Source organism: Nostoc sp. NZL, assembly GCF_015714705.1.
Lineage (GTDB): Bacteria > Cyanobacteriota > Cyanobacteriia > Cyanobacteriales > Nostocaceae > Nostoc > Nostoc foliaceum_A.
The window spans coordinates 1-51709 of sequence record NZ_WBKL01000118.1 but is presented as its reverse complement, the minus strand read 5'-3'; the positions used below and the strand labels follow the sequence as shown (position 1 = coordinate 51709).

Sequence of the window (51709 nt, the reverse complement as noted above, 5' to 3'; positions counted from 1 at the left end):
TGGTTTCCATCTGAATGTAGGTGGAGTCTGTAGTTACATCCTCAAACAACAGTTGGGGATTTTCATTGAAACCAAATAAATCATCTGGCTGTACTTGGGGTGATGCTGAATCGGAAGTTTCACCAAAACTAATATCTAGAGAATTTTCTGTAGCCGATAGTTCATCCACAGTATTATCTGTGGTTTCCATCTGAATGTAGGTGGAGTCTGTAGTTACATCCTCAAACAACAGTTGGGGATTTTCATTGAAACCAAATAAATCATCTGGCTGTACTTGGGGTGATGCTGAATCGGAAGTTTCACCAAAACTAATATCTAGAGAATTTTCTGTAGCCGATAGTTCATCCACAGTATTATCTGTGGTTTCCATCTGAATGTAGGTGGAGTCTGTAGTTACATCCTCAAACAACAGTTGGGGATTTTCATTTGTGTTTTCGTCGAAAGGGCTGAATGAATTAAGTTCCAGATCAACAGCAGATATATCTGGGGGGTGATTAGTAAATTCTGGAACAAAATCTAAAGCTTCTGGTTGTTGCGGCCTGAGAATTCCCTCTTCTGGATGCTGCGAGAACAACAGCGTTTCAGACATGGAGGGCTGTACGCTATCGTTGATTGCAGGGAAAATAGTTGAGTTACTCGGTGCTAACTCATCAAATAAATCATCTCCAGAATCCGATGAGAATATCAAATCTAGCTGCTCTTGGTGCTGGAAATTGATATCAAAATCTTCTTCTATGTCAAAACTGGATATAGGAGAAGGTATTGGCTGCTGACTATCGGCAAAAATGTCATCAGCCGCAGCAAACAAACTCTCCTCTAATGCCCTTTCCACATTCTGCTCAATTAAGGAATTGAATTCGTCCTCTTCCTCTGTGGTTTCCTGGTTCCAGAAGTTGCTCAAATCATTTTCTGATTGAGAAAACTCAGGTGCTGTTGCTGGAGATGTATCAAATAAATCACCGAGTTCTGGCTCGGTTGTAGGCAGTAGTATCTGTTCTTCCATTTCAGCGAATAGGTTATCTAAAGACAAGCCTGTTTGCTGGGGTAATTCTATATAGTCACTAGAGGTAATTTCTTCTACCCAATTTGCATTTCTAGTTTCTAAGAATAATTTATCAAGACTGTTTTGTTGGTTGGTAGATAGTTCCACACTGGCCAACGCCTCAGTTTCTGGTTGAGTAACTTCACCTGTAGGCAATAGTTCAATATCATTATCTAGTGCCAGTGTCAATAAATCTTCAACCACATCGTTTTTGTTGACATTAGGAGGCAAGTTTATATCACTAGAAATATCAATAAATTCTTGTAAATCCTGGGAAGAAGAGTCTAAATTTATATCAAGTACGTTAATATCACTTAGCTCTAGAGCCGTAGCAGATGTTTCTTGATTTTGCGATTCTGAATTCTCTTTTTCTAGGAAATTGTCGCCAAATAATAGGGATAAATCTTCTGTCGTAGCTGTGGTTGTTAGATGCTGCTCGTTGCTTGTGTCTTCATCAAAAGAGAGTAAATCAGATAAATCGCTATGAGCATCCTCAGCATCAGTGCTGCTGAAATCAATTCCAAAGTCATCGGTGGCAACATCTAAGGTTTCTTCTTGATGCCAGCTTTCATCTAGTTCGGGAGTATCACCTTCAAATAAATCGGCAAGGGTATTTAACTCAGCTATTCCTACTTCTGGGCCATTGGGGTCAAGATTGCTACTAATTGGATGTGCTTCGTCATGTGTGGTGAAAGTAAAACTAGTATGAGTTGCAGCGTTTAGTGGTGTCCTTTGTTGAAGATAGGAGCCATCGCTAGTATCCTCGTCTAGATTCAGTTCTTCAGTTGTCTGGGCTAATGACTCGGTGTTACCAGATAGAACTCGCTCTGACGCAGTTGATGATTCTGTCAAAACCACAGACTGTTCATCAAATAAATCAGGGGTTATTTCTAACAACTCAATTTCTGCAAAGCTCAAAAGTGCTTCTAGTTGCTGACTAATTGCAATTTCGGCTTCCCTACCTTGCAGGACTAATTCTTGAGCTTGCTTGATTTCGGTAATGACAATTTTAGCTAACGTCAGATAAGTATTTTCAGGATTACCGATCGCACTGGCAGCTGCTTGACACAAAACACACCACTTGGATAACTTCCAAGTCTCACCAAGTCTGACTAACTGGTAACAGCATTGCTGAAGGTTTTGTCGAGTTGAGGATGTTGTTGTTTGCTTAAACAGTTGCAACATTTCCCGCAATCTTTGCAGCACTTGGGCTTGAAATTCGCCCCAATTATTATTTTCTTTGGCGGTGACTGGCGACTGTACCTGCTGGGGTGTTACTGAGAAGGATGTTTCTGGAGATTCCTGATGAGCATCTTCTGTCACACTGGGAATATCTCGCCGCAGGAAAAGTTCTGTAAGTGTGGAGACGTTCTCTACAGAGGTTGTGTGTAGTTCTGTTGCGTCAGTACTACTAGCTACTCCACTGTTCCCTTGTTCTACAAGTAATTCCAAATGCTGATTCAGCCATTGAAAGACCGGCTCAGTTTCTGACATCAAAGTATTAGCTGCATCTTCAGAAAGACCAAATGGCCCGCTCAAATGCTCTAACAGCACTTTCAGGGTATCAGATACACCAAGAAATAAAGACTCTAACTTTTGGTCAACCTGAACCGGATGCTCTTTGAGAACTTTGAAACAATCTTCTAGACGGTGAGATGTATGCTGGATGCTAGTCAATCCAAGCATCGCCGCTCCTCCTTTGATAGAGTGAGCCGCCCGGAAGACTTCACTGATCATTTCCGGGTCGTTCAGAGTACCCTCTAAATTCAGCAAGCCCTGCTCAATGGTATTCAGGTGATCCCTGGCTTCTTCAATAAAGTAACCCAAAATCCGCTGTTGTTGTTCCGGCAGCATAGCAAAAGTTGTGAGTTATGAGTTGTGAGTTATGAGTTATGAGTTATGAGTTATGAGTTGTGAGTTATGAATTATGAGTTATGAGTTGTAATTTTTATTTCTAACTTTTCACTCCTAACTCCTAACTTTATTTCAAGTTGTGAGTTGTGATTTTTATTTCTAACTCCTCGCTCCTAACTCCTAACTTTTTTACCTGGTTTCCATAGTTTCCACTCGGAAACGTTCAACGGAGGCAATCAAGTCACGGGATACACCTACTAAGTGTTGTAGGGCACCTGAAACTCGCTGTGCTTCCTGGGAAGTTTCTTGCGCGGTGAGTTCTACTGATTGCATTACATGAGCGACGGCGCGGGAAGTTTCAGTTTGTTCTACAGTGTCGCTGGTAATCGAGCGCACAAGAATATCGATGCGATTCGCCACTTGAATAATGTTTTCGAGCGATCGCTTGGCTTCTTCTGCCAATTTTGTCCCTTTAATTACTTGTTGTGTGCCTTCTTCCATCGCGGTCATTACAGAGCCTGTTTCGCTTTGGATTTGCATCACAATTTGTTCAATTTCCTTCAAGGACTTAGCAGATTTATCTGCTAACTGGCGCACTTCATCCGCGACGATCGCAAACCCGCGTCCAGCTTCTCCCGCCCTTGCCGCCTCAATACTAGCATTGAGTGCTAACAAGTTTGTTCTCGAAGCAATTTGAGAAATCAACGCCACAATTTTAGAAATTTCTTGGGAAGATTCCGCCAACCGCTTCACTTTGCGAGTGGTTTCGGCAACGGTTTCTCGAATTTCCAAAATCCCTGCTACGGTATTTTCTACGGCTTCGCCACCTTTGAGAGCGATCGTACTAGCATCACGAGCAACGGTTTCAGCTTCCCGCGCCGCCTCTGCTACCCGCTGAATCGAGTCGGTCATTACCTGTACAGAATTCAGCGTTACTGCTAACTCTTCTGCTTGGCGCAAAGCGTCACTAGATAAGGCTCTAGCAAAGGTTTCAGAGTTTGTTGCACCTTTTGTCACATCCTTCGCTGCCACTTTTACCTGTTGGACGATATCCCGCAGGTTTTGAATTGTCAGGTTAAAGGCATCAGCTACGGCTCCCAGTACGTCGGCTGTCACTTCCGCTTGGACTGTTAAATCGCCTCTAGCAGCTCCTTCCACATCATCCAAAAGACGAATTACCTGGCGTTGCAGATTTTCTTTAGCTTCCTCTTGTTCATCAGCCTTCCGTTGGGCTTCACTTGTGGTCGTAAAAATTACCCGTGCCATTTCATTAAAGCCACTGGCTAAATGCCCAAATTCATCTTCGGAAAACACTGTGGCTTGAGCATTCAAATTTCCTTGGCGTACAGCCTCAAACTGAGCTTGCAGATCATTGGTTGTGCGCCGAATTTGTTTAAGCGCAAGATTCCCCATAAAGCCTGCGGTAGCAAAACCTGCAATCCCAGCTGCTAGGGACATTGCCCAACCTGTGTTTCGAACTGATTCTCGTTGTTGAACTGGCGAAAATGTGGTGGCGACAAAGCTAACTGTGGCTACAACCAGCGCGGAGACAATGCCCACACTTCCAGCAATTAACCATTGTTTCCTTTCTATCGAGGCATTCTCTAATGGTGCTAACCATCCTTGCTCGATGCTGACGTTGGGTTCTAGTTTCGAGACATCTGTTTGGCTAAAAACTGGAACTCCTTCATGGGAACCAGTCATGGTGAATAGTTCCTCTTCGCGATCGCTTGCATTACTTGCAGAACCATCCACGACTTGAGAGCGTCCACTACCACTAGTTTCTGATGGAGCAGAATGCATTGCTAGATCGCCGAAGTTAGAATCTCCTTCGATCAGGTCAAACCCTGGAATGTTACCTAAATCATCAAATTCCTCAAAGTCATCTAAAAACTCTATATTGCTCTTAGAATTTTCTCCATTCAGTATATTGTTTGAGTCTTCATAAGAGCTTATCCCCTCTGAGCCGAAGGCAGACTCAAATGCTTCCATATCAAAATTTTCATCGTCATCAAAGTTATTTTTACCGATGAATTCACCTGATTTAAACTGCTTTTCTTTCAGAGGGATATTGCTACTAAAAGATGAAGCATCATCAGATAAATCTGGCTGGTAACCTTCCTCTAATCCCAGTTTTTTTGACTTTAACCAATCATGTGCTTCGGTTTCCGGCAAATCATATTTACTGTTGTTATTTGTTGATGAACTATTTCTAAGTTCTTCTTCAATAATCAGTAAAGTTTCGTCTCCCAAAGGAGATTTTGTATATTCTAAGTTTCCAATACTAAACTCTGGAGATTTTGGCTCACTCAACAAATCAGATAAATTATTCTCGTGATTACCAGTTTGTGAATTAGAAAAGGAAGAATTACTATTGTCACTAACTGAACTTCCGTGAGAAGAAGTTTTCCCATTTTCTGAAAAATGACTATTTCCTAATGATTCTTCAAGACTATCCTCTGATACATCTTCCTGCCAGAAAGCAGGCAACTCTAATTCTGTTTTCTCCTCCCAACTGCTGCTATTTGATTCTTGTTCCTGTGATTCTTCATTGAAGGCAAAAGGATCATCACCAAAAGCTGTAGAAGAATCTGATATTTTTCCGGTTCCGATACTATCTTCTGTGGGTAGATCAAATGGACTTTTTGAAGATAATTCTTCAACGCCATTCAGCGTTTCTTCATGCTCTCCAAAAAAGTTCAAATCAAGGTTATTGCTATCAAACTCCTGACTAGTGCCCAAATCTTCTAATTCTTGTTCACTATATGCCAGTGCATCAGACATTTCTGAGGAATTTATTTGCTCTTGGCTTCCTGATGTATCAATCTTCCCCATGAATGACTGTAAATATTGATTGATATTCTCAATTCCATTATTGGCAAAACCAATAATTTCTTGATCGTCAGTCAAGCTTAATACCTGTTGATATTCTTCTTTTGCTACATCGTACTGCTGTAAAACATAGTAGATGTGACCCCGTAACAAATGGGAGTTGGGGTCATTTGGTAAATTTTGCACCACTTGGTCAACTAAAGTGGCGGCAACCTCATAATTCCTTTGAACATAGGCGCTCATCGCCTGTTGATATGTTGGCTCGTAATTATCAATACTTGCTGCCATTTCCTCCTCCAATTTCATCCTGCCCACCTAGCACTCCGTAAAATTGCCATTTGATCGAGCAGCCGTAGACACTGATTGTTTTTAGCACCTAATAACCACTCTCCACGTAAAAAGGGAGCCATAGTATCTGGAACACTAGTTGGTGGCATGAGATTCTGGACATCCAACCAGTGCATACCACCAATTTCCTCTACTGCTAAACCCACTATTGTGTCTTGCTCTTCAATGGCAATCACCGGAATTTCAGCTCTATCTGTGTTTAATGCACTTGCTTCCCCAAGAAATTGACCCAAATCAGCTACCCAAATAACTCGACCTCGTAAATTTAGAGTACCCAAAAGTAAAGGAGAAGCATTAGGAATCGGGGTGATTCTATCAGGACTTAGTTCAATTACCTCTCGGATGCCAGTTGCTTGTAGTGCAAACTCCTGATGCGAGGGAATGTAAAACCTCAAATGTAACTCACCTTCAGGACTTTCTACTTGTAATTCTGGTCGGAAATGGTCTTGACCACTGCCACTTAAAAAGTCCGGTTTGCTGACCATATTGCTTTTGTCCTTATCCTCGCAGCAGTTGTTTGACTGTTCCCACCAACTCGGTTGGTTGAAATGGTTTGGCTATGTAGGCATCTGCACCCTGTTTCATGCCCCAATAGCGATCAAATTCTTCGCCTTTGGAAGAACACATCACCACAGGAACATTTTGGGTTTTTGGATCGGATTTTAACCGCCGACAAACTTCGTAGCCGTTCATCCGGGGCATGACAATATCCAATACCACTAAATCGGGAGGTGCGCTTTGAATTGCCTCCAATGCTTCTAATCCATCACTGGCATGGGTTACTGTTAAACCAGTTGCTTTTAGGAGGTCTGTAATCATCTCCCTTTGCGCGATACTGTCTTCCACAATCAGAACTGTACTCATAAATGTCTATTTACCTCCTGATGTAGACGTTCCTATTTGGAACATTCCCTGATTCCTCCGCAAGTATTAACTGTATAAATTAATTCTAGTTTTTGACTATTTTCCTAGATATTGAGGTTTCACTGAGTTGGCTGACTCTGTGATAACATCTTTTACCTGATCTTTTAGTAGATCAACAAATCTTGGATCTATTTATGTGCCCCATGCCCTATTGAGACTCTATGTTGATATATTTCTCTACGAGCATAAGTAACTCAGTGTCTGTAAATGGTTTTGTTAAATAATCTGTAGCCCCGACCATCCTAGCTTTGACTCGATCAATAAATCCATCTTTACCAGTGAGCATGATAATTGGTGTGAGCCGAAATGCTGTTGAATGTCGCAGCATGGCGCAAACCTCGTGCCCCTCCAATTCCGACATGGCAATATCGCATAAAATTAAATCCGGTTTGAGTTGAAAAACCAGACTCAGTGCCTCTAAAGGATTGGTGAGAGCGATCGCTTCATAACCTTGGGGTTGTAAGATCGAATTTATAGTCTCACCGATGGCGATCGCATCGTCAATACATACTATCCGCCCCTTGTTTTTTCCTTTCAATTCCCAGCTATCAGTGTGGGTCTCTGGTTTGTTTGTGACTGAGTATACTAGTTGTAACCAACTCTGTTGCACATATGGATATATTGCCTTAGCGACTGTCAAAACGTCTCGGTTGAGATAGCGAGCCAGTTGACGCAAGGATGTTTTACCATCAGCCCAATGTTGTAGCTTACTCACGGTTGCTTCTGGTAGTGAAGATTGTAGCTGAACTTTGTCAGATAGCACTGGCAATTGTTCGGGTGACTGAATGTGTGGATACAGTTGCTTCCACTCTTGCACCTGCTTCGTAATTTTTGTAACAAATGGAGCAATCTCGAAAGTGTTTAATTGCGGGGCAAGTGCCGCACCTTGATGGAAAATGAAGTTACCTTGGTGTAAACTCAGCAGGTCAAAAAGGGTTTCATGCACCAAGCCGTGAATGATACTACCAGCTATCTTGGGGTTGATAATATTCCGTTCCAAGAGTGCCCAAAGATAGGCATACTCTGGTGAGTCGGTTGATGGTAGAGAGGCAATTTGTTTGTCGGTGAGTTGCATCTCAATTCGGTAATGACGTAAATAATCGCTAATTCTGGATAAATTACTATTGCCTTCTTGACAATAGATAATTTGACCATTGAGGAAAAAGACGAACCAAGACTGTTGTTTGGCGCGATATTTGCTTGCTCCGTCTCCACCTAGTTTGTTGTTATGGTGAGAGCTAGTAGCTCTCACCCATAGTTGCCCAGTTCGCTGTCCCAATTCAATCAATTGCAGGATACTGCAAATATCAATTTCATTTAAATTTCCCTGCATTTATCTAAAAAGTACTCCTTAAGTATTGCTGAATTCTGAATTATGACTTCTTCTTTAACTTAAGTATTGATTATGGGGTACTAGAAATATTTTTACTCTGTTTTTTATTGTCATTAGGGAATACATTAAGCTATAAACCTTAATCTTTCGTAATACACTTCGACAAAGCTAGTGTTAACACGGAAGTCATCATCACTGTCATCAGTACAAAATATAAAGGCGCGACTAACTCGCTTTTATAAGTATCAAGACGTAACATCTCGCGTCTATAGTTTTGTCTGTCTTGTTCTCCTAAACTTCGGTTCAGTGAGGCAAGTTAACAGAATTATTTAAGGTATATCCCAAAACATAAACTTTAAGTGCATCAATAAAGGACTAACGGTGTGCTGTATTTAGCAGAAGTACAAAAACAGAAAGGTGGTTTACTCAGTGGCGGTGCCAAAACCGAACTGAAACTGCTAGCTTGTCAGCGAACTGACCAGAATTGGAGTACTGTGTCGGAAGAAGTAATTGCCGCTGAGGACGCAAGCAAATTAAATGATGGTGCTTTGGTACTGGTTGAACTGAATCCGAATCGTCAAGTGCAGCGGATTCAAGAAGCAGGGCGGCCCCTAGTCAACATTTTGCAGAATTTTTCCCGCCAATTGGAGAAATTTAAGCTCAAGGAAGATGAAATTGATCAGTGGAAACAGTCGTTAACATTTCAGGCGCAAGAGTTGAATCGCCGTGAAATGGACATGGAAGTACGCTCAGAACAGTTGCAACAATTGGAGGACGAGTTGCAACAACTAGAGGAGCAAAAACAGGAAGTTGACACATCCCGTCAGGAAATTGAACGCTTACAAACAGAAGTTGAGCGCAACCGCCTAGAATTGGAAGGCGCTTGGGAGCATTTGCGGGGTGAGCAGCGTCGCCTGGAGGAGCGTCAAGCGGATGTTCAACAAGGGACGGTTTTGGATGAGGAGCAAAGTCGGGTAATGAGTGAGTTACTCGATCGCTTGTCTAGTCGTGTTGCTCCCACCGAGACAGTAAGAGAACAGCTGCATCTGGCCTTTGAATTGGTCGAAAAGCAGCAAGCTACTCTTACCCCGCACTGGCAAAAACTGGAGGAGGAAAAAACTGCGATCGCACAACAGCAAGAAGAAGTTGAGCGCTTGTCACAAACCTTTAGCGATCGCCAAAATGCATTGCAAGAATCACAAAATTCTCTAATTCAGCACACAGCCCAATTGCAGATAAATACAGCAGACCTTAGCAGCAAGCAAGAGTATGCTCGGATAATTAAAGAGCAGTTACGAAATGCCGAAGAGTTATATCAACAGATTCACTCTTTGGCTGCAACGTCTGGTGGTGTAGTTCTAGGCCAGCAAGCTGATGTAGAAGCTTTGGAGAAAATGCCTTTAGAAGAACTACAAAAGATAGTCCAAGACTTGCAGCATAAGTTAGAAATAGACGCTACCTTTGTTCACGATCAAGAACAAGAACTGAAATATAAACAAGAAGCTATAGAAGAACTCCAAACTAAAATAAATAACGCATCTGACCATGACCACATGAATTTGGAACTGGAACTAACAGATGAAAAAGACCTCTATCAGATGCTAAACTCCAGTTTGGTGGGACAACGCCGCAATATGCTACAGCATCAGAAGTTTCTTAAGCAACACCAAGCTGTATTGCTACGTCGACAAGGACATACTGTTGTTGATGAAGAAGAAGGTAATAAAGTTAATTTAGAACCGATTCTGTTACAGATTGAAACCCAGCGACAACAATATTCACAAGAAATCCAAACGCTGGAACGTGAGATTGAGCAGATTCGTTCTGGTGTTGAGCTAAATCAGGGAATGATTGACAATCAAACCCACGATCTCGATGAAAAGCGCCAAGAACTGAAAGCGATCGAGGAAAACCTTCTGTCCCTGCGAAGAACAACTGCTGAATGCTGTGGTCGAGTGAATCTCTATCAAGAAGCACTACAACCAATTCAGGATTCTCTGGATGGATTACGGCAAAAGCTGCAAGGAATTGGAGAATCTTTGGATCAATTCCAGGAAACTGGTGATCATCAAGTCCAAGCGATCGCTCAGATGCGTCATACTCTCCAGAGTCTAATGCCCCAGGCAGAATTACTAGCATCTTAACAAGTTAGGAGTGATGAGTTAGGAGTTAGGAGTTAGGAGTTAGGAGTGATGAGTTATGAATTAATGAAAATTCCTAACTTATAACTTTTAACTCCTAACTATTTCAAACAGATCCAGTCACCTTCTACTTGAGCGATCGCACCACCAGGAAATGGATCGGTTTGCGATCGGTTTGGCGCTATAATTAGAGCCGTTAATTTTTCGATATGTTCAAAACTAGGGGCATCAGTCAGTATTTGCTGTAATACCTGTCGCATTACCCGACGTTGCAGTGCCAACGGTGCTTTTTGCAATACCCGACGATTTAACCTTAAGGGAAAAGGAGCAATAAGGGAATCTTCTTCATGCCCAATGCCCCATGACATCGCCTTTTCTCGAAACTGCTGGGCAGCTTTTTCTAAATATTCCACTTCTGCTTGGAGAAGTTCTGCTGTTTGGGCTAAGGCTGATTCTACTTGGGGGTTGAAATTATGTCGCAAATATGGTATCAATTCTTGGCGAATGCGGTTGCGGGCATACTGCAAATCTTGATTGGTGGAATCTTCCCAAATTGGTAATTTAAACTCTTGACAAAATTGCTCTGTTTGTGAACGAGTGATTTCTAAAAGTGGGCGCACTAACACAATGCCTGTAGTTAGAGGGCGCTGCCAAGTTAGGGCTTGTAAGCCATCAGCACCAGTACCACGAATTAAATTGTAGAGAAGAGTTTCGGCGCGATCGCTAGCTGTGTGTCCTGTAACTATATATTGATAATTATTTGTTTGCGCGATCGCACTTAAAGCTTGATAGCGCCAATCGCGTGCAGCAGCTTCACTATTTATAGGTTCGTTCGCTGTTTCTAAATAAAAGGATATACCCCAAGTTTTAGCTAAGTTTTCGACGTGAAGAGCATTAGCTTCAGAGTCAGAACGCCAACGATGATCGCAGTGAGCAATACCTAAATCCCATCCCCATTTGGATTGTAAATCTAAAAGTAATTTTATTAAACACAGAGAATCTTGTCCGCCGGAGACAGCGATTAATAGACGCTGGTTGCGCTCAAATAAGTGGCGCGATCGCATTGTGCGATGGATTTTTGCGTGTAGAGGAGTCCATACCATTTTTAGAACTTCTCATAGTTTTTGGATTTGACTTGCAGCAACAACTTCTTTAACAGTTAACGCTAGTTCGGGGAAAGTAGTAGAGATAATACGGTCATTACCCGTAAACTTTTGAGCTTGGTATTGACCCTCAACCAATTGGTAAACAAAAACCGTGGGGAGTTTGGGATTACCGAGATAAGCACGAGAAGCGATCGCCAGATAATCTACAATCCAATATTCAGAGATACCGAGTCGCTGATACTCATCTAATTTGTCAACATAATCATCATCCCAGTTTGTTGAGGTAACTTCTACAGCAAGTTGAATCGGCTCAATCAGTGCCCCATATGCCAGAACATTGCTGTTCCATTGTGATGCACTAACTACGCTCACATCTGGATTTCTGCCTTGTTCTTCCCCAGCATCAGTAAACGTCCTAACGATGATATCTTTATCAGCAATATAATCTAGTCCCAAGCGCCTAATTTCATCATTGAAGCCAAGCATTAAAAACCTTGCCACATTCTTATGCGCTCTAGTTGGCTCCACTGGTATAATCTCTCCGTTGATCAGTTCGTAAATGCCACCATCAGGGTATTGCTCTAGAAACTCTTCAAAAGTTAGTTTTTTAACTGGAGTCTGAACCATATTGTTCACTTGCTAAAAAAGGACTTAAAGTAATTTGTAATTGATAATGACGCTCCTACGTTGCTAACGTAATTCGGAATTTTTGAAAGTCAGATTCAATCTGGATTTGCAGGTTTGCGTCTGTTGCCTTATTTTAGGCAATTCTTGCAACACAAAGTAAATAATTTAGAAATGCTTTCTTCTTTGCGCCTACCCTGCGGGAACGCCTAAAGGCGAATGCGTGAGATAAAAATACTGTATAAATTCACAGGTAACTTTATGGCAGAAATTCAAGTGGGTATTGAGGGCGAAGGCGCACCAGCAGCAGCCGAGGCTTTGCTAGAAATTCCTGGAATATCGGGAAGCTATGAAGTTCCGACGCAAAGAGAGGGAACTCTAGCGGCGATCGCTACTATTATTGGCATTGTGGGTGGTGCTGTGGCTTTAGCTGAACAAATCCGAAAATGGTATCAAGAATGGCATAAATCTCATCCTGGAAAGCAATTTGATGTGGTAATTCTTGACCCTGATACTAGAAACAGGATTTTACTCGAAGAAGCTACCATAGAGGAAATCACGGAAATCCTCAAATCTATCAGCAAATAAGTGCAAACTATCCGCATTCAACTTCGGGAAAGTACGCAGGAAACAGTTGAACTCAGGTATTGGCTACCTCAAATAAAGCACTATGAATCACGTCGCCTGAAATTAGCAGAAATCGCTGATTTCCTCAAGCAAGGTGAACGAGATTACTATAGACTGCTGCCCAATCTACCAGGAATCGGGCAGCAGTTATTTTTTTGGTTGGATGGGGATGGACGGTGGTTGAGTCGGGGAATTGCTAACTGTCGCGCTGAGGGGTTGGTAATTGCTATTGATACCGATCAAAAATTGGCACATCTACCTTGGGAAGTGCTACATGATGGTGAGGATTTTTTGGTCAAGCGGGTTAATCCAGTGGTGTTACCTCTGCGCTGGATTGAGAAAGAAACCGAAGGGTTTTCTGTGGAAGCACGACAATTGCGAGTATTGTTTATGGCAACCGACCCGGAAGATGTCGAACCAAAGTTAGAGTTTGAACAGGAAGAGGCGAGAATTCTGGCAGATACGCGAGATTTTGCTGTTGATTTGCGGGTTGAAGAAAGCGGTTGTGTTAGCGAGTTGGGTAAGGTGTGGAGTCGCTATTTTAATGACTTTGATGTGTTTCACCTCACAGGACACGCCTCAATTAAAGATGAAGCACCTTACACGCCTTACTTTATCACTGAGACGGAAATCGGCGATCGCCACGAAACCACAGCCGCAGAACTGGGCGAAGTCTTCCGGTTTCGCTTTCCTAAGTTGGTGTTTTTATCTGGGTGTCGGACTGGACAAGCACCAGATAAAGGCGCTGTCCCTTCAATGGCTGAGGCACTTATTGCCCAAGGGGCGAGGGCGGTTTTAAGTTGGGGGCAGCCTGTGGAAGATCGGACAGCCACAGCCGCCGCCGCGCACCTCTACGGCAAATTGGCAGCCGGATATCAATTAGCTGAAGCACTCGCTAGCACTTACCAGCAGTTGTTTAAACAGAAAGTGCGTGACTGGCATTTGTTGCGGTTATATGTTCAGGGAGAATGTCCCGGTGCGTTGGTGGATGTGTTGGGAGATTTGCCACTCTCATCGCCGGAACCTTCTTACGAACAGTTTTTAGATCCCGATACCCAACAGGTGCGGGTGGCGAAACCCTCTGAGTTTGTTGGCAGACGGCGGACTTTGCAACGTTGTCTCAAAGAAATTCGCACTTATTTGGGGGTACTAATTCACGGACTGGGGGGTGTGGGTAAGAGTACTGTGACGGCGCGACTTCTGGAAAGGATGGTTGGCTATCACAGGCTGGTGAACTTTCGGCAACTGGATGAGGACAAACTGCTCAAAACCCTTGCTGAACAATGTACCTCTGAACGGGGGCATGAAATTCTCAATGGCAAGTTACCGTTGATGCAGCGCCTCACCAAGTTTTTCACTGAAGGACTGAATAGCAAAGAACAGCGTTTTGTTTTTGTGCTGGATGACTTTGAGGCGAATTTGGAATTACGCAATGGGGTTTATGTCTTGCAACCACAAGTTGTGGATGTACTGCTGGCGTTGCTGAAGGCGATGCAAAATTCCCAACTTCCCCACAAGGTAATTATTACCTGTCGCTACAATTTCACATTGTCGGAACTGAATCATCGTCTGTACCGCGAACCTCTGGGTGCTTTGGGTGGGGCAGATTTAATTAAAAAGTATAATCGCCTGGATTCGTTTAATGGCAGTTGGCAATTTCAGCCAGATTTGCCGGAACGTGCCAAACAAGCAGCAGATGGAAATCCTCGGCTGTTGGAATGGTTAGATAAGATTTTGCAAAATTCCCAGAACTCGCCGGAAGCGGAGAGGGGAGTTGAGATGATTCTGCAAAAGATGGCAGATAAGGAAAAGGAATTTCGTGAGGATATTTTGGCACAGGTATTGCTGAAGCAGCAAACTCCAGCTTTGCGTCAAATGCTGGGGAAGTTGTTGGTGTATGAGTTACCTGTTCCTCTAGCTGCTATTTCCCCAATTTGTGGGGATATCTCAAGTTGGGAAAGTCATATTCAACGCGCTGAAATTTTGGGTTTGTTGGAAGTTACCCTCACCAACAACACAGAGAGGTTGTATCGTGTTCCCCGGATTTTGTCATCGTTGCTAGAGTTTCCAGAAAACCCCAAGGGTGAAGAGTTGTATAAACAAGCTGCACAAATTTTGTATCGTCTGTGGTGGGAAAAGGCGGAAGGTGCGACGGAAGCACAAATGTTAGAAATTCATCGCTTGGCGTTGCTGGGGAAGGATGGAGAAATTGCGGTGAAAATTGCAACTACTTTAACAAGACAATGGGTAAAAGGTAGCCGCTATCGAGAAGCTGTTGAGGTCTGTCAAATTACCTTAGAAGTTGTTGAAGACTATGGTATTTTGCACGAACTAGCTGCATCTGAAAAAGAACTGGGTGAAGTTAATAAAGCATTAGCACATTATCATCAAGTTCTAAATCTTTGTCCTCCAGAGGACGAACAACAAAAAGCGGCGACGTTGCACCAACTTGCAGATATCTACACCATCAAAGGTGAAGTGGATGAAGCGATCGCACTTTACAATCAGTCTTTGGAAATAAATGAACGGATTGGTGATGTCTATGGCATAGCAGCAACGTTGCACCAACTGGGAATGATCTATGTCAATAAAGGGGAAGTCGATCAAGCGATCGCATTTTACAACCAAGCCCTTGAAATTGATGAACGCATTGGCAATCTTCAAGGGAAAGCAGCGACTTTGCATGAATTAGGACGTATCTACGGTAATCAGGGGGATGTGGATAAAGCGATCGCATTCTTAAACCAATCCTTGGAGCTAAAAGAACGCATTGGCGATATTCAAGGAAAAGCAGTGACTTTGCATGAATTAGGACGTATCTACGGTAATCAGGGGGATGTGGATGAAGCGTTCGCACTCTTGAAGCAATCTTTGGAACTAAAAGAACGCATTGGTGATCTCCGAGGAAAAGCAGCGACGTTGTACCAACTAGCAATTTTCTACGTAAAGAAAGAAAATATCGAAAAAGCGATCACATTTTTCAATCAGTCTTTAGAAATCATGAAACGCATTGGTGATGTTCAAGGCGAAGCGGCGGTATTGCACCAACTAGCGATTCTCTACGCCAACTTGAGGAAAGTCAAAGACGCGATCGCACTTTTCAATCAGTCTTTGGAATTAAAAGAACGCATTGGAGATGTCCGAGGCAAAGCAATGACTCTGTGGTGGTTAGGACATTTGGCAGAACAGCAGGGTGAATACACTAAAGCGATATCCTATTTGCAACCAGCTTTAGAGATTTTGCAGCGATTGCAGTCACCTTATGCTGAAAGTGTGAGTGCAAGTCTTGATAGGGTAATGCGTAATTCGTAATTCGTAATTACAGCACCAAAAGATTTTTTATCTCACGCAAAGGCGCAAAGAAGAACGCGAGAGTGTTTTCTAAATAAATGGAAATTGCTGTAATGAGTCTTTAATACTCGTGGACGAGTCTTTTATACTCGCGCGAGAGTCTTTGATACTCGTGAATGAGTCTTTGATACTCGCGGACGAGTCTTTGATACTCGCGCGAGAGTCTTTGATACTCGTGAATGAGTCTTTGATATTCGTGGACGAGTCTTTGATACTCGCGCGAGAGTCTTTGATACTCGTGAATGAGTCTTTGATATTCGTGGACGAGTCTTTTATACTCGTGAATGAGTCTTTGAACTCCGTTAATGAACCTCGGAGCTTCGTTCGTGAACCTTGCAATGTTGTTCGGTTAAGGCAAGAGACGCGATAAATCGCCGTCTCTACAATAATCATTCCTTTGTAGAGACGGCGATTTATCGCGTCTTCGTGATTATGGGATTTATTGCGTCTTTGCTCCCTTTTTCAAATGAGAGATAATCAGGATATACACCGAGCGATGTCTAACGACAAGCCGCTGACGCTCCTTCTCTGCGAGACGCTACGCGAACGTCGCTACCGCTTCGCTAATGCGTCTACGCAATTGCTATGCTTTATTTCATTAATGAATTTTGATAGCAATTCAGCACATACTAATTTTATTTGCAAACATCGAGAGTATCAGATCCCCGACTTCTTAAAGAAGTCGGGGATCTTTTGCTCATTAGGTATTAGTTTTCCACTTGTTTGAGTTTTTGAAAAATTTCATCAAGTGGGGACTCAGATTCATCAGGACAAAATTCTAAAGCAAGTCTCACTTTTCCTTTTTTCCATCCCAAATTACTAAATTGCAAAACTTCACAATTTAATCCTTGGGTATACAAATTTACTTCATCTGTTTCTTCTGCTCCAATATATTCCTTAATTGCTGTAATCAAATCACGGACTTTAAAAGTTTTGGCAATATTTAACTTATTAAAAGTGTTTGGTTCTATAGACACAACTTCATCGTGATTTAGTCTCTCAAATCCATCTTCCATAAAAATCTCCTGTCAATAAATCTATATTTTCTAGAGATATAACAGTTCATCCGAAATAAAATGATGATTTTATAGATTTAGTGTTGCTCAAATAAAAATTCAGTAATAATTTGATGTCCGGTAAATTAGCCTATAATTCTCGCGTTACCCCTCCCCAACCCTCCCCTTGGTAAGGGGAGGGTGCGCGGCAGCGCGGGTGGGGTAATTTTATTTAAACGGTTCTTAGAAAAACCAACCGTAAGAATGCAAACCTTTACCCAAAAGATTTACACCGAGATAGCAAACCCAAACCACAAGCAAGCCCGTGGCGGCTAAAATGGCCGGACGACGACCTTGCCAACCGCGAGTAATTCTGGCGTGGAGGTAGGCGGCGAACACTAACCAGGTGATTAATGCCCAAGTTTCTTTCGGATCCCAACTCCAGTAGGAACCCCAGGCTTCGTTAGCCCAAACGCCACCGGCAATAATGCCAATTGTCAGCAGGGGAAATCCTAGCCCGATGATGCGATAGCTGATGTTGTCGAGGGTTTCAGCAAGGCTAAGGCGCTGGGGTGAAAGAGGTTCAGCAGATGCAACGGCTTGAGATTCAGGGCTAGTTACTAAATTCAAAACGGCAGTGTTACCGTTACCGTTGCCGTTGCTACTAGTTTCAAAACGGGCAAAGCCATTATTTTCGGCAGAAGGGGCTGATGGTTGAGAAATTAGTTCAGATGCTTTGTGCAAGCGGTAGCCGTTGCTGCGATAGCCACCAGTACCTACAGAACTACCTTGTAGTTGGATATTTTGACCGCGAGTGACAATTAAAAAAGCGATCGCTAATAGTGAACCCACCATCAAAGCAGAATAACTCAACATCATGACGCTGACATGCATCATCAGCCAATTTGACTTCAAGGCAGGTACTAAGGGTTCTGACGCTTGCATCTGGGATGGTAGTGTCATAGTAGCAAAAGCAGCGATCGCCATTGCCACCGGAGCTGTAGCAACTCCTACTAAGCGGCTACGGCTACTACTTTCAGCAATGAGATGGACTGCGGTAATTCCCCAAGTTAAGAAGAACAGAGATTCATAGAGATTACTTAAGGGAAAGTAACCAGCTTCAATCCATCGTGCCCCTAGTAGAGTAGCTATACACAAATTTGCGATCGCCATCCCAGCTGTCCCCAAAGCGGCTAGATAAGGCAGATTCGGAAAAGCCGCTCCTCCCCAATACACGAGCATTGTTAGGAATAATATGGCAAAAGACGCATTGTCCAGCCAGTTCTGGAGTACAACCAGATTCATAAAGTGTTCTCTCCGTGGATGATTTAAAATATGGATTCTGACTGTTCTGATCCTATATGCTTAGAGGGTCATGAAACAGGGCAAAGCTAGGAGTTATGAGTTATGAATTAATAATTTTTAATACCATTCCCTTTTAAGCTTGCTAAAGATGATACCGCTCTGAGGTAAAGAAACACCAGCCTCGAAGATTGATGTATAGCAAGATTTTTGAGAATTGGTACAACTCCTAACTCCTAACTCCTAACTCCAAATTCATAACTCCAAATTCCTAACTTTTCAAATTGCTGTTATGGAGAAGTAGTAGATGGTGTAGCAGAACTGCTCTTATTACTTTCTGGACTAGGCAAAGCAGTCGAGTTCCTAACTTTTTTGAGTGAGATAAAAATGTCGTAACGGTTGCTGCGACTATCGCTGACGGCAGATGTCATCCCAATTGAGCGCGTTGCAGCTAGCAAAGATTGTTGATTGGGAATTAAAGTTGGTAAAGGGAAATTTTTCACAGTTCGTTCCACATCCAGAAAAAATTGACCATTTGCCGGATTGGGTTCTGTAGGAACTGTTTGTTGGAAGGGAAGAGTGCTAGCTAGTGTGTTGTTGGGTTTGGGAACAATTTTATCAGTGATGGGAGCGCCCACTACTAGAAAGGCGACATCTCCATCTAACCAGCCGTGGGTGCCAGTTAAAGTGCCATAGGGTGAAACCCAGTTAACAACGGGTTGACCTGCGACTTTCGCCGGTTGGACTTGGAACTGGTATTGATTTCTCATCACTTCATCGAGCTGTTTTATGGATGTTTCAGCCGATTGGCGATTGCTTGTCTGTACCATGAACAGTAAACCCACACGAAAATCATCTGGTGAACCTTGTTTTGCAGTAGTAGGAATCAGTGATAAGGAAAACTCGCCTTTCATCCAACTGAGCAAATCCTTATCTAAATCGAGATCGGTAAGCGATTTTATACCACCTCTGATCTGTTCTGGTGCGATCGGCGATCGCGGATTTCCCTGAGATGTTAAAACATAGTCTCCCCACAACCGCTGTAAGTTTCCCCCCGAAAGCATCATTAAGGTTTCTGCTGGTACGCGGCTTTGCATTTTCCCAGCTTTGTTTTCTACCGCCAGCACACGTTGACTATTAGGATTTAGCCAAGAAACGCCCTTGAAGCGAATTCCTTCTGCCTCTAAGGTCATTGTCCCCGCTAAACCTTGGTTATTTTGCAGTTGAGCCAAAACTTGAGCAGGTAAAGGGCGGTTTGGAGAAGTTGCGGCTATTTTGGCTGCTGTTGGTACATTTATGTAAAACTGGCCAAAGGGTTGGTAATTGGCAATTTTTGGAAAATTCTCAGCAAAGCCTCCTGTTGTGGCTAGGGATGTTTTATTTTTGTAGGCATCAATTGCTCGTTCTGTGGCTTTGGGACTATCAGTTATGACTAAAAAACGCCCATCTAGTAAAGCCGCTGAGAAGTTTTCTCCTGCTTGTCCCTCATTTTGTTTGATGGCGATCCCTTGATAAGTACGGTCAATCCATTTGCCTTGTTTAAGGGTTTTGGGTTGTGCCAAAATGCTTTTGGCGATTTCTGGGTTTTTCACTGGCAATACCATTACCATCGACTGCTGATCACTAGCAGCATCTTCATTGGTGGTAACTGGTTTGGGTGCAGGTTTACTGGCTGTTGCTGGAGCAAGAATTGCGATCGTAATGTCATTACCTACCCAAGGAGCGATATCTTTCTGGAAATCATAACCATTACTAGTTAGAAAGCGATCGCGCAATTCAACTAAATTTTTGTCTAGTTCAGCTTGGGTTTCTTTTGTGCCAAACTCCCGCAATTTCTGCCATTGCTGAGAATCTGTTGTCAGAGAAACCGCAAACAGGGCATCACCAGGAATAATATTTGCACCTACTAGCAAATCGCTGGAAGATAGTTGTCTCTGGCTTAACAACCAGTATGCTGCACTCCCTGCACCAATCAATAGCCCAGCAGCCGAGAGCGTCAGCACCAGAGATGGTTTCTTATTTTTCTTCATTGGAACAGACACAAGAGGCGGTGCCATTGAAACCTATACCTTATACTTGCAAACTCATTAGTTGTTTGATTGGTTAAGTTAACCAAAAAGTTTCTCGTTATCTAGGGCAGTTAACTGCATAAATTTCGCCATCCTAGACTTTGATGATATTTCCGTAATAAACCTTCCCTACTGTTTCAAAAGCGCTGTTTTAGTGGTTAGTTACCTTTTTTAACATGCTTTGTTGAATTTCGCAGAATGCTTCTGCGGAAATTCTTCGAGAGTTAAATCTGCCATTTCAAGCACTTTGAGGATATAACTAACTTGGGCATTGCTGCAAGTCATCAGCAACAGACATTACCTTCTATTTACAGAAGCCCTATATGTTGTAGTGACTTTATCTAACCTAGATAAATTCAGTATTCGGGATTTCGTATGGTTTACCAATCTTACAAATCAGATATATTGGTGAATTATAATTTTTCTGAGTTTGTATCATTTCGATGCAAAACAGTTGTTATTTCTGCTGAGGAGCAACTGCTAATTTTTGATTAAAAAAAAATTAAAAACTAATTGAGCTTTGAATTAGAGTGTGCTTCTTTGAAAAAGTACAATACGTGCAGCGTCTAGTAGAGAAGCGGTACTAGGCTGCTAAGAATACGTTGGAATTTTTCAATGGTATTATGCTTATGCCTCAGCATTAACAGCACTTAGCTGCATAGGCCCCAAATATTTGGTTAGATAAGGCGAAAAAACTTCATAAATTAAGGTCAGTGGCTGTCCATGATGCCAAAACAAGTAATGGCGACCCCAAAAAGGCCCAGTTACATCAAAACCAGACTCTAACGCCGATGAGTCACCGTAATAAATTCCTCGAACATCCCGATACAACTCTGTACGAAGACGAGCTAAACTCGCCCAAATTGGTAATGAACGATTTTGCAAATACTCATCTACATGACTGGCTTCCCACCATGAGGTTGCATAGGCTAATCGCTGACCAGAAGCAGTACGCAGCCACACTTGTCGCCGTAGTCGCGGTCCTGGGACAGCTTGGATTAAGTCAGGAGCACCATCTAAGTCCATGCCAATCAATGACATATCAATGACATCTACTTCTACAGGCTCACCTGTAAGCAATTCTAAGTGACGTGTTGGAGATCCGTCACCCAAAAGCATTAGCTGCCAAGCAGGTGCTAGCTGAGTGTGAGGTAAACTTTGTTGAATTATTTCCTCCCCTCCTTGCCAAATCGGAGTGAGGCGATGCCAAGCTGCTGGCAGTGTTAAGTTGTTTGTTGGCGTAAAAGTAATAGTCAATGCTTTTTACAAAACTTCACTTATCTCTATAAAAGCATAAAAAACTAGAGCTATACCAATATTAAGGGTCAATAGTCTAAGGTTTTTGACCCTTGACTATTGACCCTTGACTAAACAAGCAAAAATGCGGATGGCGAGACTCGAACTCGCAAGGCAAAGCCACACGCACCTCAAGCGTGCGCGTATACCAATTCCGCCACATCCGCACGGGTTGTCTAAACATAGACTATAGCATAAGAAAATAATTATAGTAAGGTGATATCTAAGTTATATTTCTCAAAAATATAAATTTCCTCAAGGCGGTATCAGGCTGACAGAAATCTAGCGTCTGCACAAGTGATATTAAAAAGGGTAGAGCGACAGTGTTCGGCAGGGTGCGATCGCGTACCCACCCGCGGTAGGCAATGTCTACGACGGGCTATGACGCTGCGCGAACGCCAACGGCATAGCTTCTCTACGAGACGCTACCGCGAACGCTTAGAGCGACGTAGGAGCGTCTGACTCGCTATCCGCGTCGCAAAAGCCCAGTTTGGTAAGCTAGCCAGGACTTACAGCAGCAATGTTGTTAGTGTAGTAAGACCTGTAGAGGCAGCAAGCCTGCAATCTTAAGTTTGCTTAGAATCAGGGTGGCGAATCTCCTGTGATAATTTGAAATAATGCGAAAGCGTCGTTTCAAGTTGGATCAGAGAAAATGTCAATCTACTGGTAATGATATCGAAACTAAAAAATGAAGTTTGACAAAATATTAATTGCCAATCGGGGAGAAATCGCCCTTCGCATTCTCCGCGCCTGTGAAGAAATGGGGATTGCGACAGTCGCGGTTCACTCGACCGTTGACCGGAATGCTCTCCACGTCCAACTTGCTGATGAAGCGGTTTGCATTGGCGAACCTGCTAGCGGTAAAAGTTATTTGAATATTCCCAATATTATTGCTGCCGCATTGACGCGCAATGCGACAGCGATTCATCCAGGTTATGGCTTTTTGGCAGAAAATGCCCGGTTTGCAGAAATCTGTGCTGACCATCACATTGCTTTTATCGGCCCAACTCCAGAAGCCATAAAGCTGATGGGGGATAAATCCACTGCCAAAGAAACCATGCAAAAAGCTGGAGTCCCGACAGTACCAGGTAGTGAGGGGTTGGTAGAATCTGAGGAAGAAGGATTAAAATTCGCCAAGGATATCGGCTATCCAGTGATGATCAAAGCCACAGCTGGTGGTGGTGGACGGGGTATGCGCCTGGTGCGTTCTGAAGATGAATTTGTCAAACTTTTCCTCGCGGCTCAAGGGGAAGCAGGAGCAGCATTTGGTAATTCTGGCGTTTACATAGAAAAATTTATTGAACGTCCCCGCCACATTGAATTTCAAATTTTGGCGGATAACTACGGTAATGTTATCCACTTGGGTGAACGGGATTGCTCTATTCAGCGGCGGAATCAAAAGCTACTAGAAGAAGCTCCAAGTCCGGCTCTCGACGAAGACCTGCGTGAGAAAATGGGACAAGCTGCTGTCAAAGCTGCTCAATTCATTAATTACAGTGGGGCGGGTACTATCGAGTTTCTCTTGGATAGATCCGGTAAATTCTACTTTATGGAAATGAACACCCGGATTCAAGTAGAACATCCTGTAACAGAGATGATTACTGGAATAGACTTAGTTGCCGAACAAATTCGAATTGCTCAAGGGGAAAGACTCAAGCTTACTCAAGAGCAAGTAGTCTTGCGGGGTCATGCGATCGAATGCCGAATCAACGCTGAAGACCCCGATCATGACTTTCGCCCTTCTCCTGGACGAATCAGTGGCTATCTGCCCCCTGGAGGCCCTGGTGTTCGGATTGATTCTCACGTTTACACAGATTATCAAATCCCGCCCTACTACGATTCCTTGATTGGCAAGTTAATTGTTTGGGCACCAGACCGGCCTACTGCTATTAACCGTATGAAACGCGCACTCCGGGAATGTGCCATCACTGGATTACCCACGACGATCGGGTTTCATCAAAGAATTATGGAGACTCCACAGTTTTTGCAGGGTAACGTCTATACAAATTTTGTGCAGGAAATGAACGGCTAGGGGAGTGGGGAGTAGGGAAGGAAAGAGGTTATAGGTTACAGGGGACAGGGTTATAATCTGTAACCTGTACCACCTTCCACCATCCGTGCCGATCTCTCTGATCTTAAGTTACAGGGGGCAGGGTTATAACCTTTAACCTGTTCCCTATACCCTGTAACCTGTACCCTAATTCACACGAGATAACATAGTCAGCAATCCTTGTTGACCTAGTAATATTTCTCGCAGCAGACTGAAGATACCAACCCAAATAATAGGTGTAATGTCCACTCCGCCTATAGGTTGCACCAGTTTTCGCAATGGCACTAAAAACGGTTCAGTAGGCCAAGCTATTAAATTAAAGGGCAGACGATTCAGATTCACTTGCGGATACCAAGTGAGAATGATGCGAAATATAAATAAAAATGTCATTAGCCCTAAGACAGGGCCCAGAATCCAAGCAGTCAGGTCAACACCAGTCATCGGTTTAAGGTACTATCTATCTGTAAAGAAAGAAAAACTTAGGCGAACGGCAAGCCGCGCTTCGCGAACGCCACAAAATTTTAAGCTTTGTAAAGCACTCTTATCATCATTTTAACTAAATACTGTGACTTTCTTCGGGAATAAAAAAGTAAACTCGCTCACAGCAGTTACCAAGTTTGGCAGTTCAGAGTTAGAGGCTTCTCAAGAAAGTAATACACTATTAAAATTAGGATGAAGTGTGTAAAAAAAGGTTGAGAAGTATGACGCCTTCTTTAGCAAATTTTCTTTGGAGTCTGTTATGGGGTACTGCAATTGTTGTGATACCCGTTACAGTTGGTCTAATTTTCATTAGCCAAAAAGATAAAATTCAGCGTTCATAATGCTTATGAGAGTTAATTCAACTCTCATAATCGATTGTCTGTCACCTATCTACATTAATTGCACCAAAAGCAGCAGTTTTTGAGGCTAGTGGCAGTTGTAGATGACAGACATAGGTGTTTTTACTTTTCGGTGAACGGCTTCAGAGCTTCTTTGCCAGAGGCTTTGAAGCTTCAATATTTATCGTGCCTAATTAGAGTAGTGATTTTAATTGTGACTCGCTAACATAGATTTGATATTGGGAAAACAGCAATGATAAATTTTGGGCTGAACTCAGCCAGTTTTCTGGCTCAGGTAAATTTTGGGGCAAACTCAGCCAGTATTCTAGGAATTTTCCTGGCTGTGGCTGGGGCAGCACTGTATTTTCTCCGCACTGTGCGTCCAGAATTGTCACGAGATCAAGATATCTTTTTTGCAGCAGTCGGCTTGCTCTGCGGCTTCATTCTCGTGTTTCAAGGATGGCGGCTAGACCCGATTCTGCAATTTGGTCAACTGCTTTTAGTTGGCACAACTGTATTTTTTGCAGTTGAAAGTATTCGTTTGCGGAGTATAGCTACCCAGCAAGCAAAGCGCAACACTCCGATTGTGGATGATGAGCGAGAGGTAAGCAGAAACTATTCCTACAACGATCGCAGAAAGTATCAGGCTGAAATGGATGCAGACTTAGATCCATTGCCTTATGAAGACGAGGAGGAACGCCCCGTGCGTGCCCGGATTCGGGGTAGCAGGGATGAGATTTCAACTCGTGATGACTACTACGAGGAGCAACCCCCCCGTCGTTCAGAACGCCGTAACAGCAGCAGTAGCGAAAGACAGGCTCCAGCTGATAGAACACGTCGGCGGACTTCTGGGCGTCCTGTGAATCGCCCTTCTGAAACCTCTGAAGAAGAAAATTGGGGTTCTTCATCTAGGCAAGTTGATGATTGGGAAAGTTCGGGAGGGGAAGTCAGAAAACCTTCTCGGCGTACTAGTAACGGGTCTGGGCGTCCAGAAAGTCGTGAAGATGATGTTGCTCCCAGACCAAGAAGGCGTCGTCCACCCGCTGACTCGGCTCCTCGAAGACCGCGCGAAGATGATGAGGCGATCCCAACTGATTATGTGCCATACAACCCGATTGAAAAGCCAAATCAGGGGCCAGATAATTCGACCGATTTTGATGATGATGTTTGAAACAGTTTGCGTAGAAGTAGGTTTAAAGGCGACGGAAAAAAGTTGAGGTGGAAAAATTTACGCCTACATTTTGGCTCCAAAGACCAATTCATTGGAGCCTAGTTTTTGGTTTAACAAGCTTGCTTGCATCTTGTGGTTCTAACAATATTCCCATAGGGCCTACTTCCCTCAACAGTCGCTACACCGAGGAGCAACCTGCTTTGAGTGGAAATGGGCGCTTTTTAGCGTTTGTATCTAATCGGAATGGTAATCAGCAGCTACTGGTTTTCGATTTGGAGAGGCAACTGTTTATTGGCACTCCGGGCATAAACCGAGCGGAGACAATTGCTGAAAGCCCTAGCTTGAGCTATACAGGGCGTTACATTGCTTATATTACTAGTGACCAAGGTAGACCTGTAGTGGCGCTTTACGATCGCGCTACGCAACAGTCGCAAATCGTCACACCAACCTATCGCGGCTGGGTCAGAAAACCAAATATTAGCCCAGATGGACGTTATGTTGCTTTTGAAACCGCCAGCCGTGGTCAGTGGGATATTGAAGTCCTAGACCGGGGGCCAAATATTGAGTTAGATATTCCCAACGGTGCAACTGTAGGTTCGCCTCCGTAGAAGGCAGTCCCGATGAAACGAGTTTCAAAAGCCTTGCATAAAAGAGGAATTAGGGACTGGGGACTGGGGACTGGGGATTAGTATTTTTACTCAGCACTTTTAAGGTAGGGAGCAAGGGAGCAGGGAGATGAGGGAGAATAATTAATGCCCGCTCCATGCCCAATGCCCAATATATGAAACGTGTCTTTTTTATACCTGCATTTTTATGCTTAAGTTTATTGACTGGATGTTTTGGCTACCCTCGCCTTTTGAGTTATCCCTTTGATCCGGGGGGTCGGAGTCTCAATAGTTTAGCGTCGGAATTAGACCCGCAAATTTCTGGGAGATACATTGTTTTTATTACTGACAGACGGGGTAGCCAAGATGTTTATATGTTTGATACGGTAACTCGTAATTTGGTTGATTTGCCAGGCTTAAACTCCCTTGATGCGATCGCAACTCATCCTAGCGTTTCACAAGATGGTCGTTATGTTGTGTATGGTTCTAGCCGTCAGGGGCGATCGGCTATTTTTCTCTACGACCGGGAAACACGCCAATCACGAAATTTAACTAATAACCTGCAAGCTGAAGTCCGCAACCCTGCAATTAGCGCTGATGGTAGTAGGATTGCTTTTGAGTCGAGTAACAACGGGCAGTGGGATGTTTTAGTATATGACGGTTATGGGCGACCGTTGAATATACCTCAAGAACCCCGTTGAACTAGAGTTATCAGTTATGAATTGGGAGTTAGGAGTTAAAATTCCCAACTCCTAACTCATCACACCTAACTTTTATCCGCTTCTACTTGTTGCACAGATTCAATGAGCGATCGCACTTGTTCCGTCCCTTCTGAAGGTTCAAATGATAGGGGAAACTTACCCCGGAGGATCATCCGCAAACCGAGGGGTGCAAGACTGAGTAATCCTTTTAAATCTTTAAAGTAGTTACCGACAACTTGTAAACCAAATTGACGTTCATCAATCCAACCACCTTCTTTAACTAAATCCACCAATACTTTTCGGTGACGAATTGAGCGACTATCGCTGGCTTGTTTGTGGGTGAGAATTTCTTGTTTAATTTTGGTGATTTGTTCTAATGGTGCAACTTCCATTGGACAAACTGAATCGCAGTACAAACAACGGGTGCAACCCCATACGCCTTTAGTACCTTCGTTGTAGCTTTCTAAGCGATTTTGGGTGTCGCTATCGCGGGAGTCTGCTACCATCCGGTAAGCTTTGGCAAGAGCATGAGGACCAACAAAGTTTGGATCAACTTCACGGGCGTTGCATTCAGAGTAACAAGCACCACACATAATACAGTTACCAGTTTGATCGAGGCGCGATCGCTCTTGTGGTGTTTGCAAAAACTCTCTTTCTGGTACTTGTCGTGCTGCTGTACTCACATAAGGAGCAACTGCCTCTAAATTATTCCAGAAACTACTCATATCTACAACCAAATCTTTAATCACGGGCATATTACCTAGAGGTGCGATCGTGATTTCGGGAATGGCATTTACTTTACTTTGGGATGATGGTATTTGTTGTAATCTGGCAAGCTCACTGCCCACATTTTCCTTACAAGCTAAAGCCGAACGTCCATTAATTCGCATAGCACAGCTACCACAAATGGTATTGCGGCAATTTTTGCGAAACGCCAAGGTTCCATCTTGCTCCCACTTAATGTGATTAAGGCAATCCAAGATTGTATTACCTGGTTCTGCGTCTACAAGGTAGGTTTGCACAACGGGGGAGGAATTTTGTTGCTGTCGAATGACCTTAAAAATAACTTCCATGACCACTAACCAAAATTTTAAAATTACTTCACCAGCCTCAACAATCATCAGTCAAGGCAGGTAGTTATGAAAAGTGAGCTATACTTTTTTGGACTTAATTCAAACCCTGGTGTTAATAGGCTGACGATGAAAGAGCGACTGATTCTAGTTTAAGGATAACCATTAAAACTTTACTTATAGCAGCGCTGTAGCCAAGATTTGTGTCAAATTCTGAGATAAAACGTCAAAAATGTAATTACAGCTTTGCATTTAATTTAGCTGTTTGGGAATGCAAAGGAAAGGGAGTTTGCTTAGAAAGAGACTTAGGTTCATCTTTGACCTAGCGATCATATCGAAATTAAATGCATGTCAGGTTAGCAACACATCTTGATGTCAACTTGAATTTAGCACTCCTGGCTGGAAAATTCTGTCAAGCGGTAGCGAAGGTTGAATTTTTTGATTATATAGAAGTGTAAAAGCGCATGTTGAATATTATAGTAGTGGCAATCAAGCGCTAGACATATGTTAAGAGATTTATTCTTCCCATAGACAGACGTACAAAATCCTTTGACCGCTTTTAAGCTTACGGTAATAAACCGAGGAAAAATTCTCACCACTTTTAAATAAAAGTCTCGTGCATCAGGAATCCCCGATGCGCGAGACTTTTAGATTTTCGCCTTCTCTCAATCAAGAAAATCTTGGATTTAACTCATTGGTCAAAACTGCTCGTCTAAATTAGATAAATTTTTATAAAAGCCATATGGCAATACTCACACTGGCAATAAAGGGTGAGGAAAATCGTCACTGCTTTTTCCAACCTTTAAGTCCAGGAATTTAAATAAAAATTTACCAGCAATTTTAATTCAAAATTAAACAACTATTTTGCTATTATTAGTCCATGCTAGTATTTAATATAAAATTACGAAGTCACAAAACAGAATCAATAGCCGTATCAGCGCGGCTACTACTGCTTTGTTGATTCGTAATGTAGAGACAAGAAAATTCGTGTCTCTACTGGCAGGACAAAAGGGCATATGCCCGTAGGACTCTATTGAAATACTATGTTGTCCTAAGCTTGAGAGGACGAGTAGAGAAAACTCTACCTGCTTATTGGCTAGAAGGGCAAGCACTGAAAGTGGAAAACCTCCAATTTATTGGGTCTACGACTTATTTGGAGTAGAACCAACCCAATTTGTAAAGGTGGCTGAAAGTTACACCGCTACAGTAGCGCCAAAAGAGAAAATAATTTAATTTCTGATGGCGAATAATGGTTAAAAGTGCCGTGAAATCAGCAAAATTAATTTCTATGGCAACTATAACCTCTAATTGGTTGTAGACAACCATAATAGAAGTGCTTTTGGCTCCTATCGGTAGGAATTCACCCGTTACACTAGAGTCCTAAGTAGCTCTATGCAAATGCTAAAAAGTCAAATGCTGGCATAAGACTACATCATTTATCAGTTTGGAGAGAGTAAGGAAAATTTGAGCATAATGACTGAAACTGCAACAGCACCATTAACCGGAAAAGCACTACTTGCTAAAGTAAAAGAACTTTCCACCTTACCACGCCGAGAAAGAGCTAAACAGTGCGGCTATTACACTGTTACTAAGAATAACCAGGTTCGTGTCAATCTCACTGATTTTTATGACGCTTTGCTATCGGCTAGAGGAATTCCTCTAAGTCCAGAAGCACCTAAAGATGGTCGTGGTCGTGAACCGACATATCGGGTTAGTGTCCATCAAAATGGTCAGATTGTGATTGGTGCCACATATACCAAGGCAATGGGCTTAAAGCCTGGAGATGAGTTTGAAATTAGGTTGGGATACAAGCATATTCACTTGATTCAACTCGGTGAAAGTGATAAAAAACTAACTTCACAAGATATAGACTCCGACGAATCAGACGAAGATTTGGAAGAGGAAGAGTAAATTTGCTGATGGTAGGGATAAGTTTCAGGTGATGATAACTTGTCCTTACCGCGGCAGCAAACTGGCATCTCTATTCAGAAAATTTTGTCTCAGGCAAAAAATACGATTAGACCCCTTGCAGAAGTCACCAAATTTAGTAGAGTCTTGATTAATCAGCAAGAAATCTATAGTGCAAGAAATCTATCGTGTTTTTTTTGTTTGTTTTGATAACTTTCTTTGAGTCTCCTGTCAACGCCTTACTGGCGTTTATGGAAAATGCACCAGCACTAGTTGTAGTGATGGCGTTTTTTATTTTCTGGATAGTTTGCTGGTTGCCAGTCGCAACAGTATCAGCAATATTGCTCAATTGGCAACCCTCTAAACCTTTGCAGCCAGAGCAAAAGATGCCATTATTGGTGTCACTTTACCTATTAGCTCCCCTGATTCTGTGGGGAGTTAGTTGGTTGACCAATAAATCTTTTTCGGATTACGGCTTTGTTGGAAATCTTTCAACTCTTGGTTCTTTAGCACTAGGTTTTGGCTTGGGAGTGGTGAGCCTAGCTATTGTATTTAGTGGGCAATTTGGGTTAGGTTGGTGTTCTTTTGAAAAGACGAATTTCAAGTTAATACTACCCATCTTGCTACCGATTTTCTTAATAGCGTTATTAGTCGGTGGGATAGAAGAGTTAATTTTTCGCGGTTTCCTGTTCACTGAATTAGCGCAGGATTATCCAGTTTGGGTCGCAGCAGCAATTTCTAGCTTGATTTTTGCTTTGCTACATTTGGTTTGGGAGCAACGCGAAACCGCACCTCAACTTCCTGGATTGTGGCTAATGGGAATGGTGCTGGTGTTAGCACGCTTTGCTGCAAGCAACAATTTGGGTTTAGCTTGGGGGTTACACGCGGGATGGGTATGGGCGATCGCAACGATAGACACAGCAGAACTAATTATTTACACAGGTAAGGTCTCTGACTGGTTCACAGGTAAGAACAAAAAACCCCTAGCTGGTTTGGCGGGAATTATTTGTGTACTGGGAACTGGAGTAATTATCTGGTTTTTCTCTAGCTATTTTTAATTTCGCGTTAAGGTGCAATGGATTGGGGAAATGTGTAGCTAGCATGATTGCTGCTCAGATATTCAACCAAAGAGCAGGAATGATATTAAATTCATATATGGAGTTGTGACAAGTGGAACCGCTTGGAAATTCTGGCGTTGCATAAATACGGGATGAATTAACTAAATACAGGTATTGACAAAACTCTGCCCCCGTATTATCTCGTAGTCTTTTTCCGAAATCAAATATTATTCCTATATTGAAACACAAGACCGACCAGAAAGTGGTGATGATCGACGCTCGCGGACTCGCTCTAAGCGTTCGCGGTAGCGTCTCGTAGAGAAGCTATGCCGCAGGCTTTACGCTACGCTATCATCAACCCACAAATTCATCCCACATATCACCGCGAAGCGGGATGAATTGTTGTTTAAGCTAAATGGAGCGTCTAGGGGTGATTTGACAATTTTTCCCTCCTTATCGAATGAAATAGCCCTACCTTAGTATCGGCAGGACGGCCTTAGCTGGGAGTAAAAATATATTGCAGCTTCATCAAGAATCAGTATGATATACCACCATTAAATAAGACTTTTTACACCTAAGTGTATAAAAAACCTGCCAATTTGGCTGCATGAGTTTGGTTGTCTTTGCTAAAGTATTAAAAGTTAAATAGTTGTGGGCTATATTTACCGAGGTTTACTATACTTTTAAGAAAATTTAGCTAAGTCTGCTCATTTTGCTTTGCTAGCGGAACAATAAAAATTGCTGGTGTATTCACTACAACAGCAACAAGCAGAATGATCAGTTTTGGTTTATTTACCTTGTCTATTTTCATATGGACGAGGTATTTTTTATTTGAAGCCATCTCTAATCTCATATCCGCTTAAATACTTAAAGTTTTGGGCTAATACGGAGAGATGCTATTAACAAGTGATTAGCCGGATATGATTGAAGAGGAGCGCTATATTGCGTGTCTAAGCTTTGATTCTTGAATCCAAAGATACTTTTTTTGACTCATACTTTTTTTATTTATTGACTTGCATTTATGCCAATTACCCCTATGATTATTAGGGAAATTGACAAAAGTTTGATAAACGTGGCAGATTCACGAAACCAAATAATACCAATTATCGCAATTAGGACAGTTCCTAATCCAGCCCAAACAGAATAAGCTACACTTACTTCAAGTTTTTTGAGAGCAAGGGTTAAAAAAGTAAAACAAAGTCCATAAAATACAACTATTAATATGGAAGGGACTATTTTAGTAAATCCTTGCGATAACTTCATGCAAGTTGTGCCTGAAACTTCAAAGAGGATTGCTGCAATAAGGTAAATCCAACTTGTTGACATATCTGTTATCAGCGGTTTGTGAGGAATCTCTTATTATCTTATCTCTGTGAAATTAAAAAATACAATAGGTCGAACTATTATCATTATTGGCGTGAATCTACTAAACATTTGTAGGATACGCTACTGGTTACAAGCTTTAAGAGCAGTGATGCGAGTGATACTTGTACCGAAATTTTAAATATAATTGCTATATTTCAAGTCTGTTTTTATCGAACTTACCGAACACCAATAGTTCAGTTTACCGTAAATTACTAGTAAAGAGATTTCTGGATCGGCAATCATCATCAGTCAGGTGATAAAAACCGAATTTACCTCACTTTTATTTTTCAATACTATGAGAACAAAGAAAGGAATCAAATCCTCCAATCCTTGGACAGCAAAAATACTGGTAATACGAGGTAGAGATATGGTATTAGTACGTATGAACCCCTGGCAAGAATTTAACGCGATACAACGTCAAATCAATCGTTTATTTGATGAAGATACTTTGCCATCTGCATTTTTGGAGAAAGGCTTCTCTAGAGTTCCTGCTGCTGAGTTAAAAGAAACTGAAGATGCAATTCATCTAAAACTAGAACTTCCGGGAATTGAAGCTAAAGACCTGGATTTGCAAGTTACAGAAAATGCTGTATACCTCAGTGGTGAGCGGAAGTCTGAAGCTAAATCTGAAGAGAAAGGTGTAATCAAGAGCGAATTCCACTACGGTAAATTCCAACGTGTAATTCCTTTACCTGCTCGGATTCAAAATACTAACGTCACGGCAGATTATAAAGATGGCATCTTGAACCTGACGCTACCCAAAGCTGAAGAAGAAAAGAATAAAGTTGTCAAAGTTAATCTAGCATAATCTGGCTAATTTCTGCTTTATATCTGCTAGCTATCTATTAAACTAAGTAAAAAGCGTTCTCCAAAAGGAGAACGCTTTTTAGCGTGAATTACTCAGCCTATACAGATTTATTACGAAAGTGCAAAATTTTAAATCTTTTAGAGTGTGTTATCGCCGTGAGTACGGCACCACCTCAGATTTTTGGTGCGCTAGGACGAATATTTTAACGCACCCTACAAAACTTGCTCTTTATTAAATCCACATTTCTTAGTTAAGCATTAAGCGCTTCTTCTTGATGGGTTTCGATGACGCAATCAGAAGTGGGCTTGGCAACGCATGTAAGAACCCATCCTTCATCCATTTGATCGTTGTCTAAGAAATTCTGATCTGATTGGTCAATTGTACCTGAAATCAGCTTTCCGGTGCAGGTCGAGCAAGAGCCAGCGTTACAGGAATAGGGCAAGTCTAGATCATATTCCTCGTTAGCGATCTCTAGAATGTACTCATCCTCAGGAACGTCAATTATTTGTTCACCGTCTGGGGTCTTTAATGTGACCTTATAAGTTGCCATGTAACAATCCCTAACTCATATAAACTCCATATTCGATACTACGGGTTTATGTGCTGCTAGTCTAGAGTTGATTGTGGTTGACTGTTTTAGATTCGCAAGTGGTTAGTGGGGCTAGTTTACATGTACCAAAAGCTCCAGACCAAAATCACAGAGAAAAAAATGTTGCGATCGCTTCAGCAAATCCCTGAAATGAACTATAATCTCTGGACACGATAGAAACATTCACACCTAACTTTCGCGCATTAGCAGTTGTATAAGGGCCAAAACATGCAACAATACAACGTTCATAATCGCTTGGCGAGTTGACCATTGTCAAAAAGCTTTCTACTTCCGCCGTGCTACTAAAGGCAATTACATCGATCATTCCTTGATGTATCAGATTTAATTCCATACCGTAGATACTTTTGTCTAAACTCCGTGTAGTGTAGGTAGGTACGCGAGTTACTTTTATACCCAATTTCTCCAAGTCCGTAATCAAATTGGGTACAATATCAGGCTCAGGCAAACCAACAACTTCTGGAGCAGGTATCAGCACTTTTTGAGCGTGAATTTGCGGAAGTTTTGCCAATTCAGCTACAATTCCGGCTGGGCTAGATTCTGTTGGGATTAAATCTACCTTTCCACAAAAAGACAATAAGCTTTCTACATCTTTTCCTAAAGCACATAAGTGGCATTTTTGTATCGCAGATATGGGAATATCTAAATCATTCATCCGGTGAAAAAATGCGGTAATCCCATTTCTACTTGTGAAGAGAATCCAATCAAATTCGCCTATATAGTTTAGAGCAATATCTAACTTAGTGTAGTTTGATAAATAGCAGGTTTCGATAGTAGGCATGAAAATCGGTGAACCACCTTGTTTGATGATTTGTTCAGATAACCTATAAGCATAGTTTCTCGGTGCTGTTACTAAAATTCTTTTGCCATATAGAGGTAATTCTCTAGATGAAGTGAGCAGGTTTATTTCTGTTGATTGGGTGTGCATTTATTTATCTTCCCTTTCAATGCTATTTCACCTTAGAGTGAATGGGTGTTGCTAAATTTATAGCGGTTTTTTACCTAGAAATGCGCCTCATTGGGCTGCTACCACGAGTAATACTATTTCACTTTAATAATGATACAAATACGCTGGTAAGGGCATGGCAATGCCATGCCCCTACGAGAAATCTATATGTATCAGGATTTTTGTGAATTGGTATAAGGAAGGCGGCAGTCCCCCCTGGGGCTCTTAGGCAATCTCTCAAAGCGCTGTCTAGAATTGTTTTTACGTTAAGTTTACCCAATTAGCATTGCTGTAGCCCTACCGGGTATTGTGGTATATCCAAAGGAGAAGCGCTACAAATAGCACAAGCAATGTGGAGATTTTCGCAGAGTAAGCCAGAGAATTAATGATTACTCTGGGTTATGGCGTAAAAAAACAGTACAAGCCCTGTACGCTGGAAATTCTACCCTCTCTAGTGCCAAAGTTAAGCTAGTGCGCGTCTAAATTGCACATTTTTTCGTTAAAACTGTCATTTGTCATTGATTATTCACAAAGGAAAACTGATAAATGACTAATGACAAGGGACGAATTTCACGAATAAATAAGCAATTAAAGAGCGTAACAGCCTAGCAATAATTGCAGTTTGCTCCAGAAGCTTAGTATGACAAAGGCATTCCCAAGCATAGCAAGGCGCTTGAAAAGTACAGGAATCAAGTTGTTGAAGATGGGAACCTTCCTAATAACCCGTTTTATTGCAAACTGGAAACGCTACTTCCTGGGCGACACTGTTGATGTCCGCCCCTCCCCCTCTTTCGAGGTTCGTCCCTCCTTAGCGGGCCCAGTCCTTAGCTTAGGTGGGGGTGGCCCCGATGTCGATGATGCAATCCAGTGGATGATTAACCAAGTTAGAGGAAGTACTAACTCAGGCACTAAAGTTAATGTTGTAGTTCTCCGCACGAATGGTAATCACGATTACAATCGGCTAATTTATGCCATGAAGGGCGTAAACTCTGTGGAAACTCTTCTGATTCGCAATAGACAAGAAGCAAACAAAGCTGAGATTTATGAAAAAGTCAGAAACGCTGATGTGATTTTCTTTGCTGGCGGCGACCAATGTCAATACATCCGCAACTGGAAAGATACCAAGCTTGAGGCTGCCGTTAAGTCAGTTTACCTTAAGGGAGGTGGTGTTGGTGGCACTAGTGCGGGTGCGATGATCCAAAGTGATTGTGTCTATGATGCTTGTGCTTCTTCCGAAAAAGGCATTGAAACTAGGGATGCACTCGAAGATCCCTACCGGGACATTACTTTTACTTACAACTTTTTCAATTGGAGTAATTTGAAGGGAACCATCGTAGATACACATTTCGACAGGCGAGAAAGAATGGGTCGAATTATGGCTTTCATTGCTCGTCAAATTAAGGACGGTGTATCTAGCAGTGTTTTAGGTATAGCGGTTAGTGAGAGTACATCAGTTCTTGTGGATAAGAACGGTTTGGTGAAAGTTATGGGTAGGGGTGCGGCGTACTTTGTACTTGGCAATCATATGCCGGAAGTATGTGAACCCCGAACGCCTTTGACCTTTTCTAATTACAAAATTTGGAAAGTTCGCAGTGGCGACACCTTTAACTTGAGAAACAGACCAACCTCTGGGTACTATCTCAGGAGTGTCAAAAGGGGACGGATTGATTCAAATCCCTATTAAAATTTAAATGTTGAGCCTCAAAGGCTCAACATTTAAGTTTTTGCTACCCATTGCCCAATTCCCCCTACTTTCTACCAGGGAACCACGCCATTCTCATCAAAAAATCCTCCGCTAGAACCATCATCAGGTAGAGTGGCAAGTCTCACTGGTGCGATCGCTCCTTGCTCAACAGTGCGATATCCTTGGTATTGATTAATGTCAGTTGCTGTGAAACCAGGATCAGCAGCATTGACTTTAATCGGGGTACCTTTTAGTTCAGCAGCCAACAAAACTGTGATCGCATTTACTGCTGTCTTTGATGAGTTATAAGCAAGAAGCTTAAAATCAACGAACTCATAATTTGGATCAGAGTTCTGAGTCAGAGAACCTAAACCACTTGATAAATTAACTATTCGCCCTGCTTTGGATTTCTTCAAGAGTGGCAACATCGCTTTTGTAACTGCAAACACTCCAAATACATTGGTTTCATAAGTGTGTCGCAGTGTTTCAATATCAACTTGACTAGGTGGCAGGCGATCGCCATCACTTATTATCCCAGCATTGTTCACAAGGATGTCAAGTTTTCCGAATTCGCTCTCGATTTGTTTAGCCGCAGAATCGATTGTTTTTTGGTCGATGACATCCAGTTGAATTGTTCGGGCATCTATTTCATTTAAACGAAGTTTATTCGCCGCTTCTTCACCACGTTTTATATCTCTGGCACCAACAAGAACAGTAGCACCTCTAGAACCTAATTGGCGTGCAATCTCATACCCAATACCTTTATTTGCACCTGTGATCAGCGCAACTTTGCCTTTTAAATCTTCTGACATATTACTTATCTATTTTGATAAACAGTGATACCAATTCACAAAAATCCTGATACATGTAGATTTCTCGTAGGGGCATGGCATTGTAATTGAGATAGTAGCTGGATTTACGCAGTACTGTACTAATGTATAAGTAGTATGTATCAACACAATATTTAGAATTTAGTAATCCTACATAAGTAGTGATACGCTGTCGTGCTTTCATCAGTAATCATTCACACCTCAGATAGCGGTTGAGAAAATATTTGCAATCTAAACTAGCAATTGACTCAAAAATTCTTGGAGAAAGTAGATATGCAAACCAAACAGCTCGGCAATTCGGAGCTTCACATTACCCCAATCGGCTTTGGAGCCTGGGCGATCGGTGGAGATGGATGGGCTTTTGGTTGGGGAGCGCAGGATGACCAGGAATCGATTGAAGCGATCGCTCGCGCTCTTGACCTCGGCGTTAATTGGATTGACACCGCAGCTATCTATGGTCTGGGACATTCTGAGGAGGTTGTTGCTAAGGCGCTCAAAGGCCGATCTAGTCGCCCCTACATTTTCACTAAATGCTCAATGATTTGGGATGAAAAGGGCGAAATCGGTCGCAGCCTGAAGGCGGATTCTGTGCGGCGTGAGGTTGAAGCTAGCCTGCGCCGACTCGATATTGAAACCATTGATCTTTACCAAATTCACTGGCCTAATCCAGAATCAGAAATTGAAGAAGGCTGGACGACTCTCGCCAAGTTAAAGGATGAGGGTAAGGTTCGCTATATCGGGGTTTCAAACTTCAATGTTGAACAGTTGAAACGTATCCAGGAAATTGCGCCAGTTACCTCATTGCAACCGCCTTATTCACTGGTTAAGCGTGATGTTGAAAACGAGATTCTGCCTTTTTGTAAGGAGAATAACATCGGTGTGATTGTGTATTCACCGATGCAATCTGGCTTGCTTACAGGAAAGATGACACCTGAGCGGGTTGCCAATTTACCAGATGATGATTGGCGTAAGAATAGCAGTGAATTTCAGGAGCCACGTTTATCTCGTAACTTGAAGTTAGTCGAGGTGTTGCAGCACATTGGTAAGCAACACGATCGCTCCCCCGGTGAGGTGGCGATCGCTTGGACTTTAAACAATCCGGCGGTGACGGCTGCGATCGTTGGCGCACGCAATCCCAAGCAGGTGGAAGGAATCATCGCTGCTGGGGAATTTCGCCTCAATCAGCAGGAACTAGATCAGATTGGGGCTTTCTTGAGTGAGAATCCATAAAAGAGGTCTTACGTAAACTTTCAATTGTAGCGATCGCATGTTTCGCCACAATATCAATTTCCTCTTGGGTATTAAACCGCCCAATCCCAAACCGCACTGAGGCATAAGCTAGCTGTTGGGGGTTTCCCAGTGCTGTCAGAACATGGGAGGGTGCAGTACTTGCCGATGAGCAAGCAGAACCAGAAGAAATCGCCATTACTGGCTGCAATCCTAGCAAAAGTGCGGCTCCATCCACCCCCTCAACGCTGATATTCAAGTTTCCCGCTAATCGCTCTTGAGGGTGTCCGTTGAGATGAATTCCTTCAAGTTGAGAAAGCTGTTCCCACAAGCTTTGCCTTAACTGGGTGAGGCGTTGGGTTTCTGTTGCTTGTTCTGCCAAAGCGATTTCTACAGCTTTGCCAAAGCCGACAATTTGCGGTGTATACAATGTTCCAGAACGCATTCCCCGTTCATGTCCTCCACCGTGCTGCTGAGGAGCCAGTTGCACTCTAGGGTTACGCCTGCGGACGTACAGCGCCCCAATGCCCTTTGGCCCATATACTTTGTGTGCTGTTAGCGACATCAAGTCAATTTTCATCGCTTGCACATCTAGGGGAATTTTACCAATAGCTTGGGCTGCATCGGTGTGGAAAATGATGTTGCGATCATGGCACATTTCTCCAATTTCAGCTAAAGGCTGTAACACGCCAATTTCGTTATTTGCAGCCATTACCGACACCAAAATTGTCTCAGGACGGAAAGATTTTTTTAACTCAGTTAAATCAATCAATCCATCTTTTTGGACAGGGAGAATAGTAATTTCAAAACCGAGAGTTTTTAAATAATTACAAGGGTCAATAACTGCATTATGTTCAGTTGCAACAGTAATAATATGCTGACCTTTTTTAAAATAAGCTTCAGCAACACCTTTAATAGCTAAATTATTAGCTTCTGTTGCCCCACTTGTAAAAACAATTTCTTCTGGTGTGGCGTTGATTGCTGCTGCTAAAATATCTCGCGTTTGTTTAACAGCAGCTTCTGCTTCCCAACCGTAAACATGACTAATACTTGCTGGGTTACCAAACTTTTCTGTGAAGTAAGGGATCATTGCTGCTAATACCCGTTCATCTACGGGTGTAGTAGCGTGGCAATCAAGGTATATAGGACGAATAGACATAATTATTAACTCAAAACTTGGCCTAATTTTTTTAATATATTCAAAACTTTATATAATTCATTTTCGCGTCTATATAAAGTGAATCTATCAGATAAAGCATACATTGGTTTATCTTGTTTTATCAACTTCATAAATTGGAAATCTTCTCCATTAATTACCAAGGAATATGCAGAATGATTGGGTTGAGGATTTGCCAACATATAAGTCAGTGCTTCAGGAATCGCCTTTGTCAAGGAAAAACTAGACCTTTTAGATTCAATTATCAGTAACCATAGCTGATCTTGGAGAACTAAGACATCAATTTTACCTTTTATAGCTGTTCCCACTCAGATGCGGTACAACATTATATCGCCAGGTGTAGGGGCACGGCAGTGCCGTGCCCCTACGGGTGTACCTCACGTAAACGAGAACCGCTATATAATTTCTTTAGTATCTTTGGCATTTACTTCATTTTTAATGACAATTTCTTCACTAATTTCTCCACTTTCTTTAGTATAAATATAAAAAGGAGGACGATAAAAACCAGCTAAATCTAGCAACGGAGATAATACTACCAATTTTACTGCTTCTTCTAAAAGAGGAGCATTTTCAAGCACATTGAGATAGTTGTTTTTAACTCGGTCTAAATATTGCTTTTCTACTTCTGAAATTTCAGGTATGTAGTCAAACCACTCTGTAAAAAATTGCTCATCTTCAGATTTATATAGAGCAAATTTTTTCTTTAAGTAGGCAAGAGTGACATTTTGGGCTTGGATGACTTGAATCATGTTCATTTCAAATTGTGAAAAGTCTAATTCCTTGCTTCAATCATCACGCTGGCAGTTTCTAGAGCAATTTCACGTAGCATTGCTGTAACTATACTTGCATTCAGTCGCGTTATGTGGCTGCTAATTCCCGTAATTTAGTTAAAACTGCCTGAGCATGACCTTTGGTTTTTACATTCGGCCAAGTATATAAAATAATTTTATCAGGTGAAATTAGAAAGGTTGAGCGAGCAACACCCATATATTCTTTGCCCATAAACTTCTTTAAGCGCCAAGCGCCGTAGGCTTCTGTTAGAAGATGTTCTGGGTCACTCAAGAGGGTGATTGATAAGTTATGTTTGCTGATAAATTTACAATGGGATTTACCCGAATCTGGACTTACACCTAAGATTTTCGCTCCCAGTTCGCTGAAGTCTTGATACAACTCGGTGAAATCTTTCGCTTCGGTGGTACAACCGGGTGTGTCATCTTTGGGGTAGAAGTAGAGAACAATCCACTGACTGCTGAGGTCGTTAAGAGTAACTGAATTGCTATTTTGGTCAGGAGTGGAGAAATCTGGCGCTGGTTGTCCGACTTGGGGAATGTTGCTCATGATAGGGGTGTGAGAGATTGCAATCGCTTTAGAATTGTACATATATTGAGCGATGCCTGTGGCGGGCTACGCCTACGCACCCATTTATATTTGCTTACGATGTCTAAAGATATGCAACGCGAATTTACCAACCGCGATGAGTTGGTAGCCTACCTCCGTGAACAATTCCCAGATGCAGCAGAACGCGATGACCACATCAGCGAAACTCTGGGAGGACGCAAAGCGGCACAAAAAGCGCTACAAAAAATTGACCCAGTACGCTACGCGCAAACACGTAATTTTTTCGCAGGTGCAGTCACGCGACTTTCGCCTTACATCCGCTATGGCGTTTTGAGTTTGCGGGAAATTCGAGATTATGTCCTTGAACGGGTACAGCAGCAAGACGATGCTACTAAACTAATTAACGAGCTAGGCTGGCGCGACTACTGGCAACGGTTATATATCAAGTTAGGGGATGGAATCTGGAAAGACCAGGAAGAGTACAAAACTGGTTACACCGTGGCTGAATATGCACCCGAATTGCTGCAAGATATCAAACAAGGAACCACAGACAGAGTTTGCATCGACAGCTTTAGCCATGATTTGAGAGAAACTGGCTATCTACATAATCACGCACGAATGTGGCTAGCGGCTTATATTGTCCATTGGCGGCGTATTCGTTGGCAAGCAGGAGCCAAGTGGTTTCTCGAACACCTTTTAGATGGAGATCCTGCTAGCAATAATATGTCGTGGCAGTGGGTTGCCAGCACCTTTAGTCAGAAACCGTATTTTTTCAATCGTGAGAACTTAGAACGCTACACCAAAGGCATTTATTGCCAAAAATGTCCGCTTTACGGTCATTGTGATTTTGAAGGCAGCTATGAAGAATTAGAACAGCGACTTTTTCCCAAAGGGGAATTTAGCAAACAAGCCAACAGCCAAAGTTGGCAGCGTGGAAAGAAAGGTAAAAAGTGATAAAAACATCAAACTCTGCTTTTGCGATCGCAACGCAACAAGTTGACCATTCTTCACTCCCGCCCATTCCTATTTTTTAGGCTATCTGAATGCAGAAGGTTAATCATCACAGACGATCTGCTTATCTGGGAATACGCTAAAATACACGATTTAATTGCTTCTAAAGACTCTGATTGTTAGCGTAGGCTGAAAATACGGCATAACAATGCGATCGCACGCACTGAGAGCATTATTTTTCGGAATCTCATGCCGAATTAGGCAGTTACGCCGTTGGAGAATAAATATAGGTACTTTATTCTTCTCAACAACTTCTTGGGGTCACATGGCAGAGGACGCAGTTAGAGTTTTTATTTCCTACTCCCACAAAGACGAACACTTGCGAGATAGTCTTGCGACTCATTTGAGTAACCTGCAATGGCAAGGCATTATCTCTAGCTGGTACGATCGCCAACTTACAGCCGGAACGGAGTGGGATGACAAGATTAAGACTGAGCTTGAGTCTGCTGATATTATTCTATTACTCATCAGCCCAGACTTTATCGCCTCCAAATACTGCCGTGACATTGAAATTCCAATGGCGTTACAGCGGCATGAGTCAAAACAGGCGTATGTCGTTCCAGTCATTCTACGACCTTTTGACTGGTTTGACGCACCTTTTGCCAAGCTACAAGCGTTTCCTAAAGATGCCAAAGCCGTAACAAGCTGGGAAAACCGGGATGAAGCCTTTGTGACTGTGACACAAGGCATCCGAACAGCAGCCAAGCAAATGCTGGACTACCGTAAGCAGCAAGCAGAGCAGAAAAAGGTAATTGAAACACAGTATCTGCAAAAGGTTGAAGAGGCTCTTTCTGACGGTGTGATTTCGATTGTGGAACGAGACACCTTAGACGAACTTCGAGAATCGCTGGGTTTAACGCCAGAAGAGGCAAAGGAAATTGAAACTCGTGCGTATGAGCCTTACAGCAGAGTTGTGGAAAACCTGAATAAATATAAGCAAACACTCAACAAGTTAATTGAGAAGGGTTATTATCCTTTTAGCGAAGAGATTGAGAAGGATCTGGAAAATCGTCAGAGAGATTTGGGGCTAAAGCCTGAAGATGTCGCTCGAATTTCAAAGCCAATTCTTGACCAAGCTGAGTTAGATTATCAAACTAAAAAGAAACAGCAGGATGAAGTCGAGGAACTACAGTCGCTAGAGCAGCGTCGGCAGCAAGAGGAGTACGAAGCTAAGTTACAGCGTTATAGAGAAGAATTTTCCAGAGTCGTTGAAGTAGAATATCCACTCAGTCAGCCTGTTGTAGAGGGGTTGAAAAACTTTCAGCAGCAATTGGGACTTAAGAATGAAGATTTTGCCCAAATTGAGCGGTCGATTCGTGAACCAGCAGAGGCAAAGTATCAAGAAAAACTGAAGGAGTACGAAGCCAAATTACAGCGTTATAGGCAGGAATTTTCCAGAGTCGTTGAAGTAGAATATCCACTCAGTCAGCCTGTTGTAGAGGGGTTGAGAAACTTTCAGCAGCAATTGGGACTTAAGAATGAAGATTTTGCCCAAATTGAGCGCTCAATTCGTGAACCAGCAGAGGCAAGGTATCAGAAAAAACTCAAGCAGCAAGCTGAAGCGGAGCGGCAACGACAAATAAAACTTGAGCAGCAACGTAAGCAAGCTGAAGCAAAACATAAAGCTCAAACACAAGCAGGAACTAGTCAAGCCTCCAGCCCTCACAACAGCACAGGTACTAAACTGCGGCGTTTTGAATTTGATGTCATTACTGTTGACAAACAAGGAGAAGAAAAAAGCCGCACTAGGAAGGCAGCAGAGTTTTTTTCTGAAGACTTGGGTAATGGGGTGTTGCTAGAGATGGTTAAAATTCCATCGGGAACCTTCCAGATGGGTTCACCGGAGGGTCAGGGAAATGATAATGAGAAGCCTCAACATCCTGTTCATGTGCCAGCTTTTTTGATGGGAAAATATCCTGTTACTCAAGCACAATGGCGGAGGGTTGCGGCTCTGCCCCAAGTTGAGATGGCTCTCAATGCTGAACCTTCAAATTTCAAGGGAGATAGCCGCCCCGTGGAACTAGTTTCTTGGCATGAGGCTGTGGAATTTTGTCGGCGCTTGTCTGTTGTGACGGGGCATCCATACCGCTTGCCCAGCGAAGCCGAATGGGAATATGCTTGCCGAGCGGGAACAAGAACTGAATTCTATTTTGGGGAGACTCTAACACCAAGATTAGCTCGGTGTCAAGCTAATCTTGGCATGGCTTTACTCACTATGTTTGGTGGAGAAACGGCTTCTGTGGGCAGCTACTTGCCCAATGCTTTTGGTTTGTACGATATGCACGGCACTATTTGGGAGTGGTGTGCCGATCACTGGCATAACAACTATGTAAGTGCGCCCACTGATGGCACAGCTTGGATAGTGAATGGAAATAGTGAAAATCGGATATTTCGGGGCGGTTCCTGGAACGGTTCTCCGGCGCTCTGTCGCGCTGCCTACCGCAGCTATAACTCTCCCGCCAACCGCGACAACAGGCTCGGTTTTCGGGTTGTTTGTTCGGTTTTTCCAGCACTCTTCTAGCCCTTTACTCTCTTGCTCTTTTGCCCTCTACTCTTTATTTCTTTACCCTTCTTTCGCGCGAAGCGCGTTCAAAATTTTTTATATTTCTTCCATTCGCCATCAATAAATATTGCGCGATTCCTTCCACGGGTAACTAACTTCTACAATAGTTTCTTGGGACAGGCATCGGTAAACGGGGCGGTTCCTGGAACAATAATCCGGCGAACTGTCGCACTGCCAACTGCAACTATAACTCTCCCGCCTACCGCAACAACAGGCTCGGTTTTCGGGTGGTGTGTTCGGTTTTTCCAGCACTCTTCTACTGTCAGAACTGCACAATGGGAATTGTTAGGGCGTACCCAGAAGAGTCCAGACCTGTTCCGGCGACAGAGATAACTTTGTCCGAAAATAAAACCAGATCGGATAGCTTGGTAGGCGCAAGTCGAACAGTTGTCCGACCTATCTCATTACAAATGAGATTTAAATCCTGGCGAATAGAATTCGCGGCTATACAAACAAAGTCCGCCTACGCGGACTAAGAGAAAATGAATGTTTTTAACCCGCGCAGGCGGGTTTCATCTGTGTAGACGCGGTTTCTAACCGCCCTTTTTACTGTGATAGGGCGATCGCCCAGTTTGATAAGATGGTTGGCATAGATTGGATAAGTTCATAAGTCATTCACCCTATGACAACCAAAAAATATGTTTACTGGCAAGATGAGGAGATGTGGCTTGGCTATCTCCAGGAGTATCCAGACTACTGGACTCAGGCAGAAACCGAAAACGAATTGAAGGAGAACTTAACTGATATTTACAAAGAATTAACCAGTGGGACAATCCCCAGTGTCCGAAGACTGGCTGAACTTGAGGTATCGTGAAACGACGGGACTTGATCAAAAGCCTCGAAGAAATGGGTTGTGTATTTATTCGTCATGGTGGCAAACATGACTGGTATCAAAACCCAAGAACTAAGGTATCTCAACCTGTTCCAAGGCATCGAGAAATTAAGGAACAGCTTGCCAAACACATCATCAAAATGCTTGGCGACGAAGGCTAACACGGCCTTGGAGCCGAACGCTGAGAGGTTATTTGGGGAGAATATGAGGGTATCTGCATCGGCTTAATTTTACCGTTACCCTAAACGAAGTAAGCTACAGATGGGTCTAAGTTTTCGTCCGAAACTGTCTTCTCTATGAAAAACCGCGCGAATAATTTTGAAGAATTATTTTGACTTTTAAATTTACAAAATGTCCCGTTCTGGATACACACTTCCCGTCTTTGCCTGCGCTGCTGCTATTGCAGCTTTACAATGGTTACGCGCTCGCAAACCCCTAAGCATAGCCTCAGTAGATTTGATTGAACCTGCTCAAATCGCCGAAATCCCAATTGAACAGGTAGCAGGATTATCTGAAAATATGGCTTTAGCAATCACCCGCAGCGATCCTGGTGATAATCTCGATTTGACTAAAGATACACCGATTTGGGCGCTGGTGGAATGGAGGGAAGAGGGTGAGACTGTAATTATTAAAGGTGGGGAAGGAATTGGCAGACAGATGAATGCTGATGATAAGCCGGCTATTTATGCTTATGCTCAAAGGCTCTTAAAAGAAAACTTGCAACGGATGCTAGCGCCAGGTGAAAAAATCACGGTGACGATTATTCTACCCGAAGGGCGATCGCTAGCTGTTAGAACTTCAAATTCTGCTTTTGGTGTAGTTGAAGGGCTTTCCCTTTTAGGCACAACCGGCATTTCTCAACCCTTAAGTACACCAGATCAACTTGCAGTTTTTCGGGCGGAATTACAAAATAAAGCCAGTCGTTTTGAAAATTTAGTATTCTGTATCGGGGAAAATGGCCTAGATTTGGCGCGTAAACTAGGGATTAATCCTGAGCAATTGGTCAAAACTGCTAACTGGCTCGGCCCAATGTTAGTAGAAGCTGATGTGCTGGGCGTGAAAGAAATCTTATTATTTGGCTATCACGGTAAGCTGATGAAACTAGCCGGAGGGATTTTTCACACCCATCACTACTTGGCTGATGGACGGCGAGAAATTTTGTCAGCGCATTGTGCGATCGCTGGTTTAAAATCACCAGATATCCAAGCTGTGTTTAACAGTGCTACCGCTGAAGCCGCACTAACATACTTACGAGCGCTAGATGCTTCAAGTAGTACTGATTGGGTAAATCAAGTTTACAGTGCGATCGCCGAAACCATCGATGTTCGTTCTCAAGAATACATCCAAAGTCATAGCGAAAAGGGCACAGGAAGTACAGTCTGTGGCTCTATCCTCTTTGATCGCGATCGCAAAATTATCGTGAAGAGTAAAACTGCTGGTCTGTTGATGGGAAAATTATGTTAATTTATTATGAATAATCGTAAACAATCCAAATAAATAATCTTTTAAGTAACCACTCTAGGGTAAGTTTATCGTTTTAATACCATCTCCGGCTCAGGGACTAGACAAACGCACATAACCTCGCGTTTGTCTAGGGCTTTTATAACATTATCAGCCTACCCAGGCTGAATAATAGCATCACCATAGACCACAAAGCATCTATCTATCCTTAACAGACATAACACACCCGTCATGAATACAGCGGTGACTCTACCAACAGAACAAGCGCCCCAAACATTGGAAAATTTTGGGCGGCTTGATCGCCAATTGATTGTAATTCTGGACTTCGGCTCTCAATATTCTGAGTTGATTGCCCGTCGCATCCGCGAGACTCAAGTATACTCTGAAGTTTTGTCCTATCGCACTACTTCTGAACATTTGCGCCAACTCAATCCTAAGGGAATCATTCTCTCCGGTGGGCCGAGTTCGGTTTATGGTGATAACGCTCCCCATTGTGACCCAGAAATCTGGAATTTGGGAATACCCGTCTTGGGTGTTTGCTATGGGATGCAGCTGATGGTGAACCAACTTGGTGGGGAAGTGGCAAAGGCTGACCGAGGTGAGTATGGCAAAGCATCATTATATATTGATGATCCCACAGATTTGCTCACTAACGTCGAAGATGGTACTACGATGTGGATGAGTCACGGAGACTCAGTTATCCAAATGCCATCAGGGTTTGAATTGCTGGCACATACAGAAAATACTCCTTGTGCTGCCATTGCTGACCACGAAAAGAAACTTTACGGGGTTCAGTTCCATCCAGAAGTGGTGCATTCTATTGGTGGAATAGCATTAATCCGTAATTTTGTTTACCACATTTGCGATTGCGAACCTACTTGGACAACAGCGGCTTTTGTCGAAGAGGCAATTCGGGAAATTCGTGCCAGAGTTGGCGAAAAACGGGTGCTGTTAGCGCTGTCTGGTGGGGTGGATTCTTCTACCCTGGCCTTCTTGCTGTATAAAGCGATTGGTGAGCAACTGACTTGTGTGTTTATCGATCAAGGCTTTATGCGAAAGTATGAGCCAGAGAGATTAGTAAAGCTGTTCCAAGAGCAGTTTCATATTCCTGTAGAGTATGTGAATGCCCGCGATCGCTTTTTAGCTAAAGTTGCTGATATCACAGATCCTGAAGAAAAACGCCGCCGCATCGGACACGAATTTATTGCTGTATTTGAAGAAACATCCAAACGCCTCGGTCACTTTGATTATCTAGCTCAAGGGACTCTTTATCCAGATGTCATCGAATCTGCTGATACCAACGTTGATCCCCAAACTGGTGAGCGGGTAGCGGTGAAAATTAAGAGTCATCATAATGTTGGCGGTTTGCCCAAAGACCTCAGATTTAAATTGGTAGAACCACTGCGGAAACTATTTAAAGATGAAGTCCGCAAAGTTGGTCGTTCCATTGGTTTACCAGAAGAAATTGTCCAACGGCAACCTTTTCCTGGGCCCGGTTTGGCAATTCGCATTCTGGGGGAAGTCACATCTGAGCGGTTAAACATTTTGCGCGATGCCGATTTGATTGTGCGACAAGAAATTAACCAACGCGGCATGTATCATGATTTCTGGCAAGCATTTGCTGTATTGCTGCCAATTCGTAGCGTTGGCGTTATGGGTGATCAACGTACCTACGCTTACCCCATTGTTTTGCGGATTGTGACCAGTGAAGATGGCATGACTGCTGATTGGGCGAGAGTGCCTTACGATGTCCTGGAAGTGATTTCCACTCGGATTGTGAATGAAGTGAAAGGGGTGAATCGGGTAGTTTATGACATTACCTCTAAGCCGCCTGGAACCATTGAATGGGAGTAATTAAGTTTTGAGTTGACTTAATTCAAAGCTCATCACTATTTCTGATAATTTAGATTATTTGTAGTAGTTTAAATTCACATATTTCAAAAGGGCAATGCCGACCTGACTCACTTTGAGCTTTGGCATTGTCTATTTTTTTGACTCTCGGTTTAGTAGGGGCACTGCCGTGCCCCTACACCTAATATAATGTTGTACCGCATCTGAGTGGGAACCGCTATATAGCTGGCTTTGACACTTAGTTTGTGTACTTCAACTTCCTTGAAATCTACTGGAAATAGCTAGGGCGGATAAGACTTCGGTCTGACACTTAGGCAAGCTCAATGCAAAGATGCTCAGTCGAACGCTGCTCACCTTTACAAGAGTTTGATTTAATTTGATTATGCAATTTAGATGTTTTTTAGCTGAGGAGCAAAATCTCATATTTGCAAAATTTTCAGTAATTTTAATACTTTCGATTTTGAACAAAATGGAAACTAAAAATTCATCAAACTGCAATTTATTTAATAATAAAGCAGGCAGCAACTAGCAAAATTATTTTGCAATTATAACTATTTGTTAAAGTGAATTTTCCAAATGTAAATTAATTTGAATATAACATAATTTTATCCAGTCAATAATTATAAATGCCAGCTAGCAGTTAACAATTAATTGGATGGTGAGTGGAAAAATTAAATTATTGTCTAGAAAAGTAGGCGCGATCGCAGTAAAATTACCAATGGTGTGGTCATTGATAAAAAACCAGCAGCTCATTAGAAATAACTTTGATTTGATAAACATTAATGGAGATGTTATGGAACCTCCTCTCCCCCTTGCTGGCTTAAACATCCTCGTAGTTGATGATGATGACGATAGCCGCTTTTACATTACTACCGTACTGGAAGCTGATGGAGCCACCGTCATGGCAGTTGCATCGGCAGCGGTAGCATTGAAAGTACTACCTGAGTTGCAACCAGATGTCTTGATTTGTGATATTGCTATGCCTGGTGAAGATGGCTACACCCTCATCCGCAAGATCAGGGCGTTGAAGCCTGATATTTGGGAAAAACTTCCTGCGATCGCCTTAACTGCCTATGGTGATAGCGAGTATCGTAGCCGTGCCTTGGAAGCAGGTTTTCAGACTCATGTGGCTAAACCAGTTGATCCAGGAGAACTAGTTGCAATTGTGGCAAATTTGATTGCTTCTTATAAGAGTTAACACAAAGATGCAGTTATTTGTCGGTCATTAAAATGTGCTTATTTACATTTAAACTGGGTGTGATTTTAAATTACTGAGACTACTTTGCTCCAGTATCAAAGCTAATTTGCTCAGACTTATATGCTGGAGGCTCGACGTGAATTAAAATCCTCACTGGACGGAACCGTTCTTCTAATCGGCTTTCTACTTCTTCGGTGATGTGGTGGGCGGTTTCTACGTCTGCTGCATCTACTATTAAATGCATTTCAATAAACACTTGACGACCAAGAACACCGCGAGAAGCAATATCATGACAGTTAATTACACCTGGAACAGAAGTAGCGATCGCATGAATTGCTTCTGGTGCGATCGCCATTTGATCCACAAGCCAAGGCAAATTCTCTTTTAAAACTGACCAGCCACTCCAAAATACCAACAAGGCGACAGGAAAAGCTAACACCAAATCCATCCATTGATAACCTAGCCAAACTCCTATCAATCCGCCAATTACAGAGATTGTCACCCAAATATCGCTCATGGTATGTGTAGCATCAGCTATTAGAATTGAGCTACCTACCCGCCTACCCACACTACGTTCGTAAAACGCCACAAAAATATTCACACCCAGCACGATTAGTAATAACCACAACTCAGGTGGCGATATTCTCACAGGTTCACCACCACCTTTGAGAATTCGCTCGATTGCTCCTTGCAGAATTTCAAAACAAGCTATTCCTAAAAACGAGGCTATTCCTAATGCTCCCACAGCTTCAAACTTGCTGTGTCCATAGGGATGCTCGCGATCGGGTTGTGGAGAAGAAAATTTACTTGCAATTAATCCTAAAACGTTGTTAGCACTATCTGTCACACTATGCAATGCATCAGCTAGCAAACTTAAAGAACCTGTCCAGTAGCCCACAAGTGCTTTCAATCCCATTACAAACAGATTGAGCAGTAGGGTAATAATTAAAACCTTTCGCACTTCGGCGCGGTTATCGTAAGTCATGGATAATTTATCACATCAAGTTCTATGACTTCTAATGTAGAACTCAAAATGCAAATAAACACAAATAAACTGTATCAAAGTCTTACGCAGTAAGAATTAAGTGTCTCTATAGCCTCTATTTTTTAGAGTAACTTGTTGAGATTATTTTTAACTAATAACCGCTATAAGCTAGATCAGCATTAGTAATGGCTTTCCAGATAAAAGCGGATATTTAGCATTAATTATAGGAATATTTTAATTTGTTATTCATACATCCAGTCAGTCCATACTGAACTGCATTCAAACATATTATGACGACTATCAATGGTCTCTACTTACCTAAATCGGAGAGAAGGCTCCTGCCATAATCTCTGATTTGGCGGCGAGATGAATCGAGGGCAAGAAACTCAACATTCCACAACCATAACTGACTGAAAGCCAGTGAGGAAAGGGGGATAGTTGAGTTTCTTGCAATTCCATGTTATGATTACGCTATTAAGTTGAGCGTAAAAATGCTGGTATTTGAAGCAAAACTGGGAGGAACGAACGAGCAGTATGGAAAGCTGGATGAAGCTATCCGCACCGCTCGTTTTGTTCGTAACAGTTGCGTCCGATACTGGAT

The 51709-nt window shown here is 42.6% G+C and carries 45 protein-coding genes and 1 tRNA gene; 21 read left to right on the top strand and 25 right to left on the bottom strand.

Annotated elements, in window-relative coordinates; all coding sequences use genetic code 11:
• The 5 genes from F8R90_RS16520 to F8R90_RS16500 form a co-directional block, all read right to left on the bottom strand.
• A partial coding sequence (locus tag F8R90_RS16520; RefSeq protein WP_196511645.1) for an Hpt domain-containing protein occupies nucleotides 1-2896 on the bottom strand: 2896 nt, incomplete at its 3' end.
• A 189-nt stretch (nucleotides 2897-3085) separates the two neighbouring features.
• The gene (locus F8R90_RS16515; RefSeq protein WP_196511644.1) at nucleotides 3086-6016 is read right to left on the bottom strand and encodes a methyl-accepting chemotaxis protein; all 2931 of its coding nucleotides are present in this window, start codon (nucleotides 6014-6016) and stop codon (nucleotides 3086-3088) included.
• A gap of 14 nt (nucleotides 6017-6030) precedes the next feature.
• Nucleotides 6031-6561: a chemotaxis protein CheW gene (locus tag F8R90_RS16510; protein ID WP_190891733.1), complete on the bottom strand. Its 531-nt coding sequence runs from the start codon at nucleotides 6559-6561 to the stop codon at nucleotides 6031-6033.
• A gap of 13 nt (nucleotides 6562-6574) precedes the next feature.
• Nucleotides 6575-6940, bottom strand: coding sequence for a response regulator transcription factor (locus tag F8R90_RS16505; RefSeq protein WP_191759837.1), 366 nt, complete (start codon nucleotides 6938-6940; stop codon nucleotides 6575-6577).
• A gap of 208 nt (nucleotides 6941-7148) precedes the next feature.
• Entirely contained in the window at nucleotides 7149-8333 is a 1185-nt protein-coding gene (locus F8R90_RS16500; protein ID WP_196511643.1) for a response regulator, read from the bottom strand.
• Nucleotides 8334-8716: 383 nt separating this feature from the next.
• On the opposite strand from F8R90_RS16500, the gene hmpF reads away from it, so the two are divergent.
• Nucleotides 8717-10477, top strand: a complete 1761-nt coding sequence (gene hmpF / locus F8R90_RS16495; RefSeq protein ID WP_196511642.1) for a pilus motility taxis protein HmpF — start codon at nucleotides 8717-8719, stop codon at nucleotides 10475-10477.
• Between the two features lie 98 nt (nucleotides 10478-10575).
• Here the strand turns inward: hmpF and tilS are convergent, their stop codons facing one another.
• Entirely contained in the window at nucleotides 10576-11577 is a 1002-nt protein-coding gene (gene tilS / locus F8R90_RS16490) for a tRNA lysidine(34) synthetase TilS (protein ID WP_196511641.1), read from the bottom strand.
• A gap of 12 nt (nucleotides 11578-11589) precedes the next feature.
• Entirely contained in the window at nucleotides 11590-12207 is a 618-nt protein-coding gene (locus F8R90_RS16485) for a Uma2 family endonuclease (protein ID WP_196511640.1), read from the bottom strand.
• Between the two features lie 258 nt (nucleotides 12208-12465).
• Between F8R90_RS16485 and F8R90_RS16480 the strand changes: the two genes are divergently transcribed.
• Both F8R90_RS16480 and F8R90_RS16475 read left to right on the top strand, forming a co-directional pair.
• A complete protein-coding gene (locus tag F8R90_RS16480) occupies nucleotides 12466-12792 on the top strand; it encodes a hypothetical protein (RefSeq protein ID WP_196511639.1) in 327 nt (108 codons plus the stop codon).
• Entirely contained in the window at nucleotides 12793-16143 is a 3351-nt protein-coding gene (locus F8R90_RS16475) for a tetratricopeptide repeat protein (RefSeq protein ID WP_196511638.1), read from the top strand.
• 746 nt (nucleotides 16144-16889) lie between these two features.
• On the opposite strand, the gene F8R90_RS16470 is transcribed toward F8R90_RS16475, so the two are convergent.
• The 5 genes from F8R90_RS16470 to F8R90_RS16450 form a co-directional block, all read right to left on the bottom strand.
• Nucleotides 16890-17198: a KGK domain-containing protein gene (locus F8R90_RS16470; protein ID WP_069074050.1), complete on the bottom strand. Its 309-nt coding sequence runs from the start codon at nucleotides 17196-17198 to the stop codon at nucleotides 16890-16892.
• Between the two features lie 222 nt (nucleotides 17199-17420).
• Nucleotides 17421-18482: a c-type cytochrome biogenesis protein CcsB gene (gene ccsB / locus F8R90_RS16465; RefSeq protein ID WP_196511637.1), complete on the bottom strand. Its 1062-nt coding sequence runs from the start codon at nucleotides 18480-18482 to the stop codon at nucleotides 17421-17423.
• A gap of 287 nt (nucleotides 18483-18769) precedes the next feature.
• On the bottom strand, nucleotides 18770-20536 hold the full coding sequence (locus F8R90_RS16460; RefSeq protein ID WP_196511636.1) for a DUF3352 domain-containing protein: 1767 nt from the start codon (nucleotides 20534-20536) through the stop codon (nucleotides 18770-18772).
• 639 nt (nucleotides 20537-21175) lie between these two features.
• Nucleotides 21176-21805: a chorismate lyase gene (locus F8R90_RS16455; RefSeq protein ID WP_196511635.1), complete on the bottom strand. Its 630-nt coding sequence runs from the start codon at nucleotides 21803-21805 to the stop codon at nucleotides 21176-21178.
• A gap of 125 nt (nucleotides 21806-21930) precedes the next feature.
• Nucleotides 21931-22011, bottom strand: a tRNA-Leu gene (locus F8R90_RS16450).
• A 130-nt stretch (nucleotides 22012-22141) separates the two neighbouring features.
• On the opposite strand from F8R90_RS16450, the gene F8R90_RS16445 reads away from it, so the two are divergent.
• Nucleotides 22142-22306: a hypothetical protein gene (locus tag F8R90_RS16445; RefSeq protein WP_196511634.1), complete on the top strand. Its 165-nt coding sequence runs from the start codon at nucleotides 22142-22144 to the stop codon at nucleotides 22304-22306.
• A 226-nt stretch (nucleotides 22307-22532) separates the two neighbouring features.
• The gene (accC, locus tag F8R90_RS16440) at nucleotides 22533-23876 is read left to right on the top strand and encodes an acetyl-CoA carboxylase biotin carboxylase subunit (RefSeq protein WP_196511633.1); all 1344 of its coding nucleotides are present in this window, start codon (nucleotides 22533-22535) and stop codon (nucleotides 23874-23876) included.
• A gap of 165 nt (nucleotides 23877-24041) precedes the next feature.
• Here the strand turns inward: accC and F8R90_RS16435 are convergent, their stop codons facing one another.
• Nucleotides 24042-24335, bottom strand: coding sequence for a YggT family protein (locus F8R90_RS16435; RefSeq protein WP_196511632.1), 294 nt, complete (start codon nucleotides 24333-24335; stop codon nucleotides 24042-24044).
• Nucleotides 24336-24595: 260 nt separating this feature from the next.
• On the opposite strand from F8R90_RS16435, the gene psbX reads away from it, so the two are divergent.
• The 4 genes from psbX to F8R90_RS16415 all read left to right on the top strand — a co-directional run bounded on the left by psbX (nucleotide 24596) and on the right by F8R90_RS16415 (nucleotide 27189).
• Nucleotides 24596-24715, top strand: coding sequence for a photosystem II reaction center X protein (gene psbX, locus F8R90_RS16430; protein WP_012412183.1), 120 nt, complete (start codon nucleotides 24596-24598; stop codon nucleotides 24713-24715).
• A 250-nt stretch (nucleotides 24716-24965) separates the two neighbouring features.
• The gene (locus F8R90_RS16425; RefSeq protein ID WP_196511631.1) at nucleotides 24966-25883 is read left to right on the top strand and encodes a Ycf66 family protein; all 918 of its coding nucleotides are present in this window, start codon (nucleotides 24966-24968) and stop codon (nucleotides 25881-25883) included.
• 47 nt (nucleotides 25884-25930) lie between these two features.
• Nucleotides 25931-26491 carry a TolB family protein gene (locus F8R90_RS16420; protein ID WP_196511630.1) on the top strand — a complete coding sequence of 187 codons (561 nt, stop codon included), beginning with the start codon at nucleotides 25931-25933 and terminating at the stop codon, nucleotides 26489-26491.
• 173 nt (nucleotides 26492-26664) lie between these two features.
• Nucleotides 26665-27189, top strand: a complete 525-nt coding sequence (locus tag F8R90_RS16415; RefSeq protein WP_196511629.1) for a TolB family protein — start codon at nucleotides 26665-26667, stop codon at nucleotides 27187-27189.
• Nucleotides 27190-27254: 65 nt separating this feature from the next.
• Here the strand turns inward: F8R90_RS16415 and F8R90_RS16410 are convergent, their stop codons facing one another.
• Together F8R90_RS16410 and F8R90_RS16405 are read right to left on the bottom strand one after the other, a co-directional pair.
• Nucleotides 27255-28262 carry a succinate dehydrogenase/fumarate reductase iron-sulfur subunit gene (locus F8R90_RS16410; RefSeq protein WP_196511649.1) on the bottom strand — a complete coding sequence of 336 codons (1008 nt, stop codon included), beginning with the start codon at nucleotides 28260-28262 and terminating at the stop codon, nucleotides 27255-27257.
• Nucleotides 28263-29408: 1146 nt separating this feature from the next.
• Nucleotides 29409-29585: a hypothetical protein gene (locus tag F8R90_RS16405; protein WP_190891692.1), complete on the bottom strand. Its 177-nt coding sequence runs from the start codon at nucleotides 29583-29585 to the stop codon at nucleotides 29409-29411.
• Between the two features lie 147 nt (nucleotides 29586-29732).
• Between F8R90_RS16405 and F8R90_RS16400 the strand changes: the two genes are divergently transcribed.
• Together F8R90_RS16400 and F8R90_RS16395 are read left to right on the top strand one after the other, a co-directional pair.
• Nucleotides 29733-30170 (top strand): AbrB family transcriptional regulator, encoded by a 438-nt coding sequence (locus tag F8R90_RS16400; protein ID WP_190891689.1) that lies wholly within the window; start codon nucleotides 29733-29735, stop codon nucleotides 30168-30170.
• Between the two features lie 185 nt (nucleotides 30171-30355).
• The gene (locus F8R90_RS16395; RefSeq protein ID WP_196511628.1) at nucleotides 30356-31225 is read left to right on the top strand and encodes a CPBP family intramembrane glutamic endopeptidase; all 870 of its coding nucleotides are present in this window, start codon (nucleotides 30356-30358) and stop codon (nucleotides 31223-31225) included.
• Nucleotides 31226-32230: 1005 nt separating this feature from the next.
• Here F8R90_RS16395 and F8R90_RS16390 read toward each other — a convergent pair.
• A complete protein-coding gene (locus F8R90_RS16390) occupies nucleotides 32231-32551 on the bottom strand; it encodes a DMT family transporter (protein WP_190891685.1) in 321 nt (106 codons plus the stop codon).
• A 406-nt stretch (nucleotides 32552-32957) separates the two neighbouring features.
• Between F8R90_RS16390 and F8R90_RS16385 the strand changes: the two genes are divergently transcribed.
• Nucleotides 32958-33398: an Hsp20/alpha crystallin family protein gene (locus tag F8R90_RS16385; protein ID WP_196511627.1), complete on the top strand. Its 441-nt coding sequence runs from the start codon at nucleotides 32958-32960 to the stop codon at nucleotides 33396-33398.
• Between the two features lie 250 nt (nucleotides 33399-33648).
• On the opposite strand, the gene F8R90_RS16380 is transcribed toward F8R90_RS16385, so the two are convergent.
• Nucleotides 33649-33948, bottom strand: a complete 300-nt coding sequence (locus tag F8R90_RS16380; protein ID WP_190891680.1) for a ferredoxin — start codon at nucleotides 33946-33948, stop codon at nucleotides 33649-33651.
• 145 nt (nucleotides 33949-34093) lie between these two features.
• Nucleotides 34094-34933 (bottom strand): uroporphyrinogen-III synthase, encoded by an 840-nt coding sequence (locus F8R90_RS16375; RefSeq protein ID WP_196511626.1) that lies wholly within the window; start codon nucleotides 34931-34933, stop codon nucleotides 34094-34096.
• A 658-nt stretch (nucleotides 34934-35591) separates the two neighbouring features.
• Between F8R90_RS16375 and F8R90_RS16370 the strand changes: the two genes are divergently transcribed.
• A complete protein-coding gene (locus F8R90_RS16370) occupies nucleotides 35592-36635 on the top strand; it encodes a cyanophycinase (protein WP_190891677.1) in 1044 nt (347 codons plus the stop codon).
• A 71-nt stretch (nucleotides 36636-36706) separates the two neighbouring features.
• On the opposite strand, the gene F8R90_RS16365 is transcribed toward F8R90_RS16370, so the two are convergent.
• Nucleotides 36707-37447 carry an SDR family oxidoreductase gene (locus tag F8R90_RS16365; RefSeq protein WP_196511625.1) on the bottom strand — a complete coding sequence of 247 codons (741 nt, stop codon included), beginning with the start codon at nucleotides 37445-37447 and terminating at the stop codon, nucleotides 36707-36709.
• A gap of 291 nt (nucleotides 37448-37738) precedes the next feature.
• Between F8R90_RS16365 and F8R90_RS16360 the strand changes: the two genes are divergently transcribed.
• A complete protein-coding gene (locus F8R90_RS16360; RefSeq protein ID WP_196511624.1) occupies nucleotides 37739-38695 on the top strand; it encodes an aldo/keto reductase in 957 nt (318 codons plus the stop codon).
• On the opposite strand, the gene F8R90_RS16355 is transcribed toward F8R90_RS16360, so the two are convergent.
• From F8R90_RS16355 to bcp, 4 genes are all read right to left on the bottom strand, one after another.
• Nucleotides 38643-39851: an IscS subfamily cysteine desulfurase gene (locus tag F8R90_RS16355; protein ID WP_196511623.1), complete on the bottom strand. Its 1209-nt coding sequence runs from the start codon at nucleotides 39849-39851 to the stop codon at nucleotides 38643-38645. The genes F8R90_RS16360 and F8R90_RS16355 overlap by 53 nt on opposite strands.
• Before the next feature lie 5 nt (nucleotides 39852-39856).
• Entirely contained in the window at nucleotides 39857-40177 is a 321-nt protein-coding gene (locus tag F8R90_RS16350; protein ID WP_442946749.1) for a hypothetical protein, read from the bottom strand.
• Between the two features lie 87 nt (nucleotides 40178-40264).
• Nucleotides 40265-40618, bottom strand: a complete 354-nt coding sequence (locus F8R90_RS16345) for a hypothetical protein (protein ID WP_196511622.1) — start codon at nucleotides 40616-40618, stop codon at nucleotides 40265-40267.
• A gap of 109 nt (nucleotides 40619-40727) precedes the next feature.
• Complete coding sequence (gene bcp / locus F8R90_RS16340; RefSeq protein WP_196511621.1) at nucleotides 40728-41207, bottom strand: thioredoxin-dependent thiol peroxidase; 480 nt, start codon at nucleotides 41205-41207, stop codon at nucleotides 40728-40730.
• A 99-nt stretch (nucleotides 41208-41306) separates the two neighbouring features.
• Between bcp and F8R90_RS16335 the strand changes: the two genes are divergently transcribed.
• The 7 genes from F8R90_RS16335 (at nucleotide 41307) to F8R90_RS16305 (ending at nucleotide 50123) form a co-directional block, all read left to right on the top strand.
• Complete coding sequence (locus F8R90_RS16335) at nucleotides 41307-42161, top strand: FAD-binding domain-containing protein (RefSeq protein ID WP_196511648.1); 855 nt, start codon at nucleotides 41307-41309, stop codon at nucleotides 42159-42161.
• Between the two features lie 322 nt (nucleotides 42162-42483).
• Nucleotides 42484-44739, top strand: coding sequence for an SUMF1/EgtB/PvdO family nonheme iron enzyme (locus F8R90_RS16330; protein ID WP_230966356.1), 2256 nt, complete (start codon nucleotides 42484-42486; stop codon nucleotides 44737-44739).
• A gap of 664 nt (nucleotides 44740-45403) precedes the next feature.
• Nucleotides 45404-45595 (top strand): hypothetical protein, encoded by a 192-nt coding sequence (locus F8R90_RS16325; protein ID WP_196511619.1) that lies wholly within the window; start codon nucleotides 45404-45406, stop codon nucleotides 45593-45595.
• Nucleotides 45592-45774 carry a type II toxin-antitoxin system HicA family toxin gene (locus F8R90_RS16320; protein ID WP_196511618.1) on the top strand — a complete coding sequence of 61 codons (183 nt, stop codon included), beginning with the start codon at nucleotides 45592-45594 and terminating at the stop codon, nucleotides 45772-45774. The genes F8R90_RS16325 and F8R90_RS16320 overlap by 4 nt, the downstream gene beginning before the upstream one ends.
• Nucleotides 45775-45964: 190 nt before the next feature.
• Nucleotides 45965-47077 (top strand): cobalt-precorrin-5B (C(1))-methyltransferase CbiD, encoded by a 1113-nt coding sequence (gene cbiD, locus F8R90_RS16315; RefSeq protein WP_196511617.1) that lies wholly within the window; start codon nucleotides 45965-45967, stop codon nucleotides 47075-47077.
• A gap of 228 nt (nucleotides 47078-47305) precedes the next feature.
• Complete coding sequence (gene guaA / locus F8R90_RS16310) at nucleotides 47306-48928, top strand: glutamine-hydrolyzing GMP synthase (RefSeq protein ID WP_230966355.1); 1623 nt, start codon at nucleotides 47306-47308, stop codon at nucleotides 48926-48928.
• A 790-nt stretch (nucleotides 48929-49718) separates the two neighbouring features.
• Complete coding sequence (locus tag F8R90_RS16305; protein ID WP_196511646.1) at nucleotides 49719-50123, top strand: response regulator; 405 nt, start codon at nucleotides 49719-49721, stop codon at nucleotides 50121-50123.
• Nucleotides 50124-50202: 79 nt separating this feature from the next.
• Here F8R90_RS16305 and F8R90_RS16300 read toward each other — a convergent pair whose 3' ends face one another.
• Together F8R90_RS16300 and F8R90_RS16295 are read right to left on the bottom strand one after the other, a co-directional pair.
• A complete protein-coding gene (locus F8R90_RS16300) occupies nucleotides 50203-51108 on the bottom strand; it encodes a cation diffusion facilitator family transporter (protein WP_196511616.1) in 906 nt (301 codons plus the stop codon).
• Nucleotides 51109-51426: 318 nt separating this feature from the next.
• Nucleotides 51427-51567 (bottom strand): hypothetical protein, encoded by a 141-nt coding sequence (locus tag F8R90_RS16295; protein ID WP_196510339.1) that lies wholly within the window; start codon nucleotides 51565-51567, stop codon nucleotides 51427-51429.
• Nucleotides 51568-51709: the final 142 nt, after the last annotated feature.

Excerpts from the sequence above, each read along its gene's own strand:
- ccsB (WP_196511637.1), bottom strand. The coding sequence starts at position 18,482 with ATGAATCTGGTTGTACTCCAGAACTGGCTGGACAATGCGTCTTTTGCC.
- F8R90_RS16405 (WP_190891692.1), bottom strand. The coding sequence starts at position 29,585 with ATGGTTGTCTACAACCAATTAGAGGTTATAGTTGCCATAGAAATTAAT.
- F8R90_RS16505 (WP_191759837.1), bottom strand. The coding sequence starts at position 6,940 with ATGAGTACAGTTCTGATTGTGGAAGACAGTATCGCGCAAAGGGAGATG.
- F8R90_RS16345 (WP_196511622.1), bottom strand. The coding sequence starts at position 40,618 with ATGATTCAAGTCATCCAAGCCCAAAATGTCACTCTTGCCTACTTAAAG.
- cbiD (WP_196511617.1), top strand. The coding sequence starts at position 45,965 with ATGTCCCGTTCTGGATACACACTTCCCGTCTTTGCCTGCGCTGCTGCT.
- F8R90_RS16355 (WP_196511623.1), bottom strand. The coding sequence starts at position 39,851 with ATGTCTATTCGTCCTATATACCTTGATTGCCACGCTACTACACCCGTA.
- F8R90_RS16295 (WP_196510339.1), bottom strand. The coding sequence starts at position 51,567 with ATGGAATTGCAAGAAACTCAACTATCCCCCTTTCCTCACTGGCTTTCA.
- F8R90_RS16480 (WP_196511639.1), top strand. The coding sequence starts at position 12,466 with ATGGCAGAAATTCAAGTGGGTATTGAGGGCGAAGGCGCACCAGCAGCA.
- guaA (WP_230966355.1), top strand. The coding sequence starts at position 47,306 with ATGAATACAGCGGTGACTCTACCAACAGAACAAGCGCCCCAAACATTG.
- F8R90_RS16305 (WP_196511646.1), top strand. The coding sequence starts at position 49,719 with ATGGAACCTCCTCTCCCCCTTGCTGGCTTAAACATCCTCGTAGTTGAT.
- accC (WP_196511633.1), top strand. The coding sequence starts at position 22,533 with ATGAAGTTTGACAAAATATTAATTGCCAATCGGGGAGAAATCGCCCTT.
- F8R90_RS16375 (WP_196511626.1), bottom strand. The coding sequence starts at position 34,933 with ATGCACACCCAATCAACAGAAATAAACCTGCTCACTTCATCTAGAGAA.
- F8R90_RS16390 (WP_190891685.1), bottom strand. The coding sequence starts at position 32,551 with ATGTCAACAAGTTGGATTTACCTTATTGCAGCAATCCTCTTTGAAGTT.
- F8R90_RS16510 (WP_190891733.1), bottom strand. The coding sequence starts at position 6,561 with ATGGTCAGCAAACCGGACTTTTTAAGTGGCAGTGGTCAAGACCATTTC.
- F8R90_RS16515 (WP_196511644.1), bottom strand. The coding sequence starts at position 6,016 with ATGGCAGCAAGTATTGATAATTACGAGCCAACATATCAACAGGCGATG.
- F8R90_RS16300 (WP_196511616.1), bottom strand. The coding sequence starts at position 51,108 with ATGACTTACGATAACCGCGCCGAAGTGCGAAAGGTTTTAATTATTACC.
- F8R90_RS16385 (WP_196511627.1), top strand. The coding sequence starts at position 32,958 with ATGGTATTAGTACGTATGAACCCCTGGCAAGAATTTAACGCGATACAA.
- F8R90_RS16370 (WP_190891677.1), top strand. The coding sequence starts at position 35,592 with ATGACAAAGGCATTCCCAAGCATAGCAAGGCGCTTGAAAAGTACAGGA.
- bcp (WP_196511621.1), bottom strand. The coding sequence starts at position 41,207 with ATGAGCAACATTCCCCAAGTCGGACAACCAGCGCCAGATTTCTCCACT.
- F8R90_RS16365 (WP_196511625.1), bottom strand. The coding sequence starts at position 37,447 with ATGTCAGAAGATTTAAAAGGCAAAGTTGCGCTGATCACAGGTGCAAAT.
- psbX (WP_012412183.1), top strand. The coding sequence starts at position 24,596 with ATGACGCCTTCTTTAGCAAATTTTCTTTGGAGTCTGTTATGGGGTACT.
- F8R90_RS16425 (WP_196511631.1), top strand. The coding sequence starts at position 24,966 with ATGATAAATTTTGGGCTGAACTCAGCCAGTTTTCTGGCTCAGGTAAAT.
- F8R90_RS16400 (WP_190891689.1), top strand. The coding sequence starts at position 29,733 with ATGACTGAAACTGCAACAGCACCATTAACCGGAAAAGCACTACTTGCT.
- F8R90_RS16435 (WP_196511632.1), bottom strand. The coding sequence starts at position 24,335 with ATGACTGGTGTTGACCTGACTGCTTGGATTCTGGGCCCTGTCTTAGGG.
- tilS (WP_196511641.1), bottom strand. The coding sequence starts at position 11,577 with ATGGTATGGACTCCTCTACACGCAAAAATCCATCGCACAATGCGATCG.
- F8R90_RS16335 (WP_196511648.1), top strand. The coding sequence starts at position 41,307 with ATGTCTAAAGATATGCAACGCGAATTTACCAACCGCGATGAGTTGGTA.
- F8R90_RS16415 (WP_196511629.1), top strand. The coding sequence starts at position 26,665 with ATGAAACGTGTCTTTTTTATACCTGCATTTTTATGCTTAAGTTTATTG.
- F8R90_RS16330 (WP_230966356.1), top strand. The coding sequence starts at position 42,484 with ATGGCAGAGGACGCAGTTAGAGTTTTTATTTCCTACTCCCACAAAGAC.
- F8R90_RS16380 (WP_190891680.1), bottom strand. The coding sequence starts at position 33,948 with ATGGCAACTTATAAGGTCACATTAAAGACCCCAGACGGTGAACAAATA.
- F8R90_RS16410 (WP_196511649.1), bottom strand. The coding sequence starts at position 28,262 with ATGGAAGTTATTTTTAAGGTCATTCGACAGCAACAAAATTCCTCCCCC.
- F8R90_RS16360 (WP_196511624.1), top strand. The coding sequence starts at position 37,739 with ATGCAAACCAAACAGCTCGGCAATTCGGAGCTTCACATTACCCCAATC.
- F8R90_RS16485 (WP_196511640.1), bottom strand. The coding sequence starts at position 12,207 with ATGGTTCAGACTCCAGTTAAAAAACTAACTTTTGAAGAGTTTCTAGAG.
- F8R90_RS16470 (WP_069074050.1), bottom strand. The coding sequence starts at position 17,198 with ATGGAAGATGGATTTGAGAGACTAAATCACGATGAAGTTGTGTCTATA.
- F8R90_RS16460 (WP_196511636.1), bottom strand. The coding sequence starts at position 20,536 with ATGGCACCGCCTCTTGTGTCTGTTCCAATGAAGAAAAATAAGAAACCA.
- F8R90_RS16325 (WP_196511619.1), top strand. The coding sequence starts at position 45,404 with ATGACAACCAAAAAATATGTTTACTGGCAAGATGAGGAGATGTGGCTT.
- F8R90_RS16500 (WP_196511643.1), bottom strand. The coding sequence starts at position 8,333 with ATGCAGGGAAATTTAAATGAAATTGATATTTGCAGTATCCTGCAATTG.